Source organism: Sphingobium sp. AS12, from assembly GCF_019097845.1.
Lineage (GTDB): Bacteria > Pseudomonadota > Alphaproteobacteria > Sphingomonadales > Sphingomonadaceae > Sphingobium.
This window is the reverse complement of record NZ_JAHRGM010000001.1, coordinates 333,035-387,834: the sequence shown is the minus strand read 5'-3', so window position 1 is coordinate 387,834 and position 54,800 is coordinate 333,035. Positions and strand designations below refer to the sequence as shown.

General features: G+C 64.3%; 58 protein-coding genes and 2 tRNA genes (2 of these 60 running past the window's edge). 34 read left to right on the top strand and 26 right to left on the bottom strand.

Annotated features, from left to right (window positions below):
- Positions 1-473, top strand: partial view of an energy transducer TonB gene (locus tag KRZ98_RS01960; protein WP_217671998.1) — the 3' portion only. The gene continues 181 nt to the left of window position 1, outside the view; only the last 473 of its 654 coding nucleotides appear in the window; the start codon falls outside the window, past its left edge; it ends in the stop codon at positions 471-473.
- A 4-nt stretch (positions 474-477) separates the two neighbouring features.
- Here KRZ98_RS01960 and KRZ98_RS01955 read toward each other — a convergent pair whose 3' ends face one another.
- The 3 genes from KRZ98_RS01955 to KRZ98_RS01945 all read right to left on the bottom strand — a co-directional run bounded on the left by KRZ98_RS01955 (position 478) and on the right by KRZ98_RS01945 (position 3,551).
- Positions 478-816, bottom strand: a complete 339-nt coding sequence (locus KRZ98_RS01955) for a hypothetical protein (RefSeq protein ID WP_217671997.1) — start codon at positions 814-816, stop codon at positions 478-480.
- A gap of 62 nt (positions 817-878) precedes the next feature.
- Entirely contained in the window at positions 879-2,207 is a 1,329-nt protein-coding gene (locus KRZ98_RS01950) for a DNA-packaging protein (RefSeq protein WP_217671996.1), read from the bottom strand.
- Positions 2,208-2,243: 36 nt separating this feature from the next.
- Positions 2,244-3,551 (bottom strand): M28 family peptidase, encoded by a 1,308-nt coding sequence (locus tag KRZ98_RS01945; RefSeq protein ID WP_217671995.1) that lies wholly within the window; start codon positions 3,549-3,551, stop codon positions 2,244-2,246.
- Positions 3,552-3,758: 207 nt separating this feature from the next.
- Here KRZ98_RS01945 and KRZ98_RS01940 point away from each other — a divergent pair, with 207 nt between their 5' ends.
- Positions 3,759-4,007, top strand: a complete 249-nt coding sequence (locus KRZ98_RS01940; protein WP_217671994.1) for a YdcH family protein — start codon at positions 3,759-3,761, stop codon at positions 4,005-4,007.
- 7 nt (positions 4,008-4,014) lie between these two features.
- On the opposite strand, the gene KRZ98_RS01935 is transcribed toward KRZ98_RS01940, so the two are convergent.
- The 4 genes from KRZ98_RS01935 to KRZ98_RS01920 all read right to left on the bottom strand — a co-directional run bounded on the left by KRZ98_RS01935 (position 4,015) and on the right by KRZ98_RS01920 (position 6,579).
- Entirely contained in the window at positions 4,015-4,560 is a 546-nt protein-coding gene (locus tag KRZ98_RS01935) for a hypothetical protein (RefSeq protein ID WP_217671993.1), read from the bottom strand.
- Between the two features lie 163 nt (positions 4,561-4,723).
- A complete protein-coding gene (locus tag KRZ98_RS01930; protein ID WP_217671992.1) occupies positions 4,724-5,371 on the bottom strand; it encodes a glutathione S-transferase family protein in 648 nt (215 codons plus the stop codon).
- Positions 5,372-5,447: 76 nt separating this feature from the next.
- Positions 5,448-6,167: a hypothetical protein gene (locus KRZ98_RS01925; RefSeq protein ID WP_217672399.1), complete on the bottom strand. Its 720-nt coding sequence runs from the start codon at positions 6,165-6,167 to the stop codon at positions 5,448-5,450.
- A 169-nt stretch (positions 6,168-6,336) separates the two neighbouring features.
- Positions 6,337-6,579 (bottom strand): hypothetical protein, encoded by a 243-nt coding sequence (locus KRZ98_RS01920; protein ID WP_017184524.1) that lies wholly within the window; start codon positions 6,577-6,579, stop codon positions 6,337-6,339.
- Between the two features lie 136 nt (positions 6,580-6,715).
- Between KRZ98_RS01920 and KRZ98_RS01915 the strand changes: the two genes are divergently transcribed.
- The 5 genes from KRZ98_RS01915 to KRZ98_RS01895 all read left to right on the top strand — a co-directional run bounded on the left by KRZ98_RS01915 (position 6,716) and on the right by KRZ98_RS01895 (position 11,645).
- A complete protein-coding gene (locus tag KRZ98_RS01915) occupies positions 6,716-7,351 on the top strand; it encodes a YqaA family protein (protein WP_217671991.1) in 636 nt (211 codons plus the stop codon).
- A gap of 7 nt (positions 7,352-7,358) precedes the next feature.
- Positions 7,359-9,023, top strand: a complete 1,665-nt coding sequence (lnt, locus tag KRZ98_RS01910) for an apolipoprotein N-acyltransferase (protein WP_217671990.1) — start codon at positions 7,359-7,361, stop codon at positions 9,021-9,023.
- A 57-nt stretch (positions 9,024-9,080) separates the two neighbouring features.
- Complete coding sequence (gene metK / locus KRZ98_RS01905) at positions 9,081-10,304, top strand: methionine adenosyltransferase (RefSeq protein WP_217671989.1); 1,224 nt, start codon at positions 9,081-9,083, stop codon at positions 10,302-10,304.
- A gap of 89 nt (positions 10,305-10,393) precedes the next feature.
- The gene (locus tag KRZ98_RS23940; RefSeq protein WP_254798017.1) at positions 10,394-10,906 is read left to right on the top strand and encodes a hypothetical protein; all 513 of its coding nucleotides are present in this window, start codon (positions 10,394-10,396) and stop codon (positions 10,904-10,906) included.
- A gap of 43 nt (positions 10,907-10,949) precedes the next feature.
- Complete coding sequence (locus KRZ98_RS01895; RefSeq protein WP_217671988.1) at positions 10,950-11,645, top strand: tRNA (guanosine(46)-N(7))-methyltransferase TrmB; 696 nt, start codon at positions 10,950-10,952, stop codon at positions 11,643-11,645.
- 190 nt (positions 11,646-11,835) lie between these two features.
- Here KRZ98_RS01895 and KRZ98_RS01890 read toward each other — a convergent pair whose 3' ends face one another.
- Positions 11,836-13,572: an acyl-CoA dehydrogenase family protein gene (locus KRZ98_RS01890; protein ID WP_217671987.1), complete on the bottom strand. Its 1,737-nt coding sequence runs from the start codon at positions 13,570-13,572 to the stop codon at positions 11,836-11,838.
- 193 nt (positions 13,573-13,765) lie between these two features.
- Here KRZ98_RS01890 and KRZ98_RS01885 point away from each other — a divergent pair, with 193 nt between their 5' ends.
- Entirely contained in the window at positions 13,766-13,981 is a 216-nt protein-coding gene (locus KRZ98_RS01885; RefSeq protein WP_217671986.1) for a hypothetical protein, read from the top strand.
- A gap of 161 nt (positions 13,982-14,142) precedes the next feature.
- On the opposite strand, the gene KRZ98_RS01880 is transcribed toward KRZ98_RS01885, so the two are convergent.
- Both KRZ98_RS01880 and KRZ98_RS01875 read right to left on the bottom strand, forming a co-directional pair.
- A complete protein-coding gene (locus KRZ98_RS01880; RefSeq protein ID WP_302849067.1) occupies positions 14,143-14,322 on the bottom strand; it encodes an SDR family oxidoreductase in 180 nt (59 codons plus the stop codon).
- A 252-nt stretch (positions 14,323-14,574) separates the two neighbouring features.
- Positions 14,575-14,838 (bottom strand): hypothetical protein, encoded by a 264-nt coding sequence (locus KRZ98_RS01875; protein WP_217671985.1) that lies wholly within the window; start codon positions 14,836-14,838, stop codon positions 14,575-14,577.
- A gap of 65 nt (positions 14,839-14,903) precedes the next feature.
- Between KRZ98_RS01875 and KRZ98_RS01870 the strand changes: the two genes are divergently transcribed.
- Positions 14,904-16,040, top strand: coding sequence for a pyridoxal phosphate-dependent aminotransferase (locus KRZ98_RS01870; RefSeq protein ID WP_217671984.1), 1,137 nt, complete (start codon positions 14,904-14,906; stop codon positions 16,038-16,040).
- 249 nt (positions 16,041-16,289) lie between these two features.
- Here the strand turns inward: KRZ98_RS01870 and KRZ98_RS01865 are convergent.
- A tRNA-Leu gene (locus KRZ98_RS01865) sits at positions 16,290-16,374 on the bottom strand.
- Between the two features lie 230 nt (positions 16,375-16,604).
- Here KRZ98_RS01865 and zwf point away from each other — a divergent pair.
- From zwf to KRZ98_RS01840, 5 genes are all read left to right on the top strand, one after another.
- A complete protein-coding gene (zwf, locus tag KRZ98_RS01860; protein ID WP_217671983.1) occupies positions 16,605-18,068 on the top strand; it encodes a glucose-6-phosphate dehydrogenase in 1,464 nt (487 codons plus the stop codon).
- On the top strand, positions 18,061-19,887 hold the full coding sequence (gene edd / locus KRZ98_RS01855) for a phosphogluconate dehydratase (protein WP_217671982.1): 1,827 nt from the start codon (positions 18,061-18,063) through the stop codon (positions 19,885-19,887). The genes zwf and edd overlap by 8 nt, the downstream gene beginning before the upstream one ends.
- 111 nt (positions 19,888-19,998) lie before the next feature.
- Positions 19,999-20,979, top strand: coding sequence for a glucokinase (gene glk / locus KRZ98_RS01850; RefSeq protein ID WP_217671981.1), 981 nt, complete (start codon positions 19,999-20,001; stop codon positions 20,977-20,979).
- Positions 20,976-21,599: a bifunctional 4-hydroxy-2-oxoglutarate aldolase/2-dehydro-3-deoxy-phosphogluconate aldolase gene (eda, locus tag KRZ98_RS01845; RefSeq protein WP_217671980.1), complete on the top strand. Its 624-nt coding sequence runs from the start codon at positions 20,976-20,978 to the stop codon at positions 21,597-21,599. Before glk ends, eda begins: the two co-directional genes overlap by 4 nt.
- 64 nt (positions 21,600-21,663) lie before the next feature.
- On the top strand, positions 21,664-22,176 hold the full coding sequence (locus KRZ98_RS01840; protein WP_217671979.1) for a hypothetical protein: 513 nt from the start codon (positions 21,664-21,666) through the stop codon (positions 22,174-22,176).
- A 146-nt stretch (positions 22,177-22,322) separates the two neighbouring features.
- On the opposite strand, the gene KRZ98_RS01835 is transcribed toward KRZ98_RS01840, so the two are convergent.
- On the bottom strand, positions 22,323-22,892 hold the full coding sequence (locus tag KRZ98_RS01835; RefSeq protein ID WP_217671978.1) for a gamma carbonic anhydrase family protein: 570 nt from the start codon (positions 22,890-22,892) through the stop codon (positions 22,323-22,325).
- Between the two features lies 1 nt (position 22,893).
- Positions 22,894-23,889: a porphobilinogen synthase gene (hemB, locus tag KRZ98_RS01830; protein ID WP_217671977.1), complete on the bottom strand. Its 996-nt coding sequence runs from the start codon at positions 23,887-23,889 to the stop codon at positions 22,894-22,896.
- Positions 23,890-24,033: 144 nt separating this feature from the next.
- Between hemB and KRZ98_RS01825 the strand changes: the two genes are divergently transcribed.
- On the top strand, positions 24,034-24,420 hold the full coding sequence (locus tag KRZ98_RS01825; RefSeq protein WP_217671976.1) for a VOC family protein: 387 nt from the start codon (positions 24,034-24,036) through the stop codon (positions 24,418-24,420).
- Between the two features lie 6 nt (positions 24,421-24,426).
- Here KRZ98_RS01825 and KRZ98_RS01820 read toward each other — a convergent pair whose 3' ends face one another.
- Positions 24,427-26,016 (bottom strand): M28 family metallopeptidase, encoded by a 1,590-nt coding sequence (locus tag KRZ98_RS01820; protein WP_217671975.1) that lies wholly within the window; start codon positions 26,014-26,016, stop codon positions 24,427-24,429.
- Positions 26,017-26,124: 108 nt separating this feature from the next.
- Here KRZ98_RS01820 and KRZ98_RS01815 point away from each other — a divergent pair, with 108 nt between their 5' ends.
- The 6 genes from KRZ98_RS01815 to KRZ98_RS01790 all read left to right on the top strand — a co-directional run bounded on the left by KRZ98_RS01815 (position 26,125) and on the right by KRZ98_RS01790 (position 29,679).
- Positions 26,125-26,886, top strand: a complete 762-nt coding sequence (locus KRZ98_RS01815; RefSeq protein WP_217671974.1) for a head GIN domain-containing protein — start codon at positions 26,125-26,127, stop codon at positions 26,884-26,886.
- Complete coding sequence (locus KRZ98_RS01810) at positions 26,838-27,560, top strand: head GIN domain-containing protein (protein WP_217671973.1); 723 nt, start codon at positions 26,838-26,840, stop codon at positions 27,558-27,560. Before KRZ98_RS01815 ends, KRZ98_RS01810 begins: the two co-directional genes overlap by 49 nt.
- A gap of 65 nt (positions 27,561-27,625) precedes the next feature.
- Positions 27,626-28,390, top strand: coding sequence for a 4-hydroxy-tetrahydrodipicolinate reductase (gene dapB / locus KRZ98_RS01805; protein ID WP_217671972.1), 765 nt, complete (start codon positions 27,626-27,628; stop codon positions 28,388-28,390).
- 5 nt (positions 28,391-28,395) lie between these two features.
- On the top strand, positions 28,396-29,037 hold the full coding sequence (gene nth / locus KRZ98_RS01800) for an endonuclease III (RefSeq protein WP_217671971.1): 642 nt from the start codon (positions 28,396-28,398) through the stop codon (positions 29,035-29,037).
- Positions 29,038-29,137: 100 nt separating this feature from the next.
- The gene (locus tag KRZ98_RS01795; protein ID WP_217671970.1) at positions 29,138-29,515 is read left to right on the top strand and encodes a hypothetical protein; all 378 of its coding nucleotides are present in this window, start codon (positions 29,138-29,140) and stop codon (positions 29,513-29,515) included.
- 87 nt (positions 29,516-29,602) lie between these two features.
- Positions 29,603-29,679 (top strand) — tRNA-Arg (locus tag KRZ98_RS01790).
- Positions 29,680-29,719: 40 nt separating this feature from the next.
- On the opposite strand, the gene modB is transcribed toward KRZ98_RS01790, so the two are convergent.
- From modB to KRZ98_RS01755, 7 genes are all read right to left on the bottom strand, one after another.
- Positions 29,720-30,421: a molybdate ABC transporter permease subunit gene (modB, locus tag KRZ98_RS01785; RefSeq protein WP_217672397.1), complete on the bottom strand. Its 702-nt coding sequence runs from the start codon at positions 30,419-30,421 to the stop codon at positions 29,720-29,722.
- A 37-nt stretch (positions 30,422-30,458) separates the two neighbouring features.
- A complete protein-coding gene (locus tag KRZ98_RS01780) occupies positions 30,459-31,142 on the bottom strand; it encodes an ATP-binding cassette domain-containing protein (RefSeq protein ID WP_217671969.1) in 684 nt (227 codons plus the stop codon).
- Between the two features lie 90 nt (positions 31,143-31,232).
- Complete coding sequence (locus KRZ98_RS01775) at positions 31,233-32,012, bottom strand: SDR family oxidoreductase (RefSeq protein ID WP_217671968.1); 780 nt, start codon at positions 32,010-32,012, stop codon at positions 31,233-31,235.
- 136 nt (positions 32,013-32,148) lie between these two features.
- A complete protein-coding gene (locus tag KRZ98_RS01770) occupies positions 32,149-32,649 on the bottom strand; it encodes a methylated-DNA--[protein]-cysteine S-methyltransferase (RefSeq protein WP_217671967.1) in 501 nt (166 codons plus the stop codon).
- 80 nt (positions 32,650-32,729) lie between these two features.
- A complete protein-coding gene (locus KRZ98_RS01765) occupies positions 32,730-34,130 on the bottom strand; it encodes an efflux transporter outer membrane subunit (RefSeq protein WP_217671966.1) in 1,401 nt (466 codons plus the stop codon).
- 3 nt (positions 34,131-34,133) lie between these two features.
- Positions 34,134-37,286, bottom strand: a complete 3,153-nt coding sequence (locus tag KRZ98_RS01760) for an efflux RND transporter permease subunit (protein ID WP_217671965.1) — start codon at positions 37,284-37,286, stop codon at positions 34,134-34,136.
- A 3-nt stretch (positions 37,287-37,289) separates the two neighbouring features.
- Complete coding sequence (locus KRZ98_RS01755; RefSeq protein WP_217671964.1) at positions 37,290-38,438, bottom strand: efflux RND transporter periplasmic adaptor subunit; 1,149 nt, start codon at positions 38,436-38,438, stop codon at positions 37,290-37,292.
- Positions 38,439-38,611: 173 nt separating this feature from the next.
- Here KRZ98_RS01755 and KRZ98_RS01750 point away from each other — a divergent pair, with 173 nt between their 5' ends.
- Entirely contained in the window at positions 38,612-39,157 is a 546-nt protein-coding gene (locus KRZ98_RS01750; RefSeq protein WP_217671963.1) for a TetR/AcrR family transcriptional regulator, read from the top strand.
- 40 nt (positions 39,158-39,197) lie between these two features.
- Here the strand turns inward: KRZ98_RS01750 and KRZ98_RS01745 are convergent, their stop codons facing one another.
- The 3 genes from KRZ98_RS01745 to KRZ98_RS01735 all read right to left on the bottom strand — a co-directional run bounded on the left by KRZ98_RS01745 (position 39,198) and on the right by KRZ98_RS01735 (position 44,507).
- Positions 39,198-42,086 (bottom strand): pitrilysin family protein, encoded by a 2,889-nt coding sequence (locus tag KRZ98_RS01745; protein WP_217671962.1) that lies wholly within the window; start codon positions 42,084-42,086, stop codon positions 39,198-39,200.
- A gap of 267 nt (positions 42,087-42,353) precedes the next feature.
- Positions 42,354-43,736 carry a DEAD/DEAH box helicase gene (locus KRZ98_RS01740; RefSeq protein ID WP_217671961.1) on the bottom strand — a complete coding sequence of 461 codons (1,383 nt, stop codon included), beginning with the start codon at positions 43,734-43,736 and terminating at the stop codon, positions 42,354-42,356.
- Positions 43,737-44,036: 300 nt separating this feature from the next.
- Positions 44,037-44,507: a pyridoxamine 5'-phosphate oxidase family protein gene (locus tag KRZ98_RS01735; protein ID WP_217671960.1), complete on the bottom strand. Its 471-nt coding sequence runs from the start codon at positions 44,505-44,507 to the stop codon at positions 44,037-44,039.
- A 97-nt stretch (positions 44,508-44,604) separates the two neighbouring features.
- Between KRZ98_RS01735 and KRZ98_RS01730 the strand changes: the two genes are divergently transcribed.
- The 10 genes from KRZ98_RS01730 to KRZ98_RS01685 all read left to right on the top strand — a co-directional run bounded on the left by KRZ98_RS01730 (position 44,605) and on the right by KRZ98_RS01685 (position 52,291).
- A complete protein-coding gene (locus KRZ98_RS01730; RefSeq protein WP_217671959.1) occupies positions 44,605-45,180 on the top strand; it encodes a NifU family protein in 576 nt (191 codons plus the stop codon).
- 82 nt (positions 45,181-45,262) lie between these two features.
- The gene (gene tsaB, locus KRZ98_RS01725; protein ID WP_217671958.1) at positions 45,263-45,892 is read left to right on the top strand and encodes a tRNA (adenosine(37)-N6)-threonylcarbamoyltransferase complex dimerization subunit type 1 TsaB; all 630 of its coding nucleotides are present in this window, start codon (positions 45,263-45,265) and stop codon (positions 45,890-45,892) included.
- A complete protein-coding gene (gene rimI / locus KRZ98_RS01720; protein WP_217671957.1) occupies positions 45,889-46,368 on the top strand; it encodes a ribosomal protein S18-alanine N-acetyltransferase in 480 nt (159 codons plus the stop codon). The genes tsaB and rimI overlap by 4 nt, the downstream gene beginning before the upstream one ends.
- 111 nt (positions 46,369-46,479) lie before the next feature.
- A complete protein-coding gene (locus KRZ98_RS01715; RefSeq protein ID WP_217671956.1) occupies positions 46,480-46,908 on the top strand; it encodes a MucR family transcriptional regulator in 429 nt (142 codons plus the stop codon).
- Positions 46,909-47,030: 122 nt separating this feature from the next.
- Positions 47,031-47,453, top strand: coding sequence for a Fur family transcriptional regulator (locus KRZ98_RS01710; RefSeq protein ID WP_017184208.1), 423 nt, complete (start codon positions 47,031-47,033; stop codon positions 47,451-47,453).
- A 4-nt stretch (positions 47,454-47,457) separates the two neighbouring features.
- Entirely contained in the window at positions 47,458-48,240 is a 783-nt protein-coding gene (locus KRZ98_RS01705) for a 1-acyl-sn-glycerol-3-phosphate acyltransferase (protein ID WP_217672396.1), read from the top strand.
- 7 nt (positions 48,241-48,247) lie between these two features.
- Positions 48,248-49,597 carry a tRNA (N6-isopentenyl adenosine(37)-C2)-methylthiotransferase MiaB gene (gene miaB / locus KRZ98_RS01700; protein ID WP_217671955.1) on the top strand — a complete coding sequence of 450 codons (1,350 nt, stop codon included), beginning with the start codon at positions 48,248-48,250 and terminating at the stop codon, positions 49,595-49,597.
- Positions 49,598-49,698: 101 nt separating this feature from the next.
- Positions 49,699-50,700, top strand: a complete 1,002-nt coding sequence (locus KRZ98_RS01695; protein ID WP_119746023.1) for a PhoH family protein — start codon at positions 49,699-49,701, stop codon at positions 50,698-50,700.
- Between the two features lie 122 nt (positions 50,701-50,822).
- The gene (gene ybeY / locus KRZ98_RS01690) at positions 50,823-51,338 is read left to right on the top strand and encodes an rRNA maturation RNase YbeY (RefSeq protein WP_217671954.1); all 516 of its coding nucleotides are present in this window, start codon (positions 50,823-50,825) and stop codon (positions 51,336-51,338) included.
- A gap of 8 nt (positions 51,339-51,346) precedes the next feature.
- Positions 51,347-52,291 (top strand): hemolysin family protein, encoded by a 945-nt coding sequence (locus KRZ98_RS01685; RefSeq protein ID WP_217671953.1) that lies wholly within the window; start codon positions 51,347-51,349, stop codon positions 52,289-52,291.
- Between the two features lie 273 nt (positions 52,292-52,564).
- Here the strand turns inward: KRZ98_RS01685 and KRZ98_RS01680 are convergent, their stop codons facing one another.
- Both KRZ98_RS01680 and KRZ98_RS01675 read right to left on the bottom strand, forming a co-directional pair.
- Entirely contained in the window at positions 52,565-53,212 is a 648-nt protein-coding gene (locus KRZ98_RS01680; protein ID WP_217671952.1) for a histidine phosphotransferase family protein, read from the bottom strand.
- A gap of 101 nt (positions 53,213-53,313) precedes the next feature.
- The gene (locus KRZ98_RS01675; RefSeq protein ID WP_217671951.1) at positions 53,314-53,715 is read right to left on the bottom strand and encodes a Mov34/MPN/PAD-1 family protein; all 402 of its coding nucleotides are present in this window, start codon (positions 53,713-53,715) and stop codon (positions 53,314-53,316) included.
- Between the two features lie 17 nt (positions 53,716-53,732).
- On the opposite strand from KRZ98_RS01675, the gene KRZ98_RS01670 reads away from it, so the two are divergent.
- On the top strand, positions 53,733-54,689 hold the full coding sequence (locus KRZ98_RS01670) for an RluA family pseudouridine synthase (protein ID WP_217671950.1): 957 nt from the start codon (positions 53,733-53,735) through the stop codon (positions 54,687-54,689).
- Between the two features lie 77 nt (positions 54,690-54,766).
- Positions 54,767-54,800, top strand: partial view of an RNA polymerase sigma factor RpoH gene (gene rpoH, locus KRZ98_RS01665; protein WP_217671949.1) — the start only. It continues 881 nt past the right edge of the window; 34 of the gene's 915 nt are visible here — the first part of the coding sequence; it begins with the start codon at positions 54,767-54,769; its stop codon lies off the right edge, out of view.

The window sequence follows — 54,800 nt, the reverse complement described above, 5'->3', positions numbered from 1 at the left end:
ACCAGATCGATTGTACGCCGACGGACATTGTCGGAGGCCGGGACATCGCGGTAGCCAGCTGCAAACTTATCATGTCCAAAATGGGCTGGGTTTTGGCAGTAAGGCGCCATGACGGCAACCCACTGACTGTCCCGAAAATGCGCGTCGTGTGGGAACCCGCTCCCTCGTCATTTCGTAGCGATTTCGGCAGAACCACGCCTTTGGCTGTCGATGGCAATCCCCCCATCACGGGAACGACCCGTCCCACAGACCTGACCAGTGACTATATTACAGATATTGACGCCACTGGACGGCCAACATCCTGTCGCATCAAAAAGTCGTCGGGAAACCGCGAATATGACGACACGTCCTGCCTCGTCGCCATGGGGCAGCGTTACTTGCCAGCGATCAATTCGGCGGGGCAGCCTGTCCCCACGCAGGTGCAATCCTGGGTCAGATGGCGGGACCGGGAACTGACCACCCCCGCCAAGTGATCATTCAAGGATTACGCCGCAACACCCGGTCGCAGGTCGAATTGGTCCCCTCGCTCTTGCCGATCACCCGGCCCGCCAGCGCACCCGCGCCCGCGCCCAGTAAAGTCTCGCCCAGACCACCGCCTGCAATCAGCCCGACGCCCGCACCACCGGCCGCGCCGATCACCGTGCCCTTGTCACGGCCCTTCTTCGCCTGGATCAGGCAATAGCGCACATCATCACGATCGCGCGGCACCGCCCGCGCTACCCGCGCCCGCTCTTTGGCGCTCAACGTCACCGCCATCACCGGCGTCGCCACCAAAGTCGCCCCGACCAGCGCGCCCAACATCGTCACCATCTTCATCGCCAAAACTCCGCACCAAATAAGATGCTCCCGAAACGATCGATCGCGTCGGACGGTTCCGCTCAAAACCCCCGTACCCGCGCCTCGCCTCTCTTCCCCAGCATCAACTCCGTCAGCGCCCACACCAGCGCATCCGCGCGATCGGGCGATCGTCCCGGCCCGACATAGCCGCCACCGGTCAGCAGCCCGCACATCTCATCCTCCAGCGCCGGAAAAGCCCCGCGATGCGCCACCCGCCCGGCCTCGTAGAGCGCCGCCACCGGTTCCGCCCGCGCCACCTTGCCGCGCGAGGCATGGACCAGCTTCACCGGCAGCCTTTCGTCCGCCGCGCGCAGCACGCTTTCCACCATCGCCCCGCCATTATTCGCCTCGGCCACCACCCTATCCGCGCCATGCACCGTCGCCGCCGCCGCCACCGCTCGCGCCCAGCTTTCCGGCGAACATCCCTCGACACTCGCGTCCGCAATCACATAGGCGCGCCCGTCACCACCAACGCCCGCCACCACGATCCCGCACGCATCTCCATGCGCCGACGCAGGCGGGTCGACCGCCACCACCACCCGGCGCAGCGCCGCCCCATCTTGCCCGCCCGGCACATGCGCCACCCGGCACCGCTCGATCAGGTCGCGGCTCCACAAAGCGCCCTCAACCTCCTCGATCAGTTCGCCGTCCAGTTCCTGCCGCCCCAGCCGCGTCCCGCCATAGCTGCGCTCCATCGCCTCGACGAACCCGTCCGCCAGATTGGCGCGATTGTCCGCCGTCCGCCCTCGCGTCACCACCACGCTGCCCGCCGCCGCATCTGTCACCAGCCGCCGCACCAGCGCCACCGGGCGCGGCGTCGTCGTCGCCATCACCTGCGGCCGCCTGCCCAGCCGCATCGCCATCATCAGATTGTCCCACGCCCCTTCCGCAAAGGGCCATTTGGCGATCTCGTCGGCCCAGCCATGGCTGAACTGCGGCCCGCGCAAGCTCTCCGGTTCCGCCGCGCCGAACAGGGTCGCCACCGCGCCATTGGGCCAGGTCAGCTTGCGCAGCGCGGGGGCAAAGACCGGGCGGCACCACCAGGGCGCAATCGCCAATATCCCCGACGCCCCTTCGACCATCACCCGCCGCGCCTCGCCCAGCGTCGCACCGACCAGCGCGATCCGCGCCTTGGGATCAGCCTCCGCAATCCCCCGCACCCATTCCGCCCCGGCCCGAGTCTTGCCAAAGCCGCGCCCCGCCATCATCAGCCAGATGCGCCAGTCGCCCTGCGGCGCCTTCTGCCCCGGCCGCGCCAGCCAGTCCCATTCATACTCTACCCGGTCGCGGCCAGCCTCCTTCAGCCGCCGCAATATCTTCGCCTGCGCGTCCCGCTGCTCGTCCAGCCATGCAATATGCGAAGTCTCCATCGCCCTCCCCTTGCCGGGGCGGCGACACGCACGCCCCTATTTGCGCGGCGCCATCCCGCCGAACGTCACGATGCTCTCGCTCCCGTCCCTGGCCACCGCCGCCACGCCGATGAAATGATCGTCCACCACCACATCTTTCAGCAGCAATTCGGTCGCGCCCGTCACGACGCGGCTATCGGTCCAGTCCTGCGCATCGGCCCGCCGCCAATATACATGATAGGCCGCCGCCCCCGGCGCCGCGTCCCAGAACACCCGCGTATCCATCGACAGCGCGCCATCCAGCGACACAGTCGCAGGCGCCGCCGGCGCGCTGGCCAAAGCCCGCAATGCCGCGACATTCAGCGCCGTCACCTTCGCCAGATAGGGGAAGTCCATGCCCACGACCGTGTCGCCATAATCGCGCCCAGCCTCGACCCGCAAATCCTGATGCTGCCGGTCGTAATTTTCGATCCCCACCGAAAACCGCACCGCCGGATAGCCCGCCTCCAGCAGCGGGGTATGATCGCCACCCCGCCCGAAACGGTCAGGCCGCCGCACCGCAAACACGTCCAGCCCGATCTGCGGATTGGCCTCGGCAATCGCGTCGATCGCCTTGGCCAGCGCCCGCGAAGGCCCGTCATCCTCGCCGCCAATCCCGCGCCGGGTCACCCCCGCCTTGGCATCCTCGGCAGAGCGTATTCCTTCGGAAAACACCCGCATCCGGTCCGCCACGATACGCCCGTTCAGTCCGGTCGTGTTGCCGACAATATCATTGTTCAGCATCGCGCGAACCTGCCAGCCGCGCGCCTTGGCCGTGTTGGCCAGCAACTTGCCGCCCAGCAGCCCCTGCTCCTCGCCCGACAGCAGCGCATAGACGATCGTCCCGTCAAACTTCTCGCCCGCCAGCACCCGCGCCGCCTCGATCACCAGCGCACTGCCCGACCCATTGTCATTCGCGCCCGGCGCATCGCTGGTTGCATCCATGACGTCGCTGACCCGGCTGTCGATATGCCCCGCGACGATCACCACCTGATTGGGATCACCCGTCCCGGTCTGGATCGCCAGCACATCGACAATATCCGCGCCATTGGGCACGCGCGGCGCGGTAAAGCGCTCCGACACGCTCTCGACCTTCAGACAGCCGCCACATCCTTTGGAAATCCGCGCAAACTCCGCCGCCGCCCACGCCCGCGCCGCGCCAATCCCCCGCTTCGGATCAGTCGCCGACGACAATGTGTGCCGCGTCCCGAAACTCACCAATTTTTCGACCGTCGCCTTCAAACGCGCCGGATCAGGCACTTGGCTCTGCGCCAGAACAGGGGAGGACAGTGCCGAAGCGGCGACGAGCAGGATCAATTTTCTCATAACCCACAGGTCTATCGCTTATCGAACAAGTGTAAAGAGATCACCGACCCTCCCCAAGCTCGCTTGGGGAGGGTGACCGCGCGCAGCGTGGGGAAGGGTAATGCGCAACATCGCGTCGCCCCAAAATGCCCGCCCCCCGGACAACTACCTAAAGACCATGACGTCACCCCGCCCCATAGTCGTCCCACTAAAACAGGAGACGACAGAATGAGCGAACATGGCCACGATCTCCACAGCCTGTTTCCCCACGCCATCGACCGGCTGCACCATCTCAAACTCACCGACGCCCATTTTCGCGGGCTGGCCGATCGCTATCATGACCTAGTCGGCGAAATCAGCCGGATCATAGAGGGGCTTAGCGCCGCATCGGACGCCCGGCTGGAGGATCTCAAGAAACAGCGACTGGCCCTGCTCGACACAATCGGTGCGATGATCGCGCCCGGACGCCCGGCCTGACCGCGCCTCACGTCCCCGTCGCCGCGCGCATCCGCTCCACTTCGTCCCGCGCGCGCCGCACCCGCCGCACCACCGCAGGGCTGTCGGGGCGCTCCTTCCCCGCGGCCGCACTCGCGCGATAGGCCAACACCCGGTCGCGATGCCGGGTCAGCAATTGCAGCGCCAGTTTCAGGTCATGCCCACGCCTGACCTTGCGGCTCTTCACCGCCCCTTCGCCGTCCAGCAAAATCTCCTCGCTCTCGCTCCCGAACAAGGCCTCGCGCATCAGCATGGCCTCAATCTCGGCATAGCCAATATCCATCGCCCGTTCCCAGTCGGCGGCAAAGCGGCGATTGCGCTGCCTGCGGTCATAGGCGCTGGTCCGGCTGACCCCGGCCACCCGCGCCGCCTCGCTGGTGTTGCAGGTCGTCGCCAGCGTCTGCAAAAACAGCCGCTCCTGATCCCTGGTCCAGCCATCCTTGCGCGGCGCGCGCATCTGCACCTGATCCTGGCCGGCGACCCTCCGGCGCGCCGGTTCCAAATCGCGCGCCTGCGCCTCCACCCCATCCGCCATGCCTGTATCCCCCGCCCGCGCGCCACAAGCCCAACGCAAAAAGGGGCCGACCCGCCCGGATCAGCCCCTGCTGCGTCGCGCCTTGGCGACTCACATTTTTCCACTGTGCCTATCCCTGCCAGAACAGCGTGACGCTGTCAAGGATAATGTTCCATATAGGTTATTATTTTGCCATCATTCCCGCTACGATCGGTGCCTCCAGCGCCAGCGCCGCCGCCACGCTGGGCCGCGCCTTTACCGCCGCGATCCACGCCGCCACCCTGGGCCAGCGCTCCGCATCCAGCCCCTCCGAACAATAGCCGACATTGATGATCGGACAGGCCGCCGCCAAATCGGCCAACGTAAAGCGATCCTCGACCAGCCAGCCGCTGTCGGGCAAAATCCCCTCCAGATAGTCGTAGAAGCGGGGCATCTCCTCCGCCTCCGCCTTGTCCGCCGCGTCCAGATCCTGCGGCGCTTTCAACGCCTTCGCCACCACGCGGTTGAAAAATATCTTCGCGCCCGCCGGCTGCACGACGGTATCGCCAAATTCCTCATACCAGATTGTCCGCGCCCGCGCCTTTGGCTCTGCCGGAATCATCTCCGTCCCCGGCCGCAGCGCATCCATATAGGTTATGATCGCGGTGGAATCGCAAAGCAGAAAATCGCCATCCTCCAGTGCCGGAATCTTGCCGAAGGGTGATCCCTTGAAATAGCCCTCCGCCCCACGCCCGAACCCGGCCGTCTGCACCTCGACATCAATTCCCTTCTCGGCGGCAAAGGCAATGACCTTGCGCACAAAAGGCGACGGCCGCGCACCATGGATGATCATGCAATCTCTCCCTATCCTGTCAGCGCGTCAGGATGGCAACCCAGTCTCAAAATGCAACTATTTTATGCGCCAGCCCTCAGTCGCTGCCCGCTCCGGCGCCCGCGCCGACCATGGTCCGCGTATAGTCGATCCGTATCCGCACCCAGCTGCCGACGAGTATCTTGCCATTCTCGCGCGGGGGCAGCACCAGAAACTGCCATGCCGCCAGCCGCACCGCGCGGGCAAAGCCAGACCCCAGCGGCGATTCACCCAGCGTCTGGCAGTTATCGACATGATAATGATCGACCGTCTTGCACGCGACCATGCCCCATCCATTGGGCGGCGCATTGGCGGGCAGGAATGGCGAAAGCTCGGCATTGGTCGGTCGCCGATACCATTCGGCATTGAACAATTGCACGCCCCCCGGCCCCTCGCCCGGCCCGGCCACCGCCGCACTCTTACCCTGCCCAGCGGCACTTGTCCCCTGCGCCGCCTTGGGCATCTGGCCGATATCGGCTGAGGCCATCTGCTCGCGGTTCAGCGTCAGGAAGGGGAAGGGCGATGGCGGCTGCTCGGCGGGCTTGGCGACCGGCACGGGTGGCCGCACCACCGCCTCGGCCTGTTTGGGGGCCGCGGCATCTTCCTTCTCGCGCCGCTCCGCCTTGGGCGCGCGCTTCTGTTGCTCCGCGCTTTTCTGTCCGGTCTCGACGTCGAACGTCACCGGCATCCGGTCATCGACCCGCTTGGGTTCAGGCAGGGGGGCCAGCGTGAACAGCGCAAGCAGCAGGATAGCGTTCAGCACCAGCGCGAACGCCATGCCGCCCGCGCGTTGCCGCAATCTGGCCCAGGAAATGGTAGAAAATGTCAAACGCGCCGACCGAACAGGACTGATGATGGGTCATGCCCAGACGCCACCGTCCCGTCAACGCCGTCGCGTCAAAGCGTGCGAATGTGCGTTCGCACATTGGGACCGCACCGGCACTCCTTCAACACACATCCGCTTCCTGCACCACCGGCCTGCTCTCGCGCGTCGCGCGCATCCGGCTGGCCTTGTCGTCGACATCGCTGGTCAGCACGACATGATCGTCATGCACCTCCAGCAGCACGCCCGCGAAGGGAAAGCCCTCCAGGCTCCCGGTCACGCGATAGCTTACCGAATCGCCGACCTTGAACGTCGCCGGATCGGTATTGAACTCGAACGGGCAACCGCCCTCACCCATGCCCTGCATCTGTCTCTCCTCAGTCGGCCGATCCTATCGCCACGCGCACCAACCGATCAAGCGCTGCGATCTCCGCGCCTTCACCTATCGCCCGACCGGCAAAAGGCGCTGGCGACCGCTCCCAATCTCGGCTAGGTCGCGGCCCATGCTGACTAGGCTCTACCAATGGATGCTGGCGAAAGCCGCCCACCGCCACGCCGAACGCTGGCTGTTCGCCTTCAGCTTCATGGAATCCAGCTTCTTCCCCATCCCACCGCACCCGCTGCTCGGCCTCATGTGCCTCGCCCGCCCGGAACGCGCGCTGCGATTCGGGGTCATCTGCACCCTTGCCTCGGTGCTGGGCGGGCTGCTCGGTTATGCGATCGGCTATTTCCTCTATGAAACCGTGGGCCAGCAACTGCTCGCCGCGCTTGGCCTCGCTGCCAAATTCCCGATCGCGGCCTGCTATCTGCGCGAGTTCGGGGCGGAGATCATCCTGATCAAGGGCGCAACGCCCATCCCGTTCAAGCTCATCACCATAACCGCCGGCTTTATCGGCCTGCCGCTCTTCACCTTCATCTGGGCCAGCATCCTGTCCCGCGCGTTCCAGTTCATGCTGGTAGGCTTTCTGTTCTGGAAATTTGGCCGCCCGATCAAGGCGTTCATCGAAAAATATCTCGCCCTTTTGTCGGGCCTGTTCCTTGTCCTCATCGTCGGCGGCTTCATCGCCGCCTCGATGCTGACCGGCGGCCCCAGCAAGAGCGACAGCTGCAGCGCCGCAACCATGGCCACGGTCCGCTAGACACAGGATGCAAAGCCTGCTCGCCCGGCATGTCAGGTCCTGGCCACGCCTCGCCGCGCTACTGGCGGGCCTGTTCAGCGCCACCGGTTTCGCGCCCTTAAGCCTCTGGCCGGTCACCCTCGCCTGCCTCGCGCTGCTCATCCACCTCGTCCAGCACGCCCCCGACCGCCGCGCCGCCTTCACCTATGGCTGGCTCTTCGGCGTCGCCCATTTCACCCTGGGCCTCAACTGGATCGCCCACGCCTTCACCTTTCAGGATACGATGCCCCACTGGCTGGGCTACCCCGCCGTGGCGCTGCTGTCGCTCTACCTCGCCGTCTATCCGGGCCTCGCGACGCTGGGGACATGGTGGATCACCCATTCCTCCCCGGAACGGGGAGGTGGCAGGCGAAGCCTGACGGAGGGGGGGGGCGCGATACACGACGCAGCGCCCGGAGGCGCGCCCCCTCCACCACGCTTCGCGTGGTCCCCCTCCCCGTTTCGGGGAGGATATATCCTCCTCTTCGCCGCCCTCTGGCTAGCAACGGAGTATCTCCGCGCTACCGCCTTCACCGGCTTCGCCTGGAACCCGCTCGGCGTCACCCTGCTCCCCACCGGCATCGCCATCGCCGCCACCCTGATCGGCACCTATGGCCTTGGCGCGCTCACCATCCTCGCGGCAGGCGCGCTCCTCCTCGCCATCCAGCGTCACTACCGCCCCGCCGCCGCCCTCGCCGCGCCACTCGCCCTCCTCGCACTCTGGGGCCATCTCGCCCCCGCCCCGCCGACCCCGGCCGGCGCGCCGCGCGTCCGCATCGTCCAGCCCAATATCGGCCAGGACCAGAAATATTCGGTCGAAAACGAAGTCGCCAATTTCCGCAAGCTTGCGGCCCTTTCCGGCCAGCCCCGCCCCGCCCCGCGCCTGCTCTTCTGGCCCGAGGCCGCCATCCCCGCCTATCTCGACATGGAACCGGGCTGGCGCGCCCGCCTCGCCAGCCTGCTTGGCCCCGGCGATCTGCTGATGACCGGCGCGGACAAGGTCTATTTCAAGCCGGTCGAACAGGACGGCTTCATCACGCAAAAGCTCGCGGGCGCGAACAACAGCGTCTGGATCGTCACCCCCGACGCCCGGTTGCTCGGCCGCTACAGCAAGGCGCATCTGGTCCCCTATGGCGAATATCTGCCGATGCGGAACATCCTCGAACCGATCGGTCTTTCCCGCCTGGTCCCCGGCGACGCCGATTTCTGGCCCGGCCCCGGCCCGCAAAGCCTGCCCCTCCCCGCCACGCTCGGTCGCCCGGACCTTAAAATGGGGGTGCAAATTTGCTATGAAATCATCTTCTCCGGCCAGGTGATCGACCGCGCCAACCGCCCATCCTTCCTCTTCAACCCCTCCAACGACGCCTGGTTCGGCAGCTGGGGACCGGTCCAGCATCTCGCCCAAGCCCGCCTGCGCGCGCTGGAGGAGGGGGTTCCCATCATCCGCTCCACCCCCACCGGCGTCTCCGCGATCATCGACGCGCGCGGCCATGTCGTCCATGCGCTCGGCCTCAACCGCGCCGGTTTCCTCGATTCCGGCCTGCCCCCGGCGCTCACCCCTACCCTCTTCGCGCGGCTCGGCAACTGGGCGTCCCTCGCCTTCATGGCACTGCTGGCCGGACTGGCCATTGCCATGCTGCGCAGCAAAAGCTAATAGCCACATAAACTATTCTTTATATCGCTTTTCGGCCCAGCCGTTTATGGGAGTCCCATGCGTAACCAATTCCTCTTCACCTCGGAATCCGTGTCCGAAGGCCATCCCGACAAGGTTGCAGACCAGATTTCCGACGCCATTGTCGATCTCTTTCTGTCCAAAGACCCCGAAGCGCGCATCGCCTGCGAAACGCTGACGACGACCCAACTGGTCGTCCTGGCGGGCGAAATCCGCTGCAAGGGCGTCTATGACGACAAAAATCCCGATTGGGAAATGAACGGTTTCTGGGCACCCGGTGCCCGTGATGAAGTCGAACGGACCGTTCGCAACACAGTCCGGGACATCGGCTATGAACAGTCTGGTTTCCACTGGAAAAACTTTACCTTTATCAACAACCTTCACGGCCAGTCCGCCCATATCGCACAGGGTGTCGATGAAAGCGGCAACAAGGATGAAGGCGCTGGCGATCAGGGCATCATGTTCGGCTATGCCTCGGACGAAACCCCCGACCTCATGCCCGCCACCCTCTATTACAGCCACAAGATCCTCGAACGCCTCGCCCATGATCGCCACAACAAGGTTGTCGATTTTCTGGAGCCGGACGCCAAGAGCCAGGTGACGCTCGAATATATCGATGAAAAGCCGGTCCGCGCCACCGCCCTCGTCGTCTCGACCCAGCACGCCGCGGGCATGGACAATGACGAAAGCCGCGCCAAGCTGCGCGCCTATGTCAAGGGCGTGATGACCGACATCCTGCCCGAAGGCTGGCTGCCGGGCGACGAAGCCATTTACGTCAACCCGACCGGCCTGTTCGAAATCGGCGGGCCGGACGGCGACGCGGGCCTGACCGGTCGAAAGATCATCGTCGACACCTATGGCGGCGCTTCGCCGCACGGCGGCGGCGCGTTCAGCGGCAAGGACCCGACCAAGGTCGACCGCTCGGCCGCCTACATCACCCGCTACCTTGCCAAGAATATCGTCGCCGCCGGCCTCGCCCGTCGCTGCACGATACAGCTGAGCTACGCCATCGGCGTCGCCGAACCGCTCTCCCTCTATGTCGATCTGCACGAAACCGGCACCGTCGAAGCCTCGGCGATCGAAGCGGTCCTGCCAACGCTGGTGCGCCTGACCCCCAAGGGCATCCGCACCCATCTGGGCCTCAACAAACCCATCTACCAGAAAACCGCCGCCTACGGCCATTTCGGCCGCACCCCCGAAGGCGACTTCTTCCCTTGGGAAAAGACCGACCTGGTGGACGCGCTCAAGGCCGCGCTGGCCTGACGCGGCATCTTCCAACGCCGTATATCGCGCCCTTCATGCTATGATGCCCAATCCGAAACGACTCGGAGAGGGTGAACATGGGGGGCGCGATGTCATATCGTCATTCTGGTGCCATATTGGCGCTGATGCTTGCGACGTCGGGCAACGCCCAGACTGCAACCGGTCCCAGGACGAGCAGGCCCGCAACCGCCGCGCCATCGAACGACGCTGCCATCTTCCGCGCCGCCGGGTTCATCAGACGCGGCAATCAATGGCGCAGCGATTGCGATGATCCCGGCACGGCCAGCTATTCCCCTGGCACGATCGAAAGCCGCGCTGACCTCAATGGCGATGGCCGTCCCGAAGCGGTCGTCACCGAAGGCGGCACCTATTGCTATGGCAACACCGGCACGACCTTCTGGCTGGTCAGCCAGCAGCCCAATGGCAGCTGGAAACTGGTCACCAACAGCACGGGCATCCCGGAATTTCTGAAAAGCAAAGGCGTCGGCGGCTGGCCCGATATTTCCATCGGCGGCCCCGGCTTCTGCTTTCCCGTCGTCCGCTGGAACGGCAAGGCCTATGTTGCCAACCGCAAGGAATATAGCGGCAAGCCCTGTCGCTAGCCCCCCTTGCCCCCACTCCCTCGCCCCGCTATCCGCGCACCCCATGACAGCGCATAAATCCGGCGATCCCACAACGCTCAACCGCCTCTATGGCCGCCAGTCGGGCCACAAGCTGCGGCAGGGGCAGCAGGAACTGGTCGACACCCTCCTCCCCGCCATCTCCGTGCCGGAAGAGGGCGAAGTCACCGCCGCCTCGCTCTTCGGTTACGATCGCCCGCTCCATTTCGAGATCGGCTTTGGCGGCGGCGAGCATCTTGCCTATCGCGCCGACATGCTGCCCGACCATGGCTTTATCGGCTGCGAACCCTTCCTCAACGGCGTCGTCACCGCGCTCGGCCATATCCGCGACGGCGCGCTCGGCAATATCCGCCTCCATATGGGCGACGCCCTCGAAGTCCTCGCCCGCGTCCCCGACGGCTCCTTGAGCTTCGTCTATCTGCTCCACCCCGACCCCTGGCCCAAGGCGCGCCATGCCAAGCGCCGGATGATGAACCCAGGCCCGGTCGCGATGATCGCGCGCAAACTCAAGCCCGGCGGCGAATTTCGCTTTGGCACCGACCATCCCATCTATCTGCGCTGGGCGCTGATGGTGATGAACGGCCATCCCGATTTCGACTGGCTGGCCAGCGACCCCGCCGACTTCCTCACCCGCCCCGGCGGCTGGCCCCAGACCCGCTACGAAGCCAAGGCCCGCCAAAAAGGCCACGAAGTCTGGTATTTCCGCTATCGCCGCAAATAACGAGCGAACGCCTGACCATAACGTGGTGACTTTACGAAGATCCGTTCGTCCTGAGTAGCCATTGAGCGAAGTCGAAATGGCGTATCGAAGGATGCGTATGGACGCGATGCTTCGATACGGGCCTTCGACAAGCTCAGTCCCTACTCAGCACGAACGGAGGAAGAGTAACACCCTAACCTCACCCCCCCCCCTAAAAATCCTCCGCCGCCAGCGCCATGATCGCCCCCTCGCCCGCCGCGATGCTCGCCGCCAGCCCGCTCGCCTGCGGCAACACCCGCCGCGCATAATAGTCCGCCACCGCCAGCTTGCCCTGATGCAGCGTCGTCTCGCCAGACCCGGCCGCCACCGCCATCCGCGTCCACATCCATCCCATCGCCACCAGAGCGAACAGCCGCAGATAGTCGACCGCCGCTGCCCCGGTCGCGTCCACGTCCGCCCCGCGCAGCGCCACCGTCGCCTCGCGCAGCAACGCCAGCGCCTCGCCGGTCCGCACCGCAATCACAAGGTCGCCCGCTGCCACGACATCGGCCGCGATTCCGTCGAAAAAGCCCTCGACCACCGCGCCGCCCGCCATCGGCAGCTTGCGCCCGACCAGGTCCATCGCCTGCACCCCGTTGGTGCCTTCGTAAATCTGCGCGATCCGTGCATCGCGGACATATTGCTCCATCCCCCATTCGCGGATGTAGCCATGGCCGCCAAACACCTGCTGCGCCTGCACCGCGCTCTCGAAACCAAAATCGGTGAAGGCCGCCTTGATCACCGGCGTCAGCAGCGCGACCAGCGCATCCGCTTGTCCCCGCTCGCCCGCATCCTCATGGCCCTTCGCCCGGTCGAGTTGCAGCGCGGTCCACCCCGCCAGCGCCCTCCCGGCCTCCACGAAGGCGCGGACATTCAGCAGCATCCGCCGCACATCGGCATGGTCGATGATCGCCACCGGCCCGCGCGTCCCGTCGGCGCTGCGCCCCTGCACCCGGTCGCGAGCATAGGCCGCCGCCTGCTGATAGGCGCCGCCCGCGACCCCCAGTCCCTGCACGCCCACCATCAACCGCTCGGCATTCATCATCGTGAACATCGCCGCCAGCCCGCGATGCGCCTCCCCCACCAGCCAGCCGGTCGCGTCATCATAATGCATCACGCAGGTCGGCTGGGCGTGAATCCCCATCTTCTTTTCCAGCGACCCCACCGACATGGTGTTGCGCACGGTAAAGCCGCCATCGGCATCGGGCAGGAATTTGGGAACCAGAAACAGGCTGATCCCCTTCACGCCCGGCGGCGCATCGGGCAGCCGCGCCAGCACCAGATGGACGATATTGCCGCCAAAATCATGGTCGCCCGACGAAATGAAAATCTTGGTCCCCGCCACCGCATAGCTGCCATCGCCCTTGGGCGTCGCCCGCGTCTTGAGCAGCGCCAGGTCGGTCCCCGCCCCGCTCTCGGTCAGCGCCATCGCCCCGGTCCATGTCCCACTCACCAGCGGTCCCAGATAGCTGGCCTTCAATTCCTCGCTGGCATGGGCGGCGATCGCCTCGCACGCCCCGCGCGACAGGCCGGGGAACAGGCCGAAGGACAGGTTGGTGGCCGACATCATCTCGTCGAACCAGAGTTGCAGGACAAAGGGCAACCCCTGCCCGCCATGCGCCGGGTCCGCCGACAGCGACGTCCATCCCGCCTCGGCAAAATCGCGATAGGCCTGCGCGAACCCGTCGGGCGTCTGCACCGCGCCGTCGACCAGACGGCTACCCTGCTCGTCCCCTTCGCGGTTCAACGGATGCAACCGCTCGGCACAAACCTTCCCCGCCTCCTCCAGCACCGCCACCGCCAGATCAGCGTCGACCTCCTTGCCCAACTCCGCCATCGCCCGGTCGAAACCCAGCACTTCGGTCAGCAAAAAACGATAATCGTCGATCGGCGGGACATAGCTTTGCATGGCGGTTCCTCTTCTGTCGTCGGCGTATTACACCAAACATATGTTACAGTCAATTTGGTGTGGGCGGGGAGCGCCGTAAGCGCATCATGGCTGCTGGTCTGTCATCGATCAGAAGGCTGACATTCAAACCCCCATCGCAATTTCGAATCAGCGGACATTGCGCCAACGACGGCGCACCGCCATAACCGTTGTTATGAGCGAGTATGAATGGGTTCCGCGACCTCCGAATATCCTTGAACGCACAATCGCTGGTGCGTTTGTCGCTGTGCTTCTCTTGGCATTTGCGAGTGCTTATGCCGGATGGCGCATTTTCGGCGACCATGATGCTAAAGTAGCCATCGGCGCCACCTTAGTGGGAGTGATGTTAATCAGGCTTTTGCCGCAAGCAAGGCGAAAGCCGCCAACCTGATGGCGACCAAGAGCCGACCTTGTCCCCCCTCCCGCAAGCGGGAGGGGGTTAGGGGGTGGGCCTGCGCAAGGTTGCATTCGCCCACCCCGCTGCGACTAAGGCGCTGCGCGCCTAAGTCTCGCTACCCCTCCCGCCTGCGGGAGGGGTGTGGGATAGCCCCCCTACTCCGCCGTCCACCCGCCATCGACGACCAGACTCGTCCCCGTCATCAGCGCACTGGCATCCGACGCCAGGAACACCACCGCCCCCATCAGATCCTCGACCGTCCCCAGCCGCCCCAGCTTGGTCTTCTCCAGCACGCTCGCCAGAAACGCCTGGTCCTCGAAAAGGGCCGCGCGCAGGTCCAGCCCCAGCGCACCATCGCCGCCGCCACCGCCGCGACCCGCCGCCTGCTCACCCGCCCGGACCGGCCCGACGCCATCTTCTGCGCCAACGACCTGATGGCCATCGCCGCGATCAATGTCGCCCGCCCGCCGGGCAGATGGTCGCCCGGACCGTCCGCCTCATCCGCGTCTTGCGCGATGATCCGGCCGCGCATCAGGACGTCATCGTCGATGGCACATTGATGCTGCGCGGCAGCAGCCGATCGGTAGCTAGTCCCTCGGCTTATGCGACGACAACAAATATCGCCACACCCCGACCAGATTGATCGCCAGCATGGCGACATTCTGCCAGCCAATCCCCTCGCTGTCCTGCGCCAGAAATCCCCAGGCGATCAGCGCGATCGAACTGGTGACGAACAGCACAAACGCCCATCCCGTCACCCGCCGCCCGATATTGAGCGACACCAGCAACGCCGCCAGCGTCGCCGCTCCCGCGCCATAATATTGCAGCCCTGTCAGCACGCTATCGTTCATCACCCCCCAACGCGCCCGCCATGGCCAAGGTTGCAGCCACGCCGCCCCCCCTCTAGTCAGGCACCATGATCGCCAGCATTGACCCGTTCCACGCCATCGCCATCAGCCGCGAAGCCCACCGCCTCGAAGCGGCAGGCCGCTCCATCCTCCACATGGAATTTGGCCAGCCCTCGACCGGCGCGCCCGCCGCATCCATCGCGGTCGCGCATCATGTGCTGGACACCGATCCCATGGGCTATTGGGAAAGCCAGCCGCTCAAAAACCGGATCGCCCGCCATTATCGGGACCGGCATGGCGTCACTATCGATCCTGAACGGATCTTCCTGACCTGCGGCGCGTCCCCCGGCCTTGTCCTGGCGCTGACCAGCCTGTTCGCGCCGGGCGCACGGGTCGCCACCGCCCGTCCCGGCTACGTCGCCTATCGCAACAATTTGAAGGCGCTCTATCTGGAGCCGATCGAAATCCCCTGCGGCCCGGCGGAACGCTACCAGATCAGCGCCGACGCGCTGTCAGCGCTCGATCCAGCGCCTGACGGCCTCATCCTCGCCAGCCCCGCCAACCCCACCGGCACGATCATCCCGGCGGATGAACTCGCCCGCATCGCCGCGACCTGTGCCGCGCGCGGCATCGCCATCATCTCGGACGAAATCTATCATGGCCTGTCCTTCGGCGACCCGGCCCGATCGATGCTGGAATTCGCCCCCGACGCGATCATCGTCAACAGCTTCTCCAAATATTTCAGCATGGCCGGCTGGCGTCTGGGCTGGATCGTCGTGCCGCCTGCCCTGATCGACGCCGCCCGCGCCCGCATGGGCAATCTTTTCCTGACGCCCCCCGTCCTAGCGCAACAGGCCGGGCTACAGGCGTTTGAGGAAAGCGCCGAACTGGACGGCCATGTCGCCACCTATCGCCGCAACCGCCAGCTGCTGCTCGACGCCCTGCCAGCCCTCGGCCTTGCCAGCATCGCCCCGCCCGACGGCGCTTTCTACCTCTATGCCGACATCAGCCACCTGACCGACGACAGCCTCGCCTTCTGCCACCGCCTGCTCCAGGACACCGGCGTCGCCACCGCACCAGGCATCGATTTCGATCCGGTCGAAGGCCATCATTTCATCCGTTTCAGCTTCGCCGTTTCCACCGACCGCGTAGAGGACGCCATCGCCCGGATGGTGCCATGGTTTCAGGCGCAAGGCAGGCGTTGAGCGCAGGAAATCCTCCTCTGCAAGGGCAGGCTTATCGCATATGACCCCCTCCTTCATCGTCATCCTGAACTCGTTTCAGGATCCATTTCTCGTTACGAGCGGCGGCATGTGGGGCACGATGGATGCTGAAATAAATTCAGCATGACGTTGGATGGATAGCGGAAAGTCATATGCAACCGCCCTGCCCTTCCATGGAGGGATGCACGCTGATCTGAACCGCAATGTCGGAAACAAAGTCCGGCCAAAAAATGGTGCGGGCGGTCGGAATCGAACCGACACTCCTTGCGGAACCGGATTTTGAGTCCGGCGCGTCTACCAGTTTCACCACGCCCGCACGGCCTGGGTGCCGCCAAATGACAAAATCCTTGGCCCTCGTCCAGCCGAAAATCAGTCAGGGCGATAATCATCGGCCATCCAGCCCGGCCCGCCCGATTTTCGCTGCACCACAGCAGAGCCGTTGCAGCATCGCTGCCGGGACGATAGCCTCCTTGCGCTATCATCCGCGTGCGCTATAAGGGCGTCATCGTGCAGATATAGATATGTTCAACGGAGAAGGACCATCCTTTGACCGAATCGTCTGCTACGTTCCTGCTATTCGGCGCCACCGGTGATCTTGCGCGGCGCATGATCTTCCCCTCGCTCTACAATCTCCTGTCCGACGGGCTGCTGCCCGACGACTTTCTGATCGTCGCCTCCGGCCGGTCGGAGATGGATGATGATGCCTTCCGCGACGATGTCGACGCGGCGCTGCGCCAGTTTCTGGCCGCCGACCGTTACGACGGCCAAGTCGCCGCCACCTTCCGCACCATGATCTGCTACCAGCCGGTAGAAGCAGGCAATGCGACCCAGTTCGCCGCGCTTGCCGAACGGATCGACGGGCGGCTGGAGCGCGGACTATCGGTCTATCTCTCCACCCCGCCATCCCTGTTCGCCCCCACCGCGCAGGGTCTGGCCGACGCCGGTCTCATCACCCCGCTGACCCGGATCGCGATGGAAAAGCCGATCGGCAAGGATCTCGCTTCCTCCAAACAGGTCAATGACGGCATCGGCGCGTTGTTCACCGAGGACCAGATTTTCCGGGTCGACCATTATCTGGGCAAGGAAACCGTCCAGAATCTGCTGGCGCTGCGCTTTGGCAATCTGATGTTCGAACCGTTGTGGAACGCCACCGGCATCGACCATGTCCAGATCACGGTCGGCGAAACCGTGGGGCTGGAAGGCCGCGTGTCCTATTATGACGGCGTCGGCGCGCTGCGCGACATGGTGCAGAACCACATGCTCCAGATCCTCTCGATCATCGCGATGGAACCCCCCGCCCGCATGGACCCGACATCGGTGCGCGATGAAAAGGTGAAGGCCTTGCGCTCGCTCCGCCCGATGACCGCCGAAACGGTCAAGACCCACAGCGTGCGCGGCCAATATACGCCCGGCGCTGTCGGCGGAAAAATCGTCACCGGCTATGCCGATGAGCTGGGCCAGCCATCGACCACCGAAACCTTTGTCGCGATCAAGGCGCATATCGACAATTGGCGCTGGCAGGGCGTTCCCTTCTACCTGCGCACCGGCAAGCGGATGCCCGCGCGCCAGTCCGAAATCATGATCCAGTTCAAACCCGTGCGCCACTCCATATTCGGTCGCGATGGCCATGGATCGGGGCTGGAATCCAACACGCTGGTCATCCGCCTCCAGCCCGAAGAATATATCCGCCTGACCATCATGTCAAAACGGCCGGGCCTTGAGCGGCAGGTGCATCTGGACGAAGTGACGCTCGACGTGTCGCTCACCGCCGCCTTTGCCGGGCAGCGCCGCCGCATCGCCTATGAACGGCTGATCCTCGATCTGCTCGCCGGCGACGCCACCCTGTTCGTCCGCCGCGACGAGGTGGAGGCGCAATGGGCGTTTATCGACTCGATCATCGACGGGTGGAAAGAGGCCAATATGAAGCCAGCCCCCTATTCTTCCGGCAACTGGGGTCCATCCTCGGCCATTGCCCTTATCGAACGTGACGGAGCCAGCTGGCATGACTGAACTGCATCCCACCATCGCCAAGGTGACGGAGCGCATCGTCGCACGCAGCGCCAAGAGCCGCCGCCACTATCTCGACCTTATCGAACGGGGCCGGGACGCAGGGACCAACCGTGATCAGCTGAGCTGCGGCAACCTCGCCCATGCCTTTGCCGCCAGTGGCGAGGACAAGCCCGTCATCCGCACCGGCGCGGCGATGAATATCGGCATCGTCACCGCCTATAATGACATGCTCTCCGCGCATCAGCCCTATGGCCGCTATCCCGAAGCGATCAAGCTGGCCGCCCGCGAAGTCGGTGCCACCGCCCAGGTCGCCGGCGGCGTCCCCGCCATGTGCGATGGCGTGACTCAGGGTCAGGCGGGCATGGACCTCTCGCTCTTCAGCCGCGACACGATCGCGCTGTCCACCGCCATCTCCCTGTCCCACGCCATGTTTGAAGGCGTCGCCCTGCTCGGCATTTGCGACAAGATCGTGCCGGGCCTGTTGATGGGGGCGCTGCGCTTTGGCCATCTGCCGACCATCCTGATCCCCGCCGGGCCGATGCCATCCGGCCTCGCCAACAAGGAAAAGGTCCGCATCCGCCAGCTTTATGCCGAGGGGAAAGTGGGCAAGGACGAACTGCTCGAATCCGAAAGCGCCAGCTATCATGGCGCTGGCACCTGCACCTTCTACGGCACCGCCAACTCCAATCAGATGATGATGGAAGTGATGGGCCTCCACATGCCCGCCGCCGCCTTCGTCAACCCCGGCACGAAGCTGCGTCAGGAACTGACCCGCGCCGCCGCCCACCGGCTCGCCAGCATCGGCTGGGACGGCGATGATTATCGTCCGCTGGGTCACTGCGTCGATGAAAAGGCGATCGTCAACGCCATCATCGGCCTGATGGCAACCGGCGGATCGACAAACCACGCCATCCATCTGCCCGCCATCGCGCGGGCGGCGGGCATCCATATCGACTGGACCGATTTCGCCGAAATCTCCGATGCCGTGCCGCTGCTCGCCCGCGTCTATCCCAATGGCTCCGGCGATGTGAACCATTTTCACGCCGCTGGCGGCATGAGCTATATCATCCGCGAACTGCTCGATAGCGGCCTGCTCCACCGCGACATCATGACCGTCGCGCGCGGCGACCTTACCGATTATGGCAAGGAACCGGTGCTGGAAAATGACGCGCTGCAATGGCGCGACGTCCCCGCCTCACGCGACGACAATATGCTCCGCCCCGTCGCCAACCCGTTCAGCGCCGATGGCGGCATGAAGCTGCTGGCGGGCAATCTGGGCCGTTGCGTCATGAAGGTCAGCGCTGTCGATCCCGCCCTCTGGACCATCGAGGCACCGGCTGCCGTATTCCATGATCAGGACGACGTCCTGCGCGCCTTCAAGGCAGGCGAATTGGAGCGCGATGTCGTCGTCGTCGTCCGCTTCCAGGGACCAAAGGCCAACGGGATGCCCGAACTGCACAAGCTGACCCCCGCGCTCGGCGTGTTGCAGGATCGCGGGTTCAAGGTCGCACTGGTGACCGACGGCCGCATGTCCGGCGCATCCGGCAAAGTCCCCGCCGCCATCCACCTTTCGCCCGAAGCACTGGGCGGCGGTCCGATCGGCAAGCTGCGCGACGGCGATCTCGTCCGCGTCTGCGCCCAGAGCGGCACCATCGACGCATTGGTCGATGCCGCAATCTGGGACGCCCGCGACATCCCCGCCGCCCCGCCCCCGCCCTATGACACCGGCCGCGAACTTTTCGCCCTGTTCCGCCATCATAGCGACCTGGCCGAACAGGGGGCCTCCCCCATCCTCGCAGCCATGGAAGCCGAACTATAATCTCCACCGTCATCCCGGCGAAGGCCGGGATCTCTCTTCTTCTTGCCTCACGCAAAAGAAGAGAGATGCCAGCCTGCGCTGGCATGACGGATATAATGATAGGATGTCCTGATGACCAACATCATCGCCGCCGACATTGGCGGCACCAACGCCCGCTTCGCGCGCGCTTCGCTCGATGCGCGCGGCGTCCCGACGCTCGGCACCGTGCGCAAATATAAGGTCGCCGACTATCCCAGCCTTCAAGCCTGCTGGGCAGCCTTTGCCGAAGATGAAGCCGCCAGCGGCGACGGCGACCTGCCCGACGCCGTCTCCATCGCCTTCGCCACCGCCATCGGCCGCGAAGTCATCAAGCTCACCAACTCCAGCTGGGTCGTCCGTGCCGACACGCTGGCCGACGATCTGGGCGTGCGCACCGTCAAGCTGGTCAATGATTTCGAGGCGGTCGCCCACGCCGTCTCGCGCCTGCCGGACGAAAATCTCCCCTTGCTGTTCGGCGAGGACCGCCCCTTCCCCCGCGACGGCGGCGTCACCATCCTTGGCCCCGGCACCGGGCTCGGGGTCGCGATGATCGCCTATGACAATGGCCATCCCCACGTCATCGCGACCGAAGGCGGCCATCTCGACTTCGCCCCGCTCGACCAGCTGGAGGAAAAAATCCTCGCCTATCTGCGCGACAAATTCCTCCGCGTCTCGACCGAGCGGATCGTGTCCGGGCCGGGCCTCAATTATATCTACAAGGCGATGGCGACGATCGGCCATGACCGCGTCATGCTGATGGAAGATCCCGAATTGTGGCAGGCGGCGCTAGAGGACAGCGATCCTTTCGCCCGCGCCGCGCTCGAACGCTTCTGCCTCTGCTACGGATCGGTTGCCGGCGACCTGGCGCTCGCTCATGGTCCCCATGCCGTGGTGCTGGCCGGTGGCCTGACCCAGCGGATGCGCGATTTCCTGCCGCACAGCGGTTTCCACACCCGTTTCAGGGCCAAGGGCCGGTTCGAAAGCCTGATGGCGTCGGTCCCGATCCGTATGGCCATCCACGACGAAATCGGCCTGTTCGGGGCCGCAGCCGCCTTTAGGGAGCAAGAAGCATGAGCAAATTGACCGTCGAAAAAGTGATGGACCTCGCCCCGGTGATCCCCGTGCTGGTGGTCGATCGGGTCGAGGACGCCCTCACCATCGCCCGCGCCCTTGTCGCCGGTGGCCTGCCCGCACTCGAAGTCACGCTGCGCACACCCGCCGCCCTCGACGTGATCCGCGAAATGAGCCAGGTCGAAGGGGCCGTCGTCGGCGCAGGCACCGTTCTCAACCCCGATCAGCTCGACGCCGCGATGGAGGCAGGCGCGCGCTTCATCGTCAGCCCCGGCCTCACCAAGCCGCTGGGCAAGGCCGCGATCGCCGCCAAAATCCCCTTCCTGCCCGGCACCGCCACGGCGGGCGACATCATGCGCGGCATGGACATGGGCCTCACCCATTTCAAATTCTTCCCCGCGGAAACATCGGGTGGCCTGCCTGCGCTCAAGGCGCTCGCCGCGCCGCTCCACACCGCCCGCTTCTGCCCTACTGGCGGCATCACGCTCAAAAGCGCGCCGGAATGGCTGGCCCAACCCTTCATCAAATGCGTCGGCGGCAGCTGGGTCGTGCCCAAGGGACCGGTCGATGGCGCAAAGATCGAGGAACTGGCCCGCGCAGCCGCTGCCCTGCCGCGCGGATAAAAGGGGCGGATGACGAAGGGCGGGGCCATTGCGCCCCGTCACAGCGCGCCCTAGATGGAACGCCATGATGACCCGTAGGCTGCTCCCCTATCTCGCCCTGCTCCTGTCCGGCTGCACCGGCGCGCAGCTGAGCTATCCTTCGCTCGCCAAGCGCCCGATCGAGAGCGCCCCGGTCGCCGAAGCCACCCCGCCCCCGGCTCCGATCGCTGCCGACGCCAAGCTGGCGGCACAGATCAGCCGCTTCACCGCCCAGTCGGAAACCGGCCGCACCGGCTTCGACGCCGCCTACGCCACAGCGGAAAAGGCCGCCCGCGCCGCGTCGGGATCATCGGTATCCAGCGATGCCTGGGTCGCCGCACAGGTCGCCATCAGCGCACTGGAAACCGCGCGCAACGACAGCGTCTCCGCCCTCGCCAGCCTCGACACCCTCTATGTCGACCGCACCAGCGCCATCGCCGATGGCAAGGAAAATGGCGGCCTCGACGCCCTCGACACCGCCCGCACCGCCGCCCTCGCCATCGTCGACAGCCAGAATGACCGCATCGACGCGCTCAAGGGGCAGTTGGCCCAGCCTTAGGGCGGAATAAACCCCACTCCGTTCGTTTCGAGCCCTTCGACTGCCCGCCTGCGGCAGGCGCTCAGGATAAACTACGTCGAGAAACCTGCGTGCGACGTTTCTCGACTTCGCTCGAAACGAACGGGTTAAGGTAAAGTCATCGCGCCCTAAACCGCGTCCACCGCCGCCTTATGCGCCCGCGCATAGTCAACATAACGCGACGCGCCACTGCCCAGCTTCGCCACCATTGCGTCCGACAACTCACGCATAAATTTGGCCGGTCGCCCAGCCCATAATTGCCGCGCTGGCAGCCGCTTGCCCGGCGAGAGCAAAGCCCCCGCCGCCAGCATCCCGTCACTCTCGATCACGCAGCCGTCCATGACGATCGCGCCCAGCCCCACAAAGGCCCGGTCCTCCAGCGTGCAACCATGCACCATCGCCATATGGCCGATCAGCACATCGTCCCCGATGATCGTCGGCCACCCTTCCAGCGGCCTGTCGATCCCGTCGCCGGGGCTGTCGCAATGGATCACCGTGCCATCCTGCACATTGCTGCGCGCGCCGATCCGCACCCGGTTCACGTCCGCGCGGATGACGCAATTATACCAGATGCTGGCGTCCTCGCCGATCTCGACATCGCCGATGATCCGGCATCCCGGCGCGATGAAGGCGCTGGGGTGGATAACCGGCGCCTTGCCCTTGAACGGAATGAGACTGACGCCCGGATAGTCGCTCATCTCACGCCCCCAGCAGCCGCGCCGCGTGCAGCGCATGGTAGGTTAAAACCCCCGAACAACCCGCCCGCTTGAACGCCATCAGCGTCTCCAGCACCAGCGCGTCGCGGTCCCCCGCGCCAGCGGCAGCGGCATGTTCGATCATCGCATATTCGCCCGACACCTGATAGGCGAACACCGGCACCGCAAACTGCTCCTTAACCCGGCGGATGATGTCGAGATAGGGCAGCCCCGGCTTCACCATCACGCTGTCCGCCCCTTCGGCCAGGTCCAGCGCCACCTCGCGTAATGCTTCTTGCCCGTTGGCCGGGTCCATCTGGTAATTTTTCTTGTCGCCCTTCAACAACCCGCGCGATCCCACCGCATCGCGGAACGGCCCGTAAAAGGCGCTCGCATATTTGGCGGCATAGGACATGATCTGGACATTGACATGCCCGTCGGCCTCCAGCGCCGCGCGGATCGCGCCGACCCGCCCGTCCATCATGTCGCTGGGCGCAATGATGTCCGCCCCCGCCGCCGCCTGGTTGAGCGACTGGCCGATCAGCACATCCACAGTCGCATCGTTGAGGACATAGCCGGTGTCGTCCAGCAACCCGTCCTGGCCATGCGCGGTATAGGGGTCCAGCGCCACATCGGTCAGCACGCCGATATCCGGCACCGCATCCTTGATCGCCCGGATCGCCCGGCACATCAGATTATCGGGATTCAGCGCCTCCGCCCCATCATCGCTGCGCCGCTCGGCCTGCGTATTGGGGAACAGCGCCAAACAGGGAATCCCGGCATCCCGCGCATCCCGCGCCCGCGCGACGATGCCATCCACCGACCAGCGCGACACGCCGGGCAGCGCCGCAATCGGTTCCTCGACTTGGCTCCCCTCGGTGACGAACAAGGGCCAGATGAAATCGCTGGGTGACAGGCGATTTTCCGCAAACATCGCCCGGCTCCACGCCGAAGCCCGCACGCGCCGCATCCGCAGCGCCGGATAGGAAGATTGGCTCATGGCGCGGGTCTAGGCGCGGTCGAGCGGGGGATCAAGCAGGAGTGATCAAACAGGGGACGTCGCGCTCCTCCGCCCGGAAAGAATAGGGACTATCCAATCCGGTCCCCCATTCCCACGATCCTGCCGATATCCTAGAAGCCGCCCATGCGCACCGTCCATCACATAGCCATCATCTGTTCCGACTATGCCGGCTCTCGCGCCTTTTACCGCGACATATTGCAATTGCCGGTGATCCGCGAAGTCTGGCGCGCCGAACGCCAGTCGTGGAAGTGCGATCTGGACGCGGGCAATGCCCAGATCGAACTATTTTCCTTCCCCAACCCGCCTGCCCGCATAAGCCGCCCGGAAGCCTGCGGCCTGCGACACCTTGCCTTCACCATCGCCAATATCGATGCGGAGGTAGCGCGGCTCGACGCCGCCGGGGTCGCGTGCGAACCGATCCGGATCGATGAATATACCGGCCAGCGCTTCACTTTCTTCACCGACCCTGACGGGCTGCCGCTCGAACTTTATGAGCAGCCGACGCCCTGACCGCCGCTACTTTGCAAACCGCCGAAAGAAACTGTCCCCATTCCAGCTTGGCCGCGCCGCGCCATTGGCCACCCTCAACGTCACCGCCGTCACATAGTCGTTCAGCTTCGCGCTCTCGGCGGGCATCACCGGCTGGTTCAGATCGTCGAAGGGCGAATGGTAGATATTCGCCCGCCACGCCTTTTCGGTGGCCGCTTCGGGCGTTCCGGCCTTGAACCCATATTTGAAGAACAGCGCGGGAATGCCTTCGCGGATGAAGGCATATTGGTCCGACCGGATGAACACGTTGCGGTCGGGGAAGGGATCGGGGGTGATCGGCAGGTTCATCGCCGCGCTCACGGCCTCGGCATCCTTGCCCAGCGAGCTTTGATCATAGCCGATCGGCGTCACGCTGGTCAGCGGGAATATCGGCAGCGCCATGTCGAAATTCAGGTCGGCGACGATGCTTTTCTGCGGCACGGTCGGGCGGCGCGCAAAATAGCGGGCGCCCAGCAACCCCTTCTCCTCCGCCGTAACGATGGCGAACAGGATCGACCGTTTGGGCTTCACCTTGCTGGCTTTGAGCGCGCGACCAATCTCCAACAGGCTGGCGACCCCCGACGCATTGTCGAACGCGCCATTATAAATGGCGTCCCCCTTGATCGGCGTGCCGACGCCATAGCCGTCCAGATGCGCCGACAGCACGACATAGTCATGCCGCAGCTTGGGATCGCTGCCGGGCAGCACCGCAACCAGATTGGGCGATGACAATTCGGCCCGCGTCGCACTCACCTGCGCCTTCAGTCGCACCGCTAACGGAAAGGATGCGACCGGCGCAGAAGCATCCGCCGCCGCCGCAATCGCGCCAAAATCCTGCCCCGACCCGGCAAACAGCAGATCCGACTTGGCCGGGTCCATCTGCGCCCCCAGAAACGGCGTCTGCGTATCCCGCAAACTGACATCGCTATAATAAAGCGCAGGCGCGCCCGACAGGGCGATCCGCCGGTCCCAGGGAATCTCCACCTGCTTGGGCGTCACCAAAGTAATCAGCCCCAGCGCGCCCTGCTCCGCCAGCCAGTGCGACCGTTCCGACCGCGCATGGGATTTGAGTGCGCCCGACAGGCTCGCCGGACCACCCGACAGCACGACGACGATCTTTCCCTTCAAATCCAGCCCGGCAAAATCATCATGCCCCGCTTCGGGCAAATGCAGGCCATAGCCCGCGAAAACCAGTGGCGCGTCGATGTTTTCGGGCACCGGCCCGCCCCCGCCGCCGAAGATCAGATCGCCCGGCACCGCCAGCGGCACCACCCCCTGCGGCCCCACCAGCGCCGCGCTCGACTTGTCCGACACGATCCGCTGCTCGACAAAGGCGACCGGCTGGCGATAGCCCTGCGTGCCAGCGGGCTTCAGGCCCATCGCCTGAAACTGGCCGATCACATAGGATGCCGCCTTGTCATAGCCGGGCGTCCCGGTGCCGCGCCCTTCCATCGCATCATTCGCCAGCGCCTCGACATGCGCCCACCATCGCGCGCCCTTATCCCCTTCCACCTCGGCCAGCGCGGTGCTGCCGACCATCAACGCGATCAGGGATATGCCGAAGGAAAGGCCGCGCATACTCATGCTACTCCGCTCAATTCTGGTTGCTATCTTGCCCGATCCTGTCCGACGAACAAGGGGGCTTGGAACCACCACCGCGAACGTGTATTAACTTGGCAATACAGTATGGAGATGATGATGCCCCATTCCCCGACTTTGTCCGCCCTGTTCGTCGCTGGACTCGCCCTCTCGACCGCCGCCTGCTCGCGCCACGCCGATGACACCGCGCCCGCATCCAATGCAAGCGCGACGCAGGACTGGTCGACGCTCAAAAATTTCACCGCGATCGACGCCACTGGCCCGGACGATGTCGCCGTGACGATCGGCGACAGCTATTCCGTCAAGGCAGAGGGTGATCCCAAGGCGATCGAACAGCTCGACATCATGGTCAAGGGCGACCGGCTGGTCATCGGCCGCAAGTCGAACGGCAACTGGAACTGGGGCCGCAAGGACGATAATGAGGGCGCGACCATCCGCGTCACCATGCCAGCCATCCGCGCCGCTGCTTTGACCGGCGCGGGCGATTTCACGCTCGACCGGGCGGAGGGCGACGCCCTCGACCTGTCGCTCACCGGCGCTGGCGATTTCGACATTGGCGCGGTCAAATTGCGCAGCCTGAAAACCGACATCACCGGCGCAGGATCGGTCAAGATTTCCGGCACCGCAGATGAAGGCAAACTCGCCATCGCCGGCGCGGGCGATATCGACGCCGACGGCCTCACACTGGGCAAGGCCGACGTGTCGATCCTGGGTGTGGGTGACATTGCCTTTGCGTCGGACGGCGCGGTCGCTATCAGCATCATGGGGCCGGGCGACGTGACGGTGAAGGGCAAGGCGCAATGTACAATCAAACGCACAGGACCGGGCGAGGCGCGCTGCGCGCCCTGACCGGCGCAGCACTCCTGATCGCGACGCCCGCAGCGGCGGCGACGCGCGGCTATACGATCACCAGCTTCGACGCGATCCGGCTCGACGCACCGGTCAGCGTCGTCATCACCACTGGTGCTGGCGCATCGGCCCGCGCGGAGGGGGATCAGGCGCTGCTCGACCGGCTGAACGTCACCGTCTCCGGCCGCCTGCTGACTATCACCATGATCCGCCCGCGGCCCGGTGAAAAAAGCGGCGGCGCAGCGACCCTGCGCCTCTCCACCGGCGATCTTTCCCGCATCGTCCTGACAGGCGGCGGATCGGTAACGGTCAGCCGGATGAAGGGATTGCGCGGCGATATTGTGCTGGGCGGCAATGGCGACGTGAGTGTGGCGGCGGTCGATCTCGACCGGATCGACCTGTCGCTGGCGGGCGGTGGCCGCGCGACCCTGACCGGACGAACCGGCGTCGCCAATATCCGCGTCTCCGGGCCGGGCGCGGTCGCTGGCGACGCCCTGCGCGCGCGCCAGGCGACCCTTGCCAATGACGGGCCGGGCAGCATCGCCCTCACTGCCGATGTCACTGCCAAGATCACCGCCACCGGCTCCGGCGACGTCACCGTCAACGGCAAGCCCGCCTGCTCGGTCGACAATCGCGGCACCGGGCGCATCGCCTGCGGTGGCGAGCGCTATTGAACGATAATGACAAAGCGCTGCCGCTCTGGCATCGGCCACAGCAACTAAGTGCGAACGGGGCGATCATGACGACTATCGGGATTTTCGGGGCCGCAGGCCGCATGGGCCGCGCCATCGCGCAGGTCGCCGCAGACGCAGGCCTTGGCATAGCAGGCGGCACCGACCGCGACGGCAGCGGCGAGATCGCACCGGGCATCGCCATCACCACCGATCCGCTGGAACTGGCACAGCGCAGCGACGTGCTGATCGACTTCTCCGTGCCCGGCGCTCTCTCTGTCCATCTCGATGTCTGCATTGCCGCCAACAAGCCGATCCTGATCGGCACCACTGGCCTCGAATCCGTCCACCACGCCCTGATCGACGAAGCCGCCGCGATGATCCCCATCCTCCAGACCGGCAACACCTCGCTCGGCGTCAACCTGCTCGCCGCGCTGGTGGAACAGGCCGCAGCCGGCCTTGGCGACGACTGGGATATCGAGATTGTCGAGATGCACCACCGGCACAAGGTTGACGCGCCCTCCGGCACCGCCCTGCTGCTGGGCGAAGCCGCCGCGCGCGGACGCGGCATTACGCTCGCCGACCATAGCGAACGCGGCCGCGACGGCATCACCGGCGCGCGGGCGCAGGGCGCGATCGGCTTTGCCGCCCTGCGTGGCGGATCGGTCGCGGGCGACCATCAGGTCATCTTCGCGGCTGAAGGCGAACGCATAGAAATCGGCCACCGCGCCGAAAACCGCACCATCTTCGCGCGCGGCGCGGTCAAGGGCGCGCAATGGCTGATCAGCCAGAGCGTCGGGCGCTACGACATGAAGGGCGTATTGGGTCTCTGACGCCCATGAACAAGGCGCAAATCTTCGACTTTTTCAGCCGCCTGGCCGAAGCCAATCCCGCGCCGGTGACCGAGCTGGAATATGGCAATCCCTACCAGCTGCTGGTCGCGGTCACGCTTTCGGCGCAAGCCACGGACGTCGGCGTCAACAAGGCGACCCGCGCCCTATTCATGGACGTCACCACGCCCCAGCAGATGGTGGACCTTGGCGAGGAAGGCCTAAAAACCCATATCCGCACCATCGGCCTGTTCAATACCAAGGCGAAGAATGTCATTGCCCTGTCAGACATATTGGTCCGCGATTTCGGCGGGGAAGTGCCGCAGGATCGCGACACGCTGACGACCCTGCCCGGCGTCGGACGCAAGACCGCCAATGTCGTCGTCAACACCGCCTTCGGGCAGGAGACGTTCGCGGTCGACACCCACATCTTCCGCGTCGGCAACCGCACCGGGCTGGCCCCCGGCAAGACCGTGCTAGCTGTGGAAACAAAACTCGACAAGCGCGTCCCCCAGCCGTTCCGCCGCGACGCCCATCACTGGCTGATCCTCCACGGCCGCTATATCTGCAAGGCACGCAAACCCGAATGCTGGCGCTGCCCGGTCGCCGACCTGTGCCGCTTCAAGCCCAAGACCCCGCCGCCCGCCTGAACCCGCGCTGTTCTTCCTGGGTTCAGGCCCGGCGCGCTAGAGACGGGTTTCATCGTCCTGCGACGTCGATTCGTTCAAACGCAATCGAAGGAGAGAAAGCATGTCCGTCCGTCTCGCTTTGGGTCTCGCGCTGGCCTGCGCCGTCACCCCCGCCATCGCCAAGACCGCGCCCGACCCCTATGTCCCGACCGGCGGCAAAACGCTCGACTGCGTGCCACTGACGTCGATCCGCTCAACCAATGTCCGCGATGACCGCACCATCGACTTCATCATGAACGGCAATAAAATCTACCGCAACACCCTGCCCAACAGCTGCCCCAGCCTGGGATTTGAGAAGCGCTTTTCCTACCGCACCAGTCTCTCCCAGCTCTGTTCGGTCGATATCATCACCGTGCTGTGGAATAATGGTCCTGGCCTGCAACCGGGTGCCAGCTGCGGCCTGGGCAAATTCCAGCCGATGCAGAAAGCACCGAAATAAGATGGCCCAGCGGCGATTTTGCCGCTGGCGCGGACGAACGGCCTTTGCTAAGCGGCCTGTCTGACACGGCTTACCAGCCAGCGTCGCGCACCCATAGCTCAGCTGGATAGAGCGTTGCCCTCCGAAGGCAAAGGCCAGTGGTTCGAATCCACTTGGGTGCACCATTACAACGCAATCAAGCCGCTCTACCTGATGCCGGGTGCCTCATGCCCGATAGCTTCGGACCCCCGCCCCCATGCGTCTGGCCAGCACTTCGGACAATAGCAGGGCGGTCAGCGACAACAGGATCGACGCGATGGCAAGCCGCGTCACAACGGCTTCCGCGCCGGGGGCTTGCAGCGCCGCGTAGATGGCGATCGGCAGCGTGCGGGTTTCGCCGGGGATATCGGACACGAAGGTGATGGTCGCGCCAAATTCGCCTATCGACCGGGCAAAGCCCAATATCACGCCCGCCAGCACGCCGGGCAGGGACAGCGGAAGGGAAATGGTCAGGAACACCCGCAGCGGCCCCGCGCCCAGCGTCCGCGCTGCGCCTTCCAGTCGTCGGTCCACCGACTCGATCGAAAGGCGAATCGCCCGCACCATCAGCGGCAGGGCCATGATCCCGGCGGCAAGGGCTGCGCCGGTCCAGCGGAACAGCAGGGTGATGCCAAACCACTCGCCAAGCCAGCGCCCGACCGGACCGTTCGCGCCGAACAAGAGCAACAACAGCCAGCCGGTGACGACCGGTGGCACGACCAGCGGCAGATAGACCAGCGCGTCGAGCAACATCCTGCCGGGAAACTGCCATCGCGCCAATATCCAGGCCAGCGCGAACGCAATCGGCAGCATCGCCCCGACCGCAACCGCGCTGACCTTGAGCGACAAAGCGATGATCGGCCAGTAATCTGGCGGCAGATCCAGCATCACGGCATGATCCTGTCCATGGTCTGAGGGGCAGCCATCATTCAAAATCCATCTGGACGATATGCGCGGACAGGCGCTCGGCCTCCGACAGATCATGGGTGACATACAGGATCGGCACGCCCACTTCGTCCCGCAGCCGTTCGACCAGCTGCAATATATCAGCGCGCCGTGCGCGGTCGATCGACGCCAGCGGCTCGTCCATCAGCAGGCAGGACGGGCGCGTCAGCAAGGCACGGCCAATCGCCACCCGCTGCGCTTCCCCCATCGACAGGGTCGATGGCCAGCGATCGAGCAGTGATGCAATGCCAAGAAAGCGGGCCATCTCCTCCAGCGCTTCGGCTGCATCTGGCAAATGACGGATACCGTAGAGCAGGTTGCCGCGGACCCGCAGGTGCGGGAAAAGCCGGGCATCCTGAAAGATATAGCCCAGATGCCGATGTTCGGGTGGCACATCGATGCCCAACGCGCCGTCGAACAGCGGCACGTCCTGCACATGAATATGGCCGCCATCGGGCCGCAACAGCCCGGCGACCATGTTGAGTATCGTCGTCTTGCCCACCCCCGACGGGCCGGACAGCGCGGTCACCCCCGGCCCGGCATCGACCCGGCACGCGATCCGCCGATCACCAAGGCTGCGCCAGATGTCGATGCGAAATGTCGACGTGGTCGAAGGCGGCGATGGATCAGGACGGGCTGGCACAGTGGTTTGGGGAAGGGACATTGCCGCCCTTGTGCCCCGATCCTGTCCAGCGATGCAAGCGCGCAACGATGGCGCGGGACAATCCACCAAGACGTCAACATGGCATCCCGATCAGCCGGGTGCCGCCGCGGAACCCGCCAGCAGGCCACCGTCAATATTGACCTCCGTCCCGGTCATATAGGTCGCTTCGTCCGACGCCAGCATCACCGCAATCGTCGCGACCTCATCGGGCATGCCGAACCGCCTGAGCGGCGTGTCGGCCACCATCGCCGCCATCCTGTCGTCCCGGTCCGGGCCGTCGCCGATCATGGTTTCCCACATCGGCGTCAGGATCGCGGCGGGATGGATCGAGTTGCAGCGGATGCGCCAGCCCTGCTGCGCGCAATAGAGGGCCACCGACTTGCTATGGTTGCGGATCGCCGCCTTGGACGAGGCATAGGCGGCGGCCAGCGGGATACCCACCAGCCCCGACCGCGACGACATGTTGATGATCGATCCGGTGCCGCGCGCCTTCATCGCGCCGATCGCATAGCGGCACCCCAAAAATGTGCCGTCCAGGTTGATCCGGTGGACAGCCTGCCAGTCGGCCAGCGTCGCATGTTCAGGATCATGGGCGACCCGACCATGCTCGAACCCGGTCACGCCCGCATTATTGACCATGACGTCGATCGTCGGGACAGAATCGGCCAGGCGCGCCCAGTCCGCTTCCTCCCGCACGTCGAGCGCGATAAACCGGCAGCCGATTTCCGCTGCGGCCGCAGCCCCCGCGTCCTCATCGATGTCGGTCAGGATGACGGTCGCGCCTTCGTCATGAAAACGCGCGGCGATTGCATGGCCAATGCCGCGCGCAGCGCCGGTGACGACGCAAATCTTCTTGTTCAATTTGTGCATGATGATCTCGAAACAGAGCCAGAAGGGCGGATTGCTCCGCTACTATTTGTCGTGCCGCTTCAGCGGTTACGCTGGTTCATTTCGATGACTCCTTATATCATCCAGCCTAGGCCGATCACCCGATCGGCGCAACCGCCTATGGCCGGGCATCCCCCTTCACTCGTCGCTCATGCTCGATCAGCCAAGTCTTGGCCGCCAGTCCGCCTGCAAAACCGGTCAGCGCGCCGTTGCTGCCCACCACCCGGTGGCAGGGCGCGATGATCGAGATCGGGTTGCGGCCATTGGCGGCCCCTACCGCGCGCGATGCGGTCGGCTTGCCGATCGCGCTGGCAATCGCGCCATAGCTGCGCGTTTCCCCGAACGGGATTGCCAGCAGCGCGGCCCAGACCCGTTGCTGAAAAGCCGTCCCCCGGAAATCGAGCGGCAGGTCGAACTGCTGGCGTGTCCCCGCGAAATAGTCCGCCAGTTGATCGGCGGTCTGGCGCAGGATCGGATGGTCGGTCCGCTCCCCTGTCGCGGGCAAACGCACCCGCGCAGGATCATCCTCCTCCCACAGGACAGCCACCAGCCCGGCGTCGCTGGCTACCAGCGTCAACATGCCGACGGGCGAGGAAAACCGGGTCGTGGCAAGGGTCATGGAACAGTCTCCAAAATCTCCTGCCCCGTATAGCAAGGGACAGATGGCCACGCCTCCCGCCCCTTGCGATCAAAACGCCCTTATTTCAGCCCGCCACCCATCGCCCGATACAGCTCGACCATATTGGTCGCACGGGTCAGCCGCGTCGCCAGCAGGCTCTGCTCCGCCGTGGACAGCGCCCGCTGCGAATCCAGCGTCGTCAGGAAGGGATCGACCCCGGCACGAAAACGGGCGTCCGACAGCGTATAGGCGACCCGCGCCGCATCGCGCTGCGATGTTTGCGCTTCCAACTGCTGGCTCATCGTCCCGCGCCGCGCCAGCGCATCGGCGACCTCGCGAAAACCGGTCTGCACGCTCTTTTCATAGGTCGCCAGCATCGCGTCATAGGTGGCTTTGGCATAGGCCAGATTGCCCTTATTCTTGCCGAAGTCGAAGATCGGCAGCGATGCCGACGGCGCGACCGACCAGAATTGGCTGCCCGACCCGAACAGGTTGGACAGGCCAAGGCTCAGCGATCCGAACGCCGCCGTCAGCGAGATATTGGGGAAAAAGGCCGCCCGCGCCGCGCCGATATTGGCGTTGGCGCTGCGCAACTGATGCTCGGCCGCTGCAATATCGGGCCGCCGCAGCAGCACGTCGGATGCGATGTCAGCGGGCAGATTGTCGATCGTCGCCCCGGCGGGCGGCAAAGCATCGGGCAGGTCACTGCCCGCAACGGTCGTGCCCGCCAGCAGGTTGAGCGCATTCTGATCCTGCGCCACCAAGGTCAGCGTCTCGGCGATCGTCGATCGCGCTGCATCATAGCTGGTCTGCGCCTGCCGCACTTCCAGTTCGGACGCGATCCCCTTGGCAAAGCGCGCGCGATTAAGCTCCAGCGTCTTGCCGAACGCGCTTTCCAGATCGCGGGCGATCCGCAACCGTTCCTGATCCGCCGCCATGGTCAGCCAGGCATTGGCCACCTCTGCGATCAGCGCGGTCTGCGCCGCATTGCGGGTTTCGACGCTCGCAAAATATTGCTCCTGCGCCGCCTTGTTCAGGTTTCGCACCCGCCCGAACAGGTCGATTTCCCAGGCCGAAATGCCGACCTGCGCCTGATAAACATCGGTCCGCCCCGACCCGGCGAGCGAAAAGGGCGAATCCTGATAGGTTGCGGTTCCGCCCGCCGCGACCGTCGGCAGCAGGTCGGCGCGCTGCACCTTATATTGGGCTCGCGCCTGTTCGACATTGGCCAGTGCAACGCGCAGGTCGCGATTATTGGCCAGCGCCGTTTCAATCACCCGCGCCAGACGGGCGTCGGTGAAAAAATCGCGCCATGCCGTGTCGGCCGGGACGATCGCCGCCCCGTCTGCCGCGCCATAAGCTGGTCCCTGCGGACTGGTCGCCGGCACCGGCAGGACGGGCCGCACATATTTGGGGGCCATGTCGCAGGCGGCCAACGCCAGCGACAGGGTGATGGCGCCCAGCGCCTTCATGTTACGCATCTCTTATGCCTCCTGCGGCGCGGCAGGGCTCGCCTGCTCATGGGCCGCATCATGGGTCTTATGTTCCCGGAACAGCCGCTTCACCACGGTGAAGAATACCGGCACGAAGAAGATCGCCAGCACGGTCGCCGACAGCATCCCGCCGACCACGGCCCAACCGATCGCATTCTGGCCACCGGCCCCTGCCCCGGACGATACCGCCAGCGGCAACACGCCGAAGATGAAGGCGAAGCTGGTCATCAGGATCGGCCGCAGCCGCAGCTTGCCCGCTTCCAGCGCCGCCGCAGCGGGCGACATGCCCTCGCGCATCTTCTCCTCGGCAAATTCCACGATCAGGATCGCATTCTTCGCCGACACGCCGATCGTGGTGATCAGGCCGACCTGGAGGTAGATGTCGTTGTTCAGCCCCGCCAGCGTCGCCGCGATCACCGCGCCCAGCACGCCCAGCGGCACAACCAGCAGCACCGCAATCGGCACCGACCAGCTTTCATACAGCGCGGCAAGGCACAGGAACACTATCAGCATCGACAATGCATAGACATAGGGTGCCTGCCCGCCGGACGTGCGTTCCTCGTAGGAAATGCCGTTCCAGCTATAGCCGATGCCAGCGGGCAATTTGGCGGCATATTCCTCCATCGCCTGCATCGCGTCACCGCTCGATACGCCCGGTGCAGGCGCGCCTTGGATGTTCATCGACGGCACGCCGTTGAACCGCTCCAGCCGCGCCGGCCCTTGAGTCCACTCCGTCGTGGCAAAGGCGGACAGCGGTGCCATCACGCCGCTGCTGCCCCGGACATGCAGTGCGCCGATGGAATCGGGCGTCGTGCGGAACGGTGCATCCGCCTGCACGAACACGCGCTTCACCCGGTCGCGATCAATGAAATCATTGACGTAGCTGCTGCCCAGATTGGTGCTGATCGTATCGTTGACGTCTGCCTGTGCAATACCCAGCGCCCCAGCCGCCGCCTGATCGACGGTCAGCTTCAACTGCGCGCTGTCCTCCAGACCATTGGGCCGCACCTGCGCCAGCCGTTTGTCGCCCATCGCCATACCCAGCAACTGGTTGCGCGCCGCCAGCAGCTTTTCATGGCCGACATTGCCCTGATCCAGTAGCTGGAAATCGAAACCCGACGCATTGCCCAGTTCCTGCACGGCTGGCGGCACGAAGGCGATCACCATGGCGGACGAAATCTTGCGCATGGCGGCGTTGGCGCGTTGCGCCACGGCCATGACGCTGTTGGCGTCCCCGTTGCGCTCGGACCAGTCCTTCATCCGCACAAAGGCAATACCGACATTCTGTCCCTGTCCGACGAAGCCGAAGCCGGAAATGGTGAATACCGCCGCGACATTCTTGGATTCATCTTTCAGATAATAGTCGCGCACCCGGTCGAGCGTCCGTTCGGTTTCCTCGATCGTCGCGCCTGACGGCAGCGACACCTGGTTGATGATGCGCCCCTGATCCTCTTCGGGCAGGAAGCCGCTGGGCAGGCGCAGGAAGATGACCGCCATACCGACCGTAATGAGGCCAAAGACCAGCATCGTCCGGCCCCAGCGCCGCTCGACCTTCTCCACGCCCTGCCCATAACGCACGACGCCCTTGTCGAACGTGCGGTTGAACCAGCCGAAAAAGCCCTTCTGCGTCGCATGGTCATGCTTGGCAGGCTTCAGGATCGTGGCGCACAAAGCGGGCGTCAGGATCAGCGCGACCAGCACCGACAGGATCATCGAGGAGACGATGGTGATCGAAAACTGGCGGAAGATAACGCCGGTCGAACCACCGAAGAAAGCCATCGGCAGGAACACCGCCGACAGGACCAGACCGATGCCGATCAGCGCGCCGCTAATCTCGTCCATCGACTTTTTCGCCGCTTCCTTGGGGCTGAGGCCTTCGTCCTGAATCAGCCTCTCGACATTTTCGACGACGACGATTGCGTCATCGACCAGCAGGCCGATCGCCAGCACCATGCCGAACAATGTCAGCGTGTTGATGGTGAAACCTGCCACCTGAAGGATCGCCAGCGATCCCAGCAGCACGACCGGCACGGCAATGGTGGGGATCAGGGTCGCGCGCCAGTTCTGGAGGAACAGGAACATCACGACGAACACTAGCAGCACCGCTTCGATCAGCGTGTGGATGACCTGTTCGACCGACAGTTTGACAAAGGTCGAGTTGTCGACGGGGAAGTCATATTTGACCCAGACGGGGAAATTCTTGGACAGCGCGTCAATCTGCGCCTTCACGTCGGCAACCGTATCCAGCGCGTTGGCACCGGGGGCCAGCTTGATGCCGAAGCCCGCTGCCGGATGGCCATTGAACTTGGCGCCGAAACTGTAATTTTCCGATCCCAGCTCGACCCGTGCGACGTCGGACAGCAAAACGACCGATCCGTCGCCATTGCTGCGCAGGCGGATGGCGCGAAATTCCTCGGGCGTGCGCAACCGCGACTGGGCGGTGACTGTGGCGTTGAGCGCCTGCCCCTTGGGCGATGGCGTACCGCCGATCTGGCCCGCCGACACCTGCGCATTTTGCGCCTGGATCGCCGCCTTCACGTCGCCGGTGGTGACGCCCAGATTGGCCATCTTATAGGGGTCCAGCCACACCCGCATCGCATATTGCGCACCCAGCAACTGGGTGTCGCCAACGCCGGTGACGCGGCTGATCGGGTCTTGCAGCGATGACGCGATGAAGTCGCCCGCATCCTGCTGGTCGTGGATGCCATCATCGGCATAAACCGCCATCACCATCAGGAAGCTGGCGGTCGATTTGGTGACGCGCAGCCCCTGTTGCTGCACTTCCTGCGGCAAGAGCGGGGTGGCCTGCGCCAGCTTGTTCTGCACCTGCACCTGCGCGATGTCCGCGTCGGTTCCCTGCTCGAACGTCAGGGTGATGGTCAGATTGCCCGCGCTGTCGCTGGTGGACGAAAAATAGCGCAGATTGTCGATGCCCTTGAGCTGCTGCTCGATGATCTGGGTCGTCGTGCTTTCCAGCGTCTGGGCGTTGGCGCCCGGATAGCTGGTGCCGATGCTGACCGTGGGCGGCGCGATTTCAGGAAATTGCGCGACGGGCAGCGATCGGATGGCGAGCAGGCCCGCCAGCATGATGACGATGGCGATGACCCATGCGAAGATGGGCCGGTCGATAAAATAACGGGCCATGATTTATTGCGCCCCGCCCTTGGAAGCAGTCACCTGCTGCGGCGCGCCGGGCTTGACCAGCGTGCCGGGGCGCAGATTGACCAGCCCCTCGACGATCAGCCGGTCGCCCGCCTTCAGGCCGCCCGTGACGATCCACTTGTCGCCGACCGCCCGGTCGACGGTCACCTGGCGCATTTCCGCCTTATTATCCTTGCCAACGACCATCGCGGTCGCCCGGCCACGCGCGTCGCGGCTGATGCCCTGCTGCGGCGCGAGGATGGCCTGGGTCCGCTGGCCCTCGATCATCTTGGCGCGGACATACATGCCGGGCAACAACAGCCCGTCGGGATTGGCGAAGGAAGCGCGCAGCGTTACCGCGCCCGACGTTGGATCGACCGACACTTCGGAAAATTGCAGCCGACCCTCGATCGGATAGGTGCTGCCATTAGGCAACAACAGCTGGATGCGCGCGCCATCCGCCCCGCTCACCCCGCCGCTCTTCATCGCCTGTTTCAGGTCGATGATCTGCGCGGCGGACTGGGTGACATCGACATAGACAGCGTCGGTGCGCTGGATCGTCGCCAGCGGGTCCGTTTGCCCCGCCTGCACCAGCGCGCCCGGCGTGAACAGCGACCGACCGATCCGGCCGGAAATGGGCGCGCGGATGCGGGTGAAATTCTGGTTCACCTGCGCCGATTGCACGGCTCCACGCTGCGCTGCAACATCGGCGCGAGCCTGCTGCGCGGCAGCGTCGGCATCGTCATATTCCTGACGGCTGACCGCATTGATGCCGACCAGTTCCTTGTAGCGTTGCGCCTGCAAACTGGTGGACCGGATCGCGGCATTGGCCCGCGCCAGTGATCCCTGCGCCTGCGCGACGGCAGCGCGATAGGGGGCGTCCTCAATTTCATAGAGCAATTGCCCGGCCCGCACGACGCTGCCCTCGGCAAACAGGCGACGGCGGATAACGCCGCTGATTTGCGGCCTAACTTCAGCGGTTTCGACCGCGACAATGCGGCCGGGCAGCTCATTGAGCAACGGCGCGGAGCCGGTCGTCAGTGTCACTACGCCAACGGCAGGTGGTGGCGGCGCAGGCGGCGGACTGTCCCCGCACGCACTGAGCGCCAGCGCTGACGCGCACGCCAGCAAACCGATGAACTTCCCCTTTTGCATCGTGCATATTTCCGTTTTGATAGGATACTGATAGGAATGAACGTTCATTCCGCTTGCGCCGCAGGTAGGATCATGCCAAAGCGAATTCAAGAGAGAAAAAAGGCCGAGGGGTAAAAATGACCGCAGTGCAGCAAGATCAGCCGGCGTCCGAAAAGACGGGTAAGGAGCGGATCATGGCTGCTGCCCGCGACCTGTTCGACAGCCATGGGTTCCACCAAACGTCGATGGCGGAACTCGCAACGGCAGCGAAAGTTTCGGTCGGTCAGATTTATCGCCTGTTCAAGGGCAAGGAAGATATTATCGAGGCAATTGTTCAAGTCGATGCCGATGAACGCTGTCTGCACATGGACGCGCTGCGCAACCGGTTGGATGCGGGCGAACTGACGATCGAACAGACGTTCGAACAATTGCTGTTGCATATTGTCGATGAAAAGGACGAAGCCCTGTCCTTCGACATCATGGCCGAAAGTTTCCGCAATCGGCCGGTCGGCGACACCATCGCCGCGATGTGCGTTCGCTTTCGCCGCTACATCCGCGACTTTGCCTGCGCCGCCAATCCCGACCTGTCCGGCGAAGCGCTGGACGGCGCGGAGGAAATTGTCCTCGCCTGCATGTTTGGCCTCGGCCATCGCAGTCTGTCGCGTCCTAGCCTGAGCGCGGCGGACACCGCCCGCTTGTCCGCCCGGATGATCGTCGCGGCTCTGCGCGCGATCGGCTAGGCCATATGCCGACCGAGCGCGCGTGCTCATGCAGCCCCGGCTATTTCGCGGTGACCCCTTCGGGCAGGACGATCGCCGACCAGCTTTTTGCAGGGGCCAGATAGCGGGCGGCCAGCGCCTGCAACTGCGCCGGGGTGACGGTCAGCATATCCTGCGCCATGGTCTGCATCGCTGCGACATAGCGGGCATCATGGGTCGCGCCCTCCATCTGGTTCATCCAGAAGGCATTGCCCGTCCCTGCCCGCATCAGCATCTGCCGCATCGGGGCGACCGCGCGCTGCAACTCATCATCACTGACCGGCGTCTTGGCCAGATCAGCCGCGGTCGATTTCACCACATCGTAGAAATAGCCGATCCGGTCGGGCCGCACCTGACTGGTCACCAATATATAGCCGCCACTCTCATAGGAGAAAGGCCAGCTATTCTGGACACTGGGCGAATAGGCCGCCCCCTCGGTCGATCGCAGCCGGTCGAACAGCCGATCGTTGAAGATCTGCGTCAAGATTTCCAGCTGGCGGGCTTCCTTTTGCAGGGTGAAGCCGCCCGATGTCGGCCATGCCATGACGGCAGCGGCCTGTTCCTTGTCCCCCTTGTGCCGCAGCACCACCGGCGCTTCGACATGGGCGGGAAAGCGCATCGCCCGGTTGGCCGCTGGCACCGGCGTATCGGGACGCGGCGGCAGCGCGCCTAGCGTCGCAGCCACCGCCGCGATCGCGTCATCCGCCTTCACCTGCCCGAAAATCTGCACCTCGATCGGACCCGACGCCAGGATCGGTTCCCATGTCGCGCGAAAGGCCTGCGGCGTCAGCGCGTTGATTTCGGCCAGCGAGGGCGTGCGGAACCGCACATCCTTGCCATGCAGCAACCAGCTAAGATCACGGCTGAGCACCGCGTCGGGCGACCGGGTCATGGCGTCATAGGCAACAGTCGCGCCGGTCTTGACCCGCGCGATCGGCGCGGGATCCCAGCCGGGTGCGCCCAGCTTGGTCGCGAACAGCCGCAGCTGGTCCTTATAGTCCGCCGGGCGCGTCACCGCCTGCAACTCGAACGCATCCTCGTCAGTCGCAAAGTCCATCCCCATGCGGCGACCATTGGTCAGGTCATCCAGTTCCCGCTGGCCCAGCGTACCGATGCCACTGGCAACCAATGCATAGTCCCCCGCCCAGCTCGCCACCGGCTTGGATGGCGAGAAGGCCTGCTGGCCATGGCCGAACCGCACATTGATCCGCACTTTCTCGGTCTCGGCATCATTGGCGAACAGGGTCAGCTTGACCCCGTTGGAAAAAGTGATGCTCTCCATCCCCGGCAGGCCGATCGGCGTGCGGGACAAAACGGTCGCCGGCGCGCCCAATTTGGGCAGGTCGGCCATTGTCACCAGCTTGTCGGCCAGCCGCGCATTGGTCGCGGCCTTGACCGGCGCGGCGACGGCGGCGGCCAGCTTGGCGTCCAGCCCCGGCTGCGCCTTGCCCGTCACCAGCAGCGTGCGGAACACGCCCGCAGAAAACAGCCGGTTCGTCGATTCGACGATCTTGGCAGGCGTCATGCTCGCCTTGCCGGACCGGAAGATGCTGAGCGCCGCGTCGGGACTGACCGTGGTTTCGCGAATATCGACCGCGCTGATCAGGTCGCTCGCCTGCTTGGCGCCAGCCTCCGTATCGGCATTTTCGACCTGGATCGCCAGTGCCGTATCCATCTGCGCATATTCGCGGTCGATTTCGGTCTGGCTGGGCGGCGTGGTCTTGGCGTCCTCCACAATGGCGCGCACATCGGCCAGCGCCTTTTCCCAATTATCGCCCGTCGGGATGATGGTCATGAACGTGCCGTCGACCGACCGGCTGACATCCTGCTGCTCGACGCTTGATTGCAGAAAACTGCCGCCGCTGCGCGCGGCCTGTTCCAGCCGCCGGCTGATGATCTGCAAGGCCAGCATGTCAGTCAGCTTATCCTGATTGTACAGGATAGTGTCGGCGCGCGGTTTCCACGGACGCAGCCACGCCAGCGTCATGCCCAGCGGCACCCCCGGCTCCACCGCGACGCGGGTCGCAGGAAATTTGGGATCTGGCGTGCCGAAATCGGGCAATGGCGCGCCCTTGCCCGGCACCGACCAGCTGCCAAACTGCTCCTTGATCAGCTGCTCGGCCAGCGCCGGGTCGATATCCCCCGCTATCGCAATCACCGCATTTTCGGGGCGATACCAGCGCTGGTGAAACGCCGTCATCTTGGCCGCCGTCGCCGCATTGAGCGTCGCGACCGTGCCGATCGGCGCATGATCGGCCAGTGGCTGCCCGGCGAAGAAATGCAGGCGGCTGATGTCGGAAATCCGCATTTGCGGCCCGTCCCCCTCGCGCCGTTCGGCCAGCACGACGGCGCGCTCGGCATTGACCGCGCTGTCGATGATATTGGGATCGGCCATCATGCCGGACAGGATTTTCAGGCTCTCGCCCAGCGTCTGCTGCGTCGCCTGCGGCAGGTCGAGTGCGTAGCTGGTGCCGGTCGGCGTGGTCTGCGCATTGCTGTCGCTGCCAAAGGTCACACCCAGCCGCTGCCAGATACGCTTGGATTCGCCATCGGGGACATGGCGTGACCCGCGAAAGGTCAGATGCTCCATGAAATGGGCGTAACCCTGTTCGTCGGGCCGCTCCATCAGCGATCCGGCATCGATCCGCAGCCGGACGGACACCTGCCCCGGCGGCACGCCATTGCGACGGATCGCATAGCGCAACCCGTTGGACAGCGTGCCAAAGCGCCACGCCGCGTCGATAGGAACATCGCTATTTTCGTAAAGCCATGGCCGCACCTGCGGCGCAATCGCGCCGCCCGCAACGGCAGGAGCAGGATCGGTCCGGGCAGCGAGTGGCGCGGGCGAACCCGACAGCAGCAGGGCGAGGACAGTCAGCGAAGCGGCGGTGCGCCGTGGGGAAAATCTCATAGGCCGGAGAGCCTAACGGGATTTTCCTGAATGGCTACTGACAAACACGGTCATGGAAAGGACGAAAATCCTCCCCCCAAAAGGGAGAGGAATCGCATATGAAGTTCCGTTATCCCTCCAACGTCATCCTGAATTTATTTCAGGATCCATCGTGCCCCAAAAGCCGCCCCTGGAGACGAGAAATGGATGCTGAAATAAATTCAGCATGACGTGGAGAGGGGACGAAAGCCTATGTGCAATTCCCCTGCCTAAAAGGGGAGTATGTAATCAGCGCGGCGCGCCGGTGCGCTGGACGGCGCCCTTATGCGCGCCGACGGCACCACCGCTGCGGCGACGGCGGAAGGGGCGCTTTTCGCCACCCTCTGCGTCGGGGCGATGGGCGCGGTCGGGGGTTCCGCGCTGCTGCTTCTGGCCGTCCTGATATTTGCGCTGGCCATCAGCGCGACGTGCCTGCTGCTGCGGCGTCTGGCTCGGTCCCTTCTTGGGAGCGGCCGGCTTGGGCAGGTTGCGCACCGCTTCCATGAAATTCTCCGGCAGCGGCTCCATTTCCAGCTTGACCCGCGTCGCCTTTTCAATGGCCTTCAGATAGGGCCGCTCATCGTCCGCCACGAAGCTGATGGCAATGCCTTCGGCTCCGGCGCGCGCGGTGCGGCCGATGCGGTGGACATATTGTTCGGCCACATTGGGGATTTCAAAGTTGATGACGTGGGACACGCCCGACACGTCGATGCCGCGCGCGGCAATGTCGGTCGCGACCAGCAGCTTCACCTTGCCCTGACGGAAAGCCTGGAGCGCGGTGGTGCGCTGGCCCTGGCTCTTGTTGCCATGGATCGCAAACGCCTCGATCCCCGCGCCTTCCAGGAAGCGCACGACGCGGTCGGCGCCATGCTTGGTGCGGGTGAAGATCAGCGCCCGGTCAATATCTTCGCTCTTCAGGATCAGGTGAAGCAGCGCCTGCTTCTCGCCCTGATTGACGAAGGTCGCGCGCTGATGGACGCGCTCGGCGGTGGTCGATTGCGGCGCGACGCTGACCTTGACCGGATTGTTGAGGAACTGGGCGGCAAGCGCCTCGATTTCCTTGGGCATGGTGGCCGAGAAAAACAGGTTCTGGCGATCGGCCGGCAGCATCTTGGCGACGCGCTTCAAGGGCTGGATGAAGCCCATGTCCATCATCTGGTCGGCTTCGTCGAGGACGAAGATTTCGGTGTCCTTGATCGTCAGCGCGCGCTGGTCGATCAGGTCGAGCAGGCGACCGGGGGTGGCGACGACGACATCGACGCCGCCCGCCAGTGCGCGGATCTGCTTGCCGATCGGCACGCCGCCGAACACGGTTTCCACCGACAGTTTCAGGAAACGGCCATAGTCGCGGAAGCTCTGCGCAATCTGCGCGGCGAGTTCGCGGGTCGGGGCCAGCACCAGCATCCGGCAGCCCTTGATCGGCGTCGCCCTGGGGTTGCGCGCGAAATAATCGAGGCTGGGCAGCGCAAAGGCCGCGGTCTTGCCGGTGCCGGTCTGGGCGATGCCGCACAGATCCTTGCCTTCCAGCAGGACGGGGATCGCCTTTTCCTGAATAGGCGTCGGGGTCACATAATTTTTGGAGGCGAGCGCCTTCATGATCGGCTCAGCCAGACCAAAGTCATTGAATTGCATTTAGAAAACTCACAAGTCGGCCTTGGCGCCAACTTGCTCTGCGGACGCAGGAAGGGCGCGAGGCGGGTTACGAAACGACCCGCGTGAAAAGGGAAGCCTCAAGCTTGGCGCAGACTCTCATTGGCCGGTCCGTGGTCCTTGAGCGGCTGTTCCAGCCACCCAGGTTGCGGACGATCACGCTGCCAATCGCTGTGGGACCGTCATGGTCCCTCTGCTGCGCTGCAACGCATATGGCGAAGATGCAGGCAAATAGCAAGCGGCCGTGCGGAATGGCACGGCCGCTGCGATCAAATTCTAATTTCAGAGCGAGATTTCAGCGTGCTTGGATTCCATTTCCTTGGCCACGTCTCCGCCGAACATCATCTTAAACACGCCGACAATCGACAGGTCGGCCAGCCAGATTTCCGCGGCGCCAAGGTCAAAGCGCAGCATCAGCAGATTGGGGTCGTTGCGACCGCCCTCATACCAGGCCTCGACTTGGCTTGACCAATAACGGTCGATCACAGCCGGATCGCTTTCCTCGACCAATGTGCCGTTGATGCAGGCGAACAGCCCGTGATCCTTGGCCGCAAACTGGGCCATGGCTGGGCCGCCGGGGGCCAAACGATTGTCGCGCGACGTATAGAACCAGAAACAATGATCCGCGTCAGGATCAAGCTGGGCCGTCATCGGCAGGCTATGCTCGTGACTATTATTCAGCCCCACCATCAGAAAGGGGCTTTTGCTCAGATCGCTCCAGAAATGTTCGCGAATATCTTTTTCCGTCGCCATTATATCTCTCCTGCTGGGTCATCGCGAATAATCGACGGCCGCCAGCGAAGTTCCCGAAGCGCTTGATCTTGGCCGCGCACATCTCCACATAGCGGCCATGCTGATCGAGACCGAACTCACGCCCAATCCGGCAACCATCAAATTCCTCCCCGGCCAAGCGGTCATGGGCAATGGAACCCGCGACTTTGCGACGCCGGAGGAGGCCGAAGCGTCCCCGCTGGCCGATGCATTGTTCGGGCTGGGGGATGTCACCGGCGTATTTTTCGGCGGCGACTTTATTTCGGTGACGATCGCGCCGGGATCGGAATGGCGCGACGTCAAACCGGACGTGCTGTCGATCCTGCTGGAACATTTTTCCGCCAACATGCCCCTGTTCGCGCCGGGATCGGCCGCGGGCATAGCCGTGCCTCTGGATGACGATGCTTTTGGCGATGACCCGGAAGATGCCGAGATCGTCGCGCAAATTCGCGACCTCATCGACACTCGCGTCCGCCCTGCCGTCGCCAATGATGGCGGCGACATCATCTATCGCGGCTTCGACAAGGGCACCGTATTCCTCCAGTTGCAGGGTGCCTGTTCAGGCTGCCCCTCCTCCAGCGCGACGCTGAAAAACGGGATCGAACAACTGCTCAAACATTATGTTCCCGAAGTCACGGAAGTCCGCGCAGTCTGATCAGGGCGGCCTTCCCTTTCCACCATTTGGCAAATCGCGACGGATCGACTAACCGCAAGAAGCAACTTGAGGGGAGTATCGTTTGCGCCTGCTGGTGATTGACACCGCGACACAGGCTTTGTCCGTGGCGCTGCTGGAAGAAGGCGTGCCGGTCGCGCGCTTTCATGAAATTGTCGGCCGCGGCCATGCCGAAGCGTTGTTGCCCGCCATTGCCGCCCTGCCCGATGGCGGCCGCGCCGACGCCATCGCCGTCAATGTCGGTCCGGGCAGTTTCACCGGCGTCCGCATCGGCATCGCCGCCGCCCGCGCGCTGGCGCTGGCCTGGGGACTGCCACTCCACGGATACAGCGCCCCTTCGCTGATCGCAGCACAAGCCGCGCAAATCCATGCCAGTGACGAACCGATTGCCGTCACCATCACTGGCGGGCATGGCGAACTCTTTTGGCAATGCTTCACTGCCGACGGGCTAAGCGCGACCACGCCGATCGCCTCTACCGCCATCGCCACGCTGGCGATGCAGCTTGAGATCGCCACCCTCTATGGCACTGGCGCGGAAGCATTGGTGACCGCGCGCGGCCATGGCGCGGCGGTCAATCTCTATCCCGATGCGGCGGACTATAGCCTGATCGCTGCCCTGCCCGCCCTGCCCCCGACACCCATCTATGGCCGGGGTGCAGACGCACAGACCATGGCGGAGCGCGCGGCGTCATGATGCCGGGCCTTGTCCTCGACACCTATGACCAGAGCGAGCGCAATGCGATGGCAGACGCCATGACGGTGATGGAGCCCGCCTTCGACCCGGTCTTTGGCGAGGCGTGGACCTTGCCGCAACTGGCCGGCGTCATGATGATGCCCGGCACCTGGCTGACGATCGCGCGGGTGGACGCGGCGCCGCTGGGCTTTGCGCTGGTGCGATCCGTGCTGGACGAATGCGAATTACTGCTGCTGGCGGTCGATCCGGCCTGGCGCGGACGGGGTATTGGTGAAGCCTTGCTGCGCGACAGTTTGCGCACTGCACGCCGCCGGGGCATCACATCCATGAATCTGGAAGTGCGCGCGAGCAACACTGCCGTGCATCTCTATGAGAAAACAGGCTTTGAATATGTACATCATCGTCCCGGTTACTATCGCGGTAATGATGGACAACTATATGATGCTCTGAGTTTTCGCATCGACATGCTGGCTTGACGCCATATGCTCTTGCGAAATGGACCGGCAAGGTCTAGCGGATATGTACCGCTCCTGAAATGAATCTCGTAGGACGGGTCGCACAACAATAGCCTTACAGGATACAGGACAATGGAAATCGAATCCGCCCAGAGCGAACTGCTTATTACTTTGACGTCCGACATTGTCGCCGCTCATGTCTCCAACAACAGCGTGTCCGTCTCTGATGTCGCCGCTCTGATCCAGAATGTCCATGCCGCCTTGTCGGGCCTCAGTGAACCGGTCACCGTGCCAGACGTAAAGCCCGAACCTGCCGTATCGGTCCGTTCGTCGATCAAGCCGGATTTCATAATCTGTCTGGAAGATGGCAAGAAACTCAAGATGCTCAAGCGCCACCTGATGACCCATTATCAGATGACGCCCGACGACTATCGCGCCAAGTGGGGCCTGCCCGCCGACTATCCGATGGTCGCCCCCAACTATGCCGAACAGCGTCGCTCGCTGGCCAAGAAGATTGGCCTTGGCACCAAGCGTCGCCGCGCGGGCAGCGCCGCGAAGTAATCCGCCCGGCTGACGGAACGGTCTTGCGTCGGGGGGCACATGTCGCCATGTGCCCCTTTACGCGACGGGAAAAGCCGCTAGGCTCCCAACACTGTCCGCACCTCTAAAGCCAGCGAGACTCCATGAACCGCAAGATCGACGTCGAAGCCCTGTGCCACGAAAAGGGGCTGCGCATCACCGAACAGCGCCGGGTGATCGCTCAGGTGCTGAGCGATGCGACCGACCATCCCGATGTCGAGGAATTGCACAAACGGTCCGCCGCGATCGATCCCGGCATCTCGATCGCCACCGTCTATCGCACCGTGCGCCTGTTCGAAGAGGCGGGGATTTTGGAGCGCCATGACTTTGGCGATGGCCGCGCCCGTTATGAGGCCGCGCCCGAATCGCATCATGACCATCTGATCGACGTCGAAACCGGGAACGTCATCGAATTTGTCGACCCCGAACTGGAACAATTGCAGAAGCAGATCGCCGAAAAGCTGGGCTTCCGGCTGGTCGATCATCGCATGGAATTGTACGGCGTCGCCCTCGACCGGAAGAACTGACGCACTGCTGCTGCTCCGCCGCTGGACGCGCATAGCCGCGCTGATCGCCAGCCTGCTGCTGTGCCTGTTTCCCCATCTGCTCTGGCGCGTCCTGCGTCGCCGGTCACCCTGGCCGCGTCGCTTTTTGGGCATGGCCGCGCGCGCAGTGGGTGTGCGGGTAAAGATCGCGGGGCAGCCGCATAACGGCGACATGTTCCTGCTCGCCAATCATGTCAGCTGGATCGACATATTGGCCATGGGCGGCGCGACCGGCGCGGCCTTTGTCGCGCATGACGGCATTGCCCGCTGGCCCGTGGTCGGCTGGCTGGCGGCGCAGAACAACACCTTGTTCGTCGCCCGCGAACGGCGCGGCGCACTGTCGGGGCAGATCGACGCGCTGCGCGCCGCCATGCTGGGGCATCAGCCGGTGGCTTTATTTCCCGAAGGCACGACCAGCGACGGCAGCGGACTGCTGCCGTTCAAGCCCTCCTTGCTTGCCGTGCTGCTGCCGCCGCCGCGCGCGGTCCTGATTCAGCCGGTGTATATCGACTACGGCGCGGCCACATCCACCATCGCCTGGTATGGCGACGAACCCGCCGGAACCAACGCCTGGCGCATTTTGGGGCGCAAGGGGCGGCTTGACGTGACGCTGCGCTTTCTGGAGCCGTTCGATCCCGCCATTTGCGCCGATCGCAAGGTCATTGCCGCCACAGCGCGCGACGCAATAGCGGCCAGCATCGCGCAAAATGCGCCTGATAACGCCGCATCGCAGCATCGGCCTTCCGCTACCCCCCTGCCGCCTGTATAGCTGGGCCATGAATCGTCCCCTACCGCCCAAGACTCCGGCCACTTTCCACGTCAAATCCTTCGGCTGCCAGATGAACGTCTATGATGGCGAACGCATGGCCGAGATGCTGGGCGAGCGTGGCATGACTGCCGCCACGGACGGAAACGACGCCGATCTGGTGATCCTCAACACCTGCCACATCCGCGAAAAAGCGGTGGACAAGGTCTATTCCGACATTGGCCGAATGACCCGCGAGGATGGCAGCCGCCCGATGATCGCCGTCGCTGGCTGCGTCGCGCAGGCGGAGGGCAGCGAGATCAGCCGCCGCGCCAAAACCGTGGACATCGTCGTCGGCCCGCAAGCCTATCACCGCCTGCCTGACCTCATCGCAAAGGCCGGTCGCGGCGAAGCGGCGGTCGATACCGATATGCCCGCAGAGTCGAAGTTCGACGCGCTACCCGTCCGCACCAAACAGGCGCGACCCACCGCTTTCCTGACGATCATGGAAGGGTGCGACAAATTCTGCACCTATTGCGTCGTCCCCTATACCCGCGGCGCAGAAATCAGCCGGTCGTGGAACGCGATCATCGACGAAGCCAAAGCGCTGGTCGATGGCGGGGTGAAGGAAATCACCCTGCTGGGCCAGAATGTGAACGCCTGGACGGGCGAGGATGACAAGGGCCGGATGCAGGGCATGGACGGCCTGGTCCGCGAACTGGCAAAGATCGATGCGCTCCAGCGTATCCGCTACACCACCAGCCATCCCAACGACATGAGCGACGGCCTGATCGCCGCCCATGGCGAAATCGACAAGCTGATGCCCTTCCTCCATCTGCCGGTGCAGTCGGGCAATGACCGTATCCTCAAAGCCATGAACCGCAGCCACAGCGTCGAGAGCTATCTGCGCCTGATCGAACGGGTGCGCGCGGCGCGGCCGGACATCGCGGTGTCGGGCGATTTCATCGTCGGCTTCCCCGCCGAGAGCGAGGACGAATTTGCCGACACGCTGCGCATCGTCGATGTCGTGGGCTATGCCCAATGCTATTCGTTCAAATATAGCCCCCGCCCCGGCACCCCCGCCGCCGACATGGACGGTCAGATCGCAGCCGACGTCATGGACGATCGCCTCGCTCGGCTCCAGGGCGCGATCAACCGGCATCAGGTCGAATTCAACGCCGCCACGGTCGGTCGCCGCACCACCATATTGCTGGAACGCACGGGCCGTTTCCCCGGCCAGCTGATCGGCAAAACCCCATGGCTGCAATCGGTTCACGTCACCGCGCCCGACCATATTATCGGTGACATGATAGACGTCGACATCATCAGCGCCGGTCCAAACAGTCTGGCCGGCGAATGTAGCAGGAGGAAAGCCGCTTGAACCAAAGCCTCGTCATTCCCGCATCTGTGGGACACCATCTCCCCGATTTACGGCTCCGGCCGATCCTCACGAGATGCATGACGAGCAAGGGAGGCTTTTGAATGGGCAAGAAACCGCACCAACCCCGCACCGACATCGCCGAACGCGCCCGGCTCGAAGTCACCTTTGAAAAGCCGCATCTGCTGGGCACTTTGTTCGGCCAATATGACCAGAATCTGGTCGCGATCGAAAATCGCCTCGGCGTCTATATCGCCGCGCGCGGCAACAAGTTGCAGATCGAGGGCGAGGCGGAAGCCGCTGCCCGCGCCCGTGACGTCATGACCGGCCTCTATAACCGCATCGTCGCCGGGCAGCAGATTGACGCAGGCGCGGTGGAGGCTGTGATCGCCATGTCGTCCGAACCCACGCTCGACGGCATCATCCGCCATGACGTGGCCGAACCGCCCACGGTGATGATCCGCACCCGCAAGAAAACCATCGTCCCCCGCTCCGCCACCCAGGTCACCTATATGGAGGCGATGAACCGGAACGACATCATCTTCGCTCTGGGGCCGGCAGGCACGGGCAAGACCTATCTGGCGGTCGCGCAGGCGGTCAGCCAGCTGATCACCGGAACGGTCGACAAGCTGATCCTCTCGCGCCCCGCCGTCGAGGCTGGTGAGCGACTGGGCTTCCTGCCCGGCGACATGAAGGAAAAGGTCGATCCCTATCTCCGCCCGATCTACGATGCGCTCTACGACACGCTGCCCGCCGAGCAGGTCGAACGGCGCATCGCGTCCGGCGAGATCGAGATCGCCCCGCTCGCCTTCATGCGCGGGCGGACGCTGGCCAACGCCTTCATCGTGCTGGACGAAGCGCAGAACACCACTATCGCCCAGATGAAGATGTTTCTCACCCGCTTTGGCGAAGGCAGCCGCATGGTCATTTGCGGCGATCCCAAACAGGTCGATCTGCCGCAACCGGGCGCATCGGGCCTGGCCGATGCGGTCGCGCGACTGGACGGGGTCGAGGGTATCGCGATGGTGCCGTTCGGGATCGGTGACGTGGTGCGTCACCCTGTCGTCGGCCGGATCGTCCAGGCTTATGAGGGGCCGGATGCTTAAGCAAAAAATTCCGTTCGCACTGAGCGAAGTCGAAGTGTCCAACCGAGCGGAGCGAGGTGCCTTCGCTCCGCTCTGGCAAAGGCTTCGACTTCGCTCAGCCCGAACGGAGGAGAGTTCGTTCCATGATTGACGTCGCCGTCCTCCATGACACCGGCTGGCTTGGCACCGACTGGGAGTTGCTCGCCCAGCGCGCCGTATTCGCCGCCATCACCCACAGTCCTTACGCCGCCTTCGCCACTGACGAGGCGCTCTACGAAGTCGCGGTCAAGCTGACCACGAACGAAGAAGTGCACCAGCTGAACCGGGCCTATCGGGACAAGGACAAGCCGACCAACGTCCTGTCCTTCCCGATGGTGCAGGCCGACCTGCTGCAAGGCACGTCCAACACCGACGATGGCGAGGTGCTACTGGGCGACATCGTGCTAGCGGAGGGGGTCTGCGCCGCCGAAGCGGCCGACAAGGGCATCTCGATCGCCGATCATGCCGCGCATTTGATTATCCACGGGACTTTTCATTTGCTTGGATATGATCATATGGACGACAATGAGGCCGAGGCGATGGAAGCGCTGGAAATCGCAGCGCTGGCCAGCCTTGGCCTTTCCGATCCCTACGGGGACAGAGTGATATCAGGGGTATAGGACGAACTATGGCTGAGGGCAGCCCGAAGGACGGCAACGGTTCCAAGGAATCGGACAGTAGTAATGAAGGCGGTTTATGGAGCGGCATAAAGACGCTCCTGTTCGGCGATAGCGAATCCACGACCTTGCGGCAGGAGCTGGAGGAAGCGCTCGACGAATATGACGAGGATGAGCAGGACGATAGCGCATCCCCGCCAGCCAAGGGCGACCTGTCGGCGATCGAGCGCCAGATGGTCCGCAACCTGCTCCATTTTTCCGAACATACGGTGGACGATGTCGCGGTCCCCCGCGCCGATATCATCGCGATCGAGGAGAAAGCGAGCTTCGCCGATCTCGCCGCTTTGTTCGCCGAAGCGGGCCACAGCCGCATCCCGGTCTATCGCGACACGCTCGATACCATCGTCGGCATGGTCCATATCCGCGATGCCTTCGCGATCCTGGCGGGCAAGGCGCCCGTGCCGGACACACTGGAGCCGCTGATCCGCCAGCCGCTCTATGTGCCTGAAAGCATGGGCGCGCTCGACCTGCTCGCCGAAATGCGCGCCAAGCGCACCCATCTCGCCATCGTGCTGGACGAATATTCCGGCACCGAAGGGCTGCTGACGTTCGAGGATCTGGTCGAGGAAATCGTCGGCGATGTCGAGGATGAACATGACGACGCGCCCGAAGCGATGCTGGTGCCGCTGACCGGTGGCCTGTGGGAAGCCGACGCCCGCGCCGAACTGGACGACGTCGCCGAAGAAATTGACGAGAAGCTGGGCGATATCGAGGAAGATGTCGACACGCTGGGCGGCCTGGCCTTCATCATCGCTGGCCGCGTGCCGGAACCGGGCGAAATACTCGACCATGAACAGAGCGGCTGGAAGCTGGAAATCCTGGCCAGCGACGGCAGGCGGGTGACGCGGTTGCGGCTGCATCCCCCGGTCGAGAAGGTGCTGGACGAGGAGGATTGATGTTCGTCCGACCTCTTAAACCCGTTCGGGCTGAGCTTGTCGAAGCCTCCTCCTTCTACTTAGAGCGGGATGACTTTGCCTTGATCCGTTCGTTTCGAGCGAAGTCGAGAAACCGCGCGCTACCGTTTCTCGACTTCGCTCGAAACGAACGGAGGCTGAGAGAGGCAATTTGAAGTGATCGCGCCCTAAGAAGTACGGCACTTCGACAGGCTCAGAGCCTGCCCCCGGCTTGATCGGGGGGCGAACGGAGCTTCAGTAGGCCCGGCCCATCTCTCACCCCGGAATAGAAGCCCCGAAGAGCAGCACCGGATCACCCGCAGGCGACAGCGCAATCTCGCCACCCGCGCCGGTCACCAACTGCCGCACCATCCATGCCGCCGCCGTGCGCGATGCCAGGCCTTCGGGCGGCAGCGTCCCCGCCAGCGCCGCGCGCAGATCGGGGTCCAGCACGACCTTCGGCCCCTCGCCCCGCACGACGATCTCCGTCACACCGGGCCGCTTTTCCGCACCGATATCCAGTTGCCCGCCGCGCACCAGCGCATCGCCGACGATCAGCGCCAGATTGAGCAGCACCTTGACCGGCAGCTTGCCCAGCATCTGTTCCTCGACCATCCAGCCGATCTTGACCCGGCCAGTCCCGGCAAACATCCCCTCGATCGCAACCCGCGCCTCATGCGGCGGCACCGCGTCGCCAAAGCCCCCGGCCGAGCCGAAGGCGAGACGGAAATATTTAAGCTTGTTGGCGGATGTCCGCGCGCTGTCGGCCAGCAGGTCCAGGCAGCGCTGGCGCATGTCCGGGTCGGTTTCGTCTGCCATCAGTTCCAACCCGTTGTTGAGCGCGCCGACCGGACTCAAAAGGTCGTGGCACAGGCGCGAACAGAGAAGGCTGGCAAATTCGATGCTGTCGATGGGGTGGGTCATGTCAGGGTCTGTGCCGCCGATTTTTGTGAACATTAAGGATGGCCTGACTGGCTAATGCGCTGCCGCGCCGGGCGATGCAACCCCGCCGCGCTGCCTTTCGCTCATGCGACCCGCAGCGTCGCCGGAGCGAAGCGCACGCCGCCCGCGCCGTCCCCCTGCGCCACCCAAAGCCGCGCATCGCTCCCCGCAACGATCAGCCACAGACTGCCATCCGGCGCGGCGCAGGCTGCATCGGTGGCCGACGGCACTGCAACGCCGGAGGGGTGCGAATGATAATGGCCGATAATCGGCGCCCCCCCCGCCCGCGCCGCCCGGTGCGCCGCGATCAGCGCTGCCGGGTCCAGCTCGAAATGCCGCGCCGGATCAGGCGCGACATTGGCGGCGGGCGCAATCGCCTCGATTCGCCCGGCCGCGCCCAGCAACAGGCCACACACCTCCGCCGGGTCGGCGGCCGCAATCGCCTGGATCTGGTCCAGCAGCATCCTTGATATTGTAACCGCCATCCCTACATCCCTAGCCAATGGGTCCGGGGGTTTCCATCATCGAAGCGACAATCGCGCAGGCGCAGGACGGGATGCGGCTCGACCGGGCGCTGGCCGACCTGCTGCCCGACCTGTCGCGCGAACGGCTGAAGGCGCTGATCAATGACGGCCATGTCCGATCAACTGGCCAGCCGATCAAGATCGGCACCACCATCAAGGTCGCGACCGGCCAGAGCTTCGCCATCACCATGCCCGCCCCGGTCGCGCTCGACAACGTGGCACAGGATATTCCCCTGACCATCGTGCATGAGGATGAAGACCTGATCGTGGTGGACAAGCCCGCCGGACTGGTCGTCCATCCCGCTGCGGGCAATCTGGACGGTACATTGGTCAACGCCCTGCTGCATCATTGCAAGGGGCAGCTTTCGGGCATTGGCGGCGTCGCCCGCCCCGGCATCGTTCATCGCATCGACAAGGACACGTCGGGCCTGCTGGTCGTCGCCAAATCGGACAAGGCGCATGACGGGCTGGCGCGCCAGTTCAAGGATCACAGCATCGAGCGCCTCTATGCCGCGATCGTCTATGGCCATCCCCTCCCCGGCACCGGCACGGTCGACGCCTGGCTTGGCCGCTCCGACGCTGATCGAAAGAAGATGGCGGTTCATCGGGAAGGACGCGGCAAACATGCCGTCACCCATTATCGCACGGTCGAACGGCTGCGCGACGCGGCGATGGTGGAATGTCGGCTGGAAACCGGCCGCACCCATCAGGTCCGCGTCCATATGCACCATATCGGACACCCCTTGATCGGTGATCCGGTTTACGGTAGAGAAAGAAAAGGTTTCAAATCAATACTCGAAACACTGGGTTTCAAAAGGCAGGCATTGCACGCAAAAAGCCTGGGGTTCATACATCCGGTAACGGACGAACGGCTTATGTTCCAAAGTGCACTCCCTGCCGATATGCAGGAACTGTTAAGCCTGCTCCACGTATAGACATGAACAAGTTTGCGCCGGTGTTAGTGACGCCTCTTCTGGGTCCCGCCGCGCATGAAAGGGAAAGGTGAAGCGACATGGCCAAGACGAGCAATGTCCCCGCGGTTCCGG

What these genes read in the sequence shown, in the direction of transcription:
- KRZ98_RS01940 (WP_217671994.1), top strand. Translation starts at nt 3,759, where the DNA reads ATGAGCGAACATGGCCACGATCTCCACAGCCTGTTTCCCCACGCCATC.
- eda (WP_217671980.1), top strand. Translation starts at nt 20,976, where the DNA reads ATGAGCAAATTGACCGTCGAAAAAGTGATGGACCTCGCCCCGGTGATC.
- KRZ98_RS01950 (WP_217671996.1), bottom strand. Translation starts at nt 2,207, where the DNA reads ATGGAGACTTCGCATATTGCATGGCTGGACGAGCAGCGGGACGCGCAG.
- modB (WP_217672397.1), bottom strand. Translation starts at nt 30,421, where the DNA reads ATGCTGGATCTGCCGCCAGATTACTGGCCGATCATCGCTTTGTCGCTC.
- KRZ98_RS01770 (WP_217671967.1), bottom strand. Translation starts at nt 32,649, where the DNA reads ATGACCCTTGCCACGACCCGGTTTTCCTCGCCCGTCGGCATGTTGACG.
- KRZ98_RS01920 (WP_017184524.1), bottom strand. Translation starts at nt 6,579, where the DNA reads ATGCAGGGCATGGGTGAGGGCGGTTGCCCGTTCGAGTTCAATACCGAT.
- KRZ98_RS01915 (WP_217671991.1), top strand. Translation starts at nt 6,716, where the DNA reads ATGCTGACTAGGCTCTACCAATGGATGCTGGCGAAAGCCGCCCACCGC.
- KRZ98_RS01670 (WP_217671950.1), top strand. Translation starts at nt 53,733, where the DNA reads ATGGGTCCGGGGGTTTCCATCATCGAAGCGACAATCGCGCAGGCGCAG.
- miaB (WP_217671955.1), top strand. Translation starts at nt 48,248, where the DNA reads ATGAATCGTCCCCTACCGCCCAAGACTCCGGCCACTTTCCACGTCAAA.
- KRZ98_RS01840 (WP_217671979.1), top strand. Translation starts at nt 21,664, where the DNA reads ATGATGACCCGTAGGCTGCTCCCCTATCTCGCCCTGCTCCTGTCCGGC.
- hemB (WP_217671977.1), bottom strand. Translation starts at nt 23,889, where the DNA reads ATGAGCCAATCTTCCTATCCGGCGCTGCGGATGCGGCGCGTGCGGGCT.
- KRZ98_RS01695 (WP_119746023.1), top strand. Translation starts at nt 49,699, where the DNA reads ATGGGCAAGAAACCGCACCAACCCCGCACCGACATCGCCGAACGCGCC.
- KRZ98_RS23940 (WP_254798017.1), top strand. Translation starts at nt 10,394, where the DNA reads ATGTCATATCGTCATTCTGGTGCCATATTGGCGCTGATGCTTGCGACG.
- KRZ98_RS01755 (WP_217671964.1), bottom strand. Translation starts at nt 38,438, where the DNA reads ATGCAAAAGGGGAAGTTCATCGGTTTGCTGGCGTGCGCGTCAGCGCTG.
- KRZ98_RS01815 (WP_217671974.1), top strand. Translation starts at nt 26,125, where the DNA reads ATGGAGATGATGATGCCCCATTCCCCGACTTTGTCCGCCCTGTTCGTC.
- KRZ98_RS01740 (WP_217671961.1), bottom strand. Translation starts at nt 43,736, where the DNA reads ATGCAATTCAATGACTTTGGTCTGGCTGAGCCGATCATGAAGGCGCTC.
- KRZ98_RS01895 (WP_217671988.1), top strand. Translation starts at nt 10,950, where the DNA reads ATGACAGCGCATAAATCCGGCGATCCCACAACGCTCAACCGCCTCTAT.
- KRZ98_RS01775 (WP_217671968.1), bottom strand. Translation starts at nt 32,012, where the DNA reads ATGCACAAATTGAACAAGAAGATTTGCGTCGTCACCGGCGCTGCGCGC.
- KRZ98_RS01710 (WP_017184208.1), top strand. Translation starts at nt 47,031, where the DNA reads ATGAACCGCAAGATCGACGTCGAAGCCCTGTGCCACGAAAAGGGGCTG.
- KRZ98_RS01745 (WP_217671962.1), bottom strand. Translation starts at nt 42,086, where the DNA reads ATGAGATTTTCCCCACGGCGCACCGCCGCTTCGCTGACTGTCCTCGCC.
- KRZ98_RS01935 (WP_217671993.1), bottom strand. Translation starts at nt 4,560, where the DNA reads ATGGCGGATGGGGTGGAGGCGCAGGCGCGCGATTTGGAACCGGCGCGC.
- KRZ98_RS01675 (WP_217671951.1), bottom strand. Translation starts at nt 53,715, where the DNA reads ATGGCGGTTACAATATCAAGGATGCTGCTGGACCAGATCCAGGCGATT.
- KRZ98_RS01750 (WP_217671963.1), top strand. Translation starts at nt 38,612, where the DNA reads ATGGCTGCTGCCCGCGACCTGTTCGACAGCCATGGGTTCCACCAAACG.
- KRZ98_RS01825 (WP_217671976.1), top strand. Translation starts at nt 24,034, where the DNA reads ATGCGCACCGTCCATCACATAGCCATCATCTGTTCCGACTATGCCGGC.
- nth (WP_217671971.1), top strand. Translation starts at nt 28,396, where the DNA reads ATGAACAAGGCGCAAATCTTCGACTTTTTCAGCCGCCTGGCCGAAGCC.
- KRZ98_RS01925 (WP_217672399.1), bottom strand. Translation starts at nt 6,167, where the DNA reads ATGGCGTTCGCGCTGGTGCTGAACGCTATCCTGCTGCTTGCGCTGTTC.
- KRZ98_RS01875 (WP_217671985.1), bottom strand. Translation starts at nt 14,838, where the DNA reads ATGAACGATAGCGTGCTGACAGGGCTGCAATATTATGGCGCGGGAGCG.
- KRZ98_RS01890 (WP_217671987.1), bottom strand. Translation starts at nt 13,572, where the DNA reads ATGCAAAGCTATGTCCCGCCGATCGACGATTATCGTTTTTTGCTGACC.
- KRZ98_RS01760 (WP_217671965.1), bottom strand. Translation starts at nt 37,286, where the DNA reads ATGGCCCGTTATTTTATCGACCGGCCCATCTTCGCATGGGTCATCGCC.
- edd (WP_217671982.1), top strand. Translation starts at nt 18,061, where the DNA reads ATGACTGAACTGCATCCCACCATCGCCAAGGTGACGGAGCGCATCGTC.
- KRZ98_RS01715 (WP_217671956.1), top strand. Translation starts at nt 46,480, where the DNA reads ATGGAAATCGAATCCGCCCAGAGCGAACTGCTTATTACTTTGACGTCC.
- KRZ98_RS01765 (WP_217671966.1), bottom strand. Translation starts at nt 34,130, where the DNA reads ATGCGTAACATGAAGGCGCTGGGCGCCATCACCCTGTCGCTGGCGTTG.
- ybeY (WP_217671954.1), top strand. Translation starts at nt 50,823, where the DNA reads ATGATTGACGTCGCCGTCCTCCATGACACCGGCTGGCTTGGCACCGAC.
- glk (WP_217671981.1), top strand. Translation starts at nt 19,999, where the DNA reads ATGACCAACATCATCGCCGCCGACATTGGCGGCACCAACGCCCGCTTC.
- KRZ98_RS01795 (WP_217671970.1), top strand. Translation starts at nt 29,138, where the DNA reads ATGTCCGTCCGTCTCGCTTTGGGTCTCGCGCTGGCCTGCGCCGTCACC.
- KRZ98_RS01730 (WP_217671959.1), top strand. Translation starts at nt 44,605, where the DNA reads ATGCTGATCGAGACCGAACTCACGCCCAATCCGGCAACCATCAAATTC.
- lnt (WP_217671990.1), top strand. Translation starts at nt 7,359, where the DNA reads ATGCAAAGCCTGCTCGCCCGGCATGTCAGGTCCTGGCCACGCCTCGCC.
- KRZ98_RS01685 (WP_217671953.1), top strand. Translation starts at nt 51,347, where the DNA reads ATGGCTGAGGGCAGCCCGAAGGACGGCAACGGTTCCAAGGAATCGGAC.
- KRZ98_RS01810 (WP_217671973.1), top strand. Translation starts at nt 26,838, where the DNA reads ATGTACAATCAAACGCACAGGACCGGGCGAGGCGCGCTGCGCGCCCTG.
- dapB (WP_217671972.1), top strand. Translation starts at nt 27,626, where the DNA reads ATGACGACTATCGGGATTTTCGGGGCCGCAGGCCGCATGGGCCGCGCC.
- KRZ98_RS01735 (WP_217671960.1), bottom strand. Translation starts at nt 44,507, where the DNA reads ATGGCGACGGAAAAAGATATTCGCGAACATTTCTGGAGCGATCTGAGC.
- KRZ98_RS01945 (WP_217671995.1), bottom strand. Translation starts at nt 3,551, where the DNA reads ATGAGAAAATTGATCCTGCTCGTCGCCGCTTCGGCACTGTCCTCCCCT.
- KRZ98_RS01930 (WP_217671992.1), bottom strand. Translation starts at nt 5,371, where the DNA reads ATGATCATCCATGGTGCGCGGCCGTCGCCTTTTGTGCGCAAGGTCATT.
- KRZ98_RS01680 (WP_217671952.1), bottom strand. Translation starts at nt 53,212, where the DNA reads ATGACCCACCCCATCGACAGCATCGAATTTGCCAGCCTTCTCTGTTCG.
- KRZ98_RS01955 (WP_217671997.1), bottom strand. Translation starts at nt 816, where the DNA reads ATGAAGATGGTGACGATGTTGGGCGCGCTGGTCGGGGCGACTTTGGTG.
- KRZ98_RS01870 (WP_217671984.1), top strand. Translation starts at nt 14,904, where the DNA reads ATGATCGCCAGCATTGACCCGTTCCACGCCATCGCCATCAGCCGCGAA.
- KRZ98_RS01780 (WP_217671969.1), bottom strand. Translation starts at nt 31,142, where the DNA reads ATGTCCCTTCCCCAAACCACTGTGCCAGCCCGTCCTGATCCATCGCCG.
- KRZ98_RS01835 (WP_217671978.1), bottom strand. Translation starts at nt 22,892, where the DNA reads ATGAGCGACTATCCGGGCGTCAGTCTCATTCCGTTCAAGGGCAAGGCG.
- rimI (WP_217671957.1), top strand. Translation starts at nt 45,889, where the DNA reads ATGATGCCGGGCCTTGTCCTCGACACCTATGACCAGAGCGAGCGCAAT.
- KRZ98_RS01820 (WP_217671975.1), bottom strand. Translation starts at nt 26,016, where the DNA reads ATGCGCGGCCTTTCCTTCGGCATATCCCTGATCGCGTTGATGGTCGGC.
- metK (WP_217671989.1), top strand. Translation starts at nt 9,081, where the DNA reads ATGCGTAACCAATTCCTCTTCACCTCGGAATCCGTGTCCGAAGGCCAT.
- KRZ98_RS01885 (WP_217671986.1), top strand. Translation starts at nt 13,766, where the DNA reads ATGAGCGAGTATGAATGGGTTCCGCGACCTCCGAATATCCTTGAACGC.